The organism is Ruminococcus sp. YE71 (assembly GCF_900119155.1).
GTDB lineage: Bacteria > Bacillota > Clostridia > Oscillospirales > Ruminococcaceae > YE71.
On the sequence record NZ_FPIR01000016.1, the window covers coordinates 57,533 to 98,635 of the forward strand.

The 41,103-nt window shown below is 51.7% G+C and carries 33 protein-coding genes, 1 tRNA gene and 1 pseudogene (1 of these 35 running past the window's edge); 20 read left to right on the plus strand and 15 right to left on the minus strand.

The features are described from left to right. From purM to BT142_RS14000, 4 genes are all read right to left on the minus strand, one after another. On the minus strand, positions 1-1,005 hold the 5' portion of the coding sequence (gene purM / locus BT142_RS13985; RefSeq protein ID WP_072418808.1) for a phosphoribosylformylglycinamidine cyclo-ligase. Its footprint begins 30 nt before the window's first position; the window shows 1,005 of its 1,035 coding nt (coding positions 1-1,005); the start codon lies at positions 1,003-1,005; its stop codon lies off the left edge, out of view. Between the two features lie 181 nt (positions 1,006-1,186). Then, positions 1,187-1,846 carry an HAD hydrolase-like protein gene (locus BT142_RS13990; RefSeq protein ID WP_072418809.1) on the minus strand — a complete coding sequence of 220 codons (660 nt, stop codon included), beginning with the start codon at positions 1,844-1,846 and terminating at the stop codon, positions 1,187-1,189. Then, on the minus strand, positions 1,843-2,337 hold the full coding sequence (purE, locus tag BT142_RS13995) for a 5-(carboxyamino)imidazole ribonucleotide mutase (RefSeq protein ID WP_072418810.1): 495 nt from the start codon (positions 2,335-2,337) through the stop codon (positions 1,843-1,845). Before purE ends, BT142_RS13990 begins: the two co-directional genes overlap by 4 nt. A 248-nt stretch (positions 2,338-2,585) precedes the next feature. Continuing rightward, positions 2,586-2,816, minus strand: coding sequence for a hypothetical protein (locus BT142_RS14000; protein ID WP_072418811.1), 231 nt, complete (start codon positions 2,814-2,816; stop codon positions 2,586-2,588). 263 nt (positions 2,817-3,079) lie between these two features. Here BT142_RS14000 and rsmA point away from each other — a divergent pair, with 263 nt between their 5' ends. From rsmA to BT142_RS14035, 7 genes are all read left to right on the plus strand, one after another. Further along, positions 3,080-3,946, plus strand: a complete 867-nt coding sequence (gene rsmA / locus BT142_RS14005) for a 16S rRNA (adenine(1518)-N(6)/adenine(1519)-N(6))-dimethyltransferase RsmA (protein WP_072418812.1) — start codon at positions 3,080-3,082, stop codon at positions 3,944-3,946. 312 nt (positions 3,947-4,258) lie between these two features. Then, a complete protein-coding gene (locus tag BT142_RS14010) occupies positions 4,259-6,556 on the plus strand; it encodes a SpoIIE family protein phosphatase (RefSeq protein ID WP_072418813.1) in 2,298 nt (765 codons plus the stop codon). Positions 6,557-6,892: 336 nt separating this feature from the next. Beyond that, a complete protein-coding gene (glgB, locus tag BT142_RS14015) occupies positions 6,893-9,082 on the plus strand; it encodes a 1,4-alpha-glucan branching protein GlgB (protein WP_072418814.1) in 2,190 nt (729 codons plus the stop codon). 86 nt (positions 9,083-9,168) lie between these two features. Continuing rightward, positions 9,169-10,371, plus strand: coding sequence for a glucose-1-phosphate adenylyltransferase (locus BT142_RS14020; RefSeq protein WP_072418815.1), 1,203 nt, complete (start codon positions 9,169-9,171; stop codon positions 10,369-10,371). Between the two features lie 19 nt (positions 10,372-10,390). Further along, entirely contained in the window at positions 10,391-11,518 is a 1,128-nt protein-coding gene (gene glgD / locus BT142_RS14025) for a glucose-1-phosphate adenylyltransferase subunit GlgD (RefSeq protein WP_072418816.1), read from the plus strand. A 66-nt stretch (positions 11,519-11,584) separates the two neighbouring features. Then, positions 11,585-12,997: a glycogen synthase gene (locus BT142_RS14030; RefSeq protein ID WP_072418817.1), complete on the plus strand. Its 1,413-nt coding sequence runs from the start codon at positions 11,585-11,587 to the stop codon at positions 12,995-12,997. A 391-nt stretch (positions 12,998-13,388) separates the two neighbouring features. Continuing rightward, complete coding sequence (locus BT142_RS14035) at positions 13,389-14,786, plus strand: LCP family protein (RefSeq protein ID WP_072418818.1); 1,398 nt, start codon at positions 13,389-13,391, stop codon at positions 14,784-14,786. Between the two features lie 54 nt (positions 14,787-14,840). On the opposite strand, the gene BT142_RS14040 is transcribed toward BT142_RS14035, so the two are convergent. After that, complete coding sequence (locus BT142_RS14040; protein WP_072418819.1) at positions 14,841-15,893, minus strand: acyltransferase family protein; 1,053 nt, start codon at positions 15,891-15,893, stop codon at positions 14,841-14,843. A gap of 542 nt (positions 15,894-16,435) precedes the next feature. Here BT142_RS14040 and BT142_RS14045 point away from each other — a divergent pair. Together BT142_RS14045 and BT142_RS14050 are read left to right on the plus strand one after the other, a co-directional pair. Next, entirely contained in the window at positions 16,436-16,783 is a 348-nt protein-coding gene (locus tag BT142_RS14045; RefSeq protein ID WP_072418820.1) for a hypothetical protein, read from the plus strand. Positions 16,784-16,881: 98 nt separating this feature from the next. Then, a complete protein-coding gene (locus tag BT142_RS14050) occupies positions 16,882-18,546 on the plus strand; it encodes a 2-isopropylmalate synthase (RefSeq protein WP_092983265.1) in 1,665 nt (554 codons plus the stop codon). 390 nt (positions 18,547-18,936) lie between these two features. Here BT142_RS14050 and BT142_RS14055 read toward each other — a convergent pair whose 3' ends face one another. Further along, a complete protein-coding gene (locus BT142_RS14055; RefSeq protein ID WP_072418822.1) occupies positions 18,937-19,830 on the minus strand; it encodes a hypothetical protein in 894 nt (297 codons plus the stop codon). 231 nt (positions 19,831-20,061) lie between these two features. Between BT142_RS14055 and dusB the strand changes: the two genes are divergently transcribed. The 5 genes from dusB to polA all read left to right on the plus strand — a co-directional run bounded on the left by dusB (position 20,062) and on the right by polA (position 26,268). After that, a complete protein-coding gene (gene dusB, locus BT142_RS14060; RefSeq protein WP_072418823.1) occupies positions 20,062-21,075 on the plus strand; it encodes a tRNA dihydrouridine synthase DusB in 1,014 nt (337 codons plus the stop codon). Positions 21,076-21,396: 321 nt separating this feature from the next. Beyond that, complete coding sequence (rsmI, locus tag BT142_RS14065) at positions 21,397-22,224, plus strand: 16S rRNA (cytidine(1402)-2'-O)-methyltransferase (RefSeq protein ID WP_072418824.1); 828 nt, start codon at positions 21,397-21,399, stop codon at positions 22,222-22,224. Beyond that, on the plus strand, positions 22,221-22,694 hold the full coding sequence (rimI, locus tag BT142_RS14070; RefSeq protein ID WP_072418825.1) for a ribosomal protein S18-alanine N-acetyltransferase: 474 nt from the start codon (positions 22,221-22,223) through the stop codon (positions 22,692-22,694). The genes rsmI and rimI overlap by 4 nt, the downstream gene beginning before the upstream one ends. A gap of 327 nt (positions 22,695-23,021) precedes the next feature. Further along, positions 23,022-23,729: a tRNA1(Val) (adenine(37)-N6)-methyltransferase gene (locus BT142_RS14075; protein ID WP_072418826.1), complete on the plus strand. Its 708-nt coding sequence runs from the start codon at positions 23,022-23,024 to the stop codon at positions 23,727-23,729. 13 nt (positions 23,730-23,742) lie between these two features. Then, the gene (gene polA / locus BT142_RS14080) at positions 23,743-26,268 is read left to right on the plus strand and encodes a DNA polymerase I (protein WP_072418827.1); all 2,526 of its coding nucleotides are present in this window, start codon (positions 23,743-23,745) and stop codon (positions 26,266-26,268) included. A gap of 372 nt (positions 26,269-26,640) precedes the next feature. Here polA and BT142_RS14085 read toward each other — a convergent pair whose 3' ends face one another. Beyond that, positions 26,641-27,177, minus strand: coding sequence for a flavin reductase (locus BT142_RS14085; RefSeq protein ID WP_242871985.1), 537 nt, complete (start codon positions 27,175-27,177; stop codon positions 26,641-26,643). A 262-nt stretch (positions 27,178-27,439) separates the two neighbouring features. Here BT142_RS14085 and BT142_RS14090 point away from each other — a divergent pair, with 262 nt between their 5' ends. The 3 genes from BT142_RS14090 to BT142_RS14100 all read left to right on the plus strand — a co-directional run bounded on the left by BT142_RS14090 (position 27,440) and on the right by BT142_RS14100 (position 28,384). Further along, entirely contained in the window at positions 27,440-28,018 is a 579-nt protein-coding gene (locus BT142_RS14090; RefSeq protein ID WP_072418828.1) for a hypothetical protein, read from the plus strand. Further along, positions 28,019-28,225, plus strand: a complete 207-nt coding sequence (locus tag BT142_RS14095; protein WP_072418829.1) for a helix-turn-helix transcriptional regulator — start codon at positions 28,019-28,021, stop codon at positions 28,223-28,225. Between the two features lie 86 nt (positions 28,226-28,311). Then, a tRNA-Ala gene (locus tag BT142_RS14100) sits at positions 28,312-28,384 on the plus strand. Between the two features lie 903 nt (positions 28,385-29,287). On the opposite strand, the gene BT142_RS14105 is transcribed toward BT142_RS14100, so the two are convergent. The 6 genes from BT142_RS14105 to BT142_RS19190 form a co-directional block, all read right to left on the minus strand. Beyond that, positions 29,288-29,656, minus strand: a complete 369-nt coding sequence (locus BT142_RS14105; protein WP_072417674.1) for a tyrosine-type recombinase/integrase — start codon at positions 29,654-29,656, stop codon at positions 29,288-29,290. Positions 29,657-29,698: 42 nt separating this feature from the next. Further along, positions 29,699-30,253 carry a phage integrase SAM-like domain-containing protein gene (locus BT142_RS14110; protein ID WP_072418830.1) on the minus strand — a complete coding sequence of 185 codons (555 nt, stop codon included), beginning with the start codon at positions 30,251-30,253 and terminating at the stop codon, positions 29,699-29,701. Positions 30,254-30,488: 235 nt separating this feature from the next. Further along, positions 30,489-31,826, minus strand: coding sequence for a hypothetical protein (locus tag BT142_RS14115; RefSeq protein WP_072418831.1), 1,338 nt, complete (start codon positions 31,824-31,826; stop codon positions 30,489-30,491). After that, positions 31,804-32,298, minus strand: coding sequence for an RNA polymerase sigma factor (locus tag BT142_RS14120; protein WP_072418832.1), 495 nt, complete (start codon positions 32,296-32,298; stop codon positions 31,804-31,806). The genes BT142_RS14115 and BT142_RS14120 overlap by 23 nt, the downstream gene beginning before the upstream one ends. Before the next feature lie 636 nt (positions 32,299-32,934). Next, complete coding sequence (locus tag BT142_RS14125) at positions 32,935-34,755, minus strand: DNA topoisomerase (protein ID WP_072418833.1); 1,821 nt, start codon at positions 34,753-34,755, stop codon at positions 32,935-32,937. 176 nt (positions 34,756-34,931) lie between these two features. Next, positions 34,932-35,105, minus strand: coding sequence for a hypothetical protein (locus BT142_RS19190; protein ID WP_175545503.1), 174 nt, complete (start codon positions 35,103-35,105; stop codon positions 34,932-34,934). 310 nt (positions 35,106-35,415) lie between these two features. On the opposite strand from BT142_RS19190, the gene BT142_RS14130 reads away from it, so the two are divergent. From BT142_RS14130 to BT142_RS14140, 3 genes and pseudogenes are all read left to right on the plus strand, one after another. After that, entirely contained in the window at positions 35,416-36,117 is a 702-nt protein-coding gene (locus tag BT142_RS14130; protein WP_072418834.1) for a hypothetical protein, read from the plus strand. Positions 36,118-36,392: 275 nt separating this feature from the next. Beyond that, entirely contained in the window at positions 36,393-37,121 is a 729-nt protein-coding gene (locus BT142_RS14135; RefSeq protein ID WP_072418835.1) for a hypothetical protein, read from the plus strand. 261 nt (positions 37,122-37,382) lie between these two features. After that, a pseudogene (locus tag BT142_RS14140) lies at positions 37,383-37,502 on the plus strand (transposase); the annotation flags it as partial. Between the two features lie 38 nt (positions 37,503-37,540). Here BT142_RS14140 and BT142_RS14145 read toward each other — a convergent pair. Then, complete coding sequence (locus BT142_RS14145) at positions 37,541-39,844, minus strand: VirD4-like conjugal transfer protein, CD1115 family (RefSeq protein WP_072418836.1); 2,304 nt, start codon at positions 39,842-39,844, stop codon at positions 37,541-37,543. 1 nt (position 39,845) lies between these two features. Next, positions 39,846-41,103 (minus strand): tetratricopeptide repeat protein (locus BT142_RS14150; protein ID WP_139275805.1); only part of this gene is annotated, 1,258 nt, incomplete at its 5' end.

The following is a 41,103-nucleotide window of genomic DNA, read 5'->3' on the forward strand; positions in this document are numbered from 1 at the left end:
GACAAGCTCGCCGAGAACATAAGCTGTCTCGCCTGCCGCAGTAAGAGCTGCGATAGCCTTGTCAGCGTCGTTCTTGTCAACTACGACGGTCATTCCGACACCCATGTTGAAGGTGTTGAACATATCTCTCTCGGGGATCTTGCCTGTCTCCCGGATAACGTTGAAGATGGGCAGTACTCTTACAGCGCTGCGCTCGATCTTCGCGGACAGACCCTTCGGCAGCGAACGCGGGATGTTCTCGTAGAAGCCGCCGCCCGTGATGTGGGAGATGCTCTTTACGGTAACGCTGTCGATGAGGCTCATGATAGCCTTTACGTAAATTCTGGTCGGGGTCAGCAGCACGCTTCCGAGGGGTGCGCCGAGATCGGAGTTGTGTCTTGCAAGGTTCTGCTCGTTAACGGTGAACACCTTTCTTACCAGCGAGAAGCCGTTGGAGTGAACGCCGCTGGAAGCGATAGCGATCATAACGTCGCCAGCCTTCTGGGTGTCGGGCTTGAGCAACTTGTCCTTGTCAACGATACCTACCGAGAAGCCTGCCAGGTCGTACTCGTCCTCGGGCATAAGACCCGGGTGCTCGGCAGTCTCGCCGCCGATGAGTGCGCAGCCTGCCTGAACGCAGCCCTCAGCCACGCCCGAAACGATCTCCGCGATCTTCTCGGGGATGTTCTTGCCGCAGGCGATGTAGTCAAGGAAGAACTGGGGCTTAGCGCCGCAGCAGATGATGTCGTTGACGCACATAGCAACGCAGTCGATGCCGACGGTGTCGTGCTTGTCCATAAGGAACGCCAGCTTGATCTTTGTGCCTACGCCGTCCGTGCCCGATACGAGAACAGGCTTGCTGATGCCCGTCATATCCAGCTCGAACAGACCGCCGAATCCGCCGATACCGCCGATAGCGCCTGCGGTCATAGTCCTTGCGACGTACTGCTTCATCAGTTCTACCGATCTGTAACCTGCGGTAACGTCAACGCCGGCTTCCTTGTAGCTTTCAGAAAAACTTTTCATATCATTATTCCTTTCGCGTTTTGCATTATACGGTTGTTCTTACCGAATCAAATAACATAAAATAAGTCGGGGTTCAAGTATAGATCTCGCCAAACTCCGACCATTCCTTTCTTGTACTGATATCTCCTCAGCAAGGTAGGTCGGGTGCGGTGAAAGAGCATATCTTTTCAGCCCTGCCCCATCAGTGCTGTCTGTCGGAAAATATCATTTCCGCAGCCTCCTGCGGCGAACCTGCCAGATACTCCGCCGCGGCATCGTGAGCCTCTTCCCTGCTCCCGTAACCCCAGAGGGCGTACATACACGGCAGACCCAGCGCGTGAGCGCCGTCGGCGTCCTGCCGCCTGTCGCCGATCATCAGGACTCCCGAACGGTCGGTGATGCCGAGCCGTCCGAGCACGTACTCTATGACCTTGTCCTTGCGGTCGCGCTTCCCCTCAAGGTCGCCGCCGCCTATCACCTCGAAATATCCGCTGAGCCCGAACTTATCGAGTATCCTCACCGCGAACACCTCGGGCTTGCTGGTCGCCACAGCCATGCGCAGACCTGCGCTTTTCAGCCTGTCCAGCATTTCCGTAACGCCGCCGTACACCTCGTTCTCAAACAGCCCCACCGCAGAATATCTCTCACGGTAGTGCCGCACAGCCTCGGCAGTCCTTTCCGCGTCGTGACCGCACAGCTTCCCGAAGCTGTCGTAGAGCGGCGGCCCGACGAACTGCATCATATCCTCGGGGCATTCGATACCCATTATCCCCAGCGAATGTCTGAAGCAGTTGAGTATCCCCGCCGCCGAGTCGGTCAGCGTTCCGTCCAGGTCAAAGAGGAGCGTATCGAATCTGCTCACAGCGCCGCTATCTGCTCCTGAAGAGCCTTGTCTTTCGCGACAACACCCTCGACCATCTCGGTCTTAGCCTTTTCGAGCTGTGCCGCCAGTCCCTCGTCCGAGAGAGCCAGCATCTCTATCGCGAGAACAGCCGCGTTCTTGGCGCCGTTGACCGCAACAGTCGCAACGGGTATTCCCGAAGGCATCTGAACGGTAGCCAGCAGTGCGTCAAGACCCTCGAAGGTAGACTTTATCGGGATGCCGATAACGGGAAGAGTAGTGTTTCCTGCGATGACGCCCGCAAGATGTGCCGCCATGCCTGCCGCGCAGATTATCACGCCGAAGCCGTCAGCCTTAGCGTTCTGTGCGAATTCTGCCGCAAGTGCGGGGGTCCTGTGAGCGCTCATAACTCTGCACTCAAAGGGAACACCGTATTTTTTCAGCTCTGTAAGTGCGTTCTTGACAACGGGGAAATCGCTGTCACTGCCCATGATTACTGCGACCTTTTTCATACCTAATGACCTCCTAATAAAAAAACAGCAGCTAATTTGGTGTCAGACTGCTGTTTTCGGATGCTTTTTTATGCACTTCGAGTACAAAAAGCAAAGGGTACTGCCGTTTTCAGCGGCGAACACCCCGAAAGGCTCAGATGTACAAAGTCTTTCGCTCGGCAACATAGTCTTTACCTCTTTTACTCATAGTACAATATTATTTTACTATATTTCCGAGGAAATTTCAATAGGAATAACCACACAAATTGTTACAGATTTGTTAATTCTCGTTCATGATTCACCCCTTTCCTGCAAAACACAGTAAAATATTCACACCCTGCCCCGTCGCCGATGCGGCCGCTCCCGAGCCTTTCGGCGAGCTGTTCGCGCTGCACCGCCGTCAGCTGCGAAAGCGCCTCTTCCCTCACTCGCCCCGAACACACCGCGTTCAGGTAAGCGAGCGGCATATCACGCCTGCCCGATAAATGCGAACTGTACATTTTTTCTCCCTCCTGTTATCCAAGTCTGCGAATTACCGCACATCTATTATCCCCCATATCCGAAAGTTGATACCGTGAAAAAAACACAGGTTGACAAATCGGGAAAATAGTGTTAAACTGATTATTATATCAGTCAATTTTCCCCTGTTTGAACAAGATTCGGGTTTGCGGTGCTGACTGCGGGTTTTACCGTGGGAAACCCGCACTCACCCCGTAAATTATCAGGAATAAAGGGTGTTACATTATTCATAAGGAGACCGCCGATGGAAGGATTGTACGAAGTCAGGACGATAAACCGCCTGCTTGAAAAATACGGGTTCAGCTTCTCGAAAAAGCTGGGGCAGAATTTCCTTATCAACCCCTCGGTCTGCCCGAGGATAGCCGAGATGGGCAACGCGCAGAAGGGTTTCGGCGTCATCGAGGTCGGGACGGGCTTCGGCGTGCTCACCCACGAGCTTGCGAAACGCGCCGACAAGGTCTGCGCCGTCGAGCTGGACGAGCGCTTAATACCCGTGCTGGAAGAGACCCTCGCCGAGCACGACAATGTGAAAATATTCAACGCCGACATAATGGAATTCGACCTCCACAAGCTCATCGCCGAAGAGTTTGAAGGGCTTGAAGTCGTAGTCTGCGCGAATCTGCCCTACTACATCACCTCCCCTGTCATCATGCGGCTTCTTGAAGAGCGCCTGCCGATACGTTCGGTGACGGTCATGGTGCAGAAGGAAGCAGGTGTGCGCCTGTGCGCTCCCCTCGCGACCCGCGACTGCGGAGCGGTGACCTTCGCGGTGCGCTACTTCTCCGAGCCGAAACAGCTTTTCAACGTCTCCAGGGGCAGTTTCTACCCCGCGCCGAACGTTGACAGCTGCGTCATCCGCTTCGACATCCGCGGGGAGACCCCCGACTGCGTCACCGACGAAAAGCACTTCTTCAAAGTCGTCAGAGCCGCATTCCAGCAGCGCAGAAAGACCCTCTGCAACTCCGTTTCGGGAACGCTGGGTCTGGACAAGTCGCTGGTCGGCGAAGCGGCGGCGGCGGCAGGTCTTTCGCCGTCGGTGCGCCCCGAAGCCATGTCCCTCGAACAGATGGCGGCTTTTTCCGAAGAGCTGAAAAAACTCTGCGAAAAGTGAGCCTTTATCCCGATCATGGCGAGCCGAACCGTATGTGATCTTTATCCGTCCTCGGTTCGTATCGAATAATAATACATCATTCGTTCCACGCGGAACATCCGTCGGTAATTCTGCCGCGATGCTCCGCGTGGAACATTTTTCTTGCCGACGGCCGTGTGAATCTCGGAGACCCGAATTTCACGGTGCATTTTCGACGCACTATCTGCCGCAAAACATCGGACGGGTGTCCGTCGGGCGACATATACCGACAGCTTCCGCAGGAAAAATATGCTACAATGTCTTTGAACGATTTTTCAAAGGAAGTGCAAAGACATGAACAAGCTCAAAGAAAAGATCAAGCCTGCCGAATGCGGAGACCTGCTGCGCTCCCGCGAGCTGCACAGGGGAAAGACTTATCTGGCTAAATTCTCGCTGACGGCTGCCGCCGCGTTCCTTGCGGGCTTCGGAAAAATGATCGGCTTCCCGTCGTACATGAGCGTCGCGGTGGCTGCCGTTTCTGGGCAGTTCGCAGGGGCGGCGCTGCTGGGGACGGCGGTGTCGGCGGCGGTACAGGGCAGCCTTGCGGCACAGGCGGTGCAGCTGGGGGCGATATTCATTTTCGCGGCGATGAGCGTTTTCTTCCCCCACTGGTCGCGAAACGGCGACCCCGTCCGACTCTCGCTGACGACGGCGGCGGTATGCCTGCTGCTGAGCGTGATGATGAGCGCCGCCGACAGCGCCAGCTTCACCGTCTCGATGCGGATGATAAGCTCTCTGATGTGCGCCTGCATCGTCTACGCGGCGGCGTATGTGGGGCAGCGTTCAGCTTCGGGTCAGCCGATCCGCGTACAGGGTCTGACGGCGGTGTACCTCTCGATGATATACATAGTCACGGTCTGCACCCTCTGTTCGGTGAGGATAGGCCCCTTCACCGCAGGCAGGGTCCTCGCCTGCGCCGTGATACCTGCCGCCGCGAAAAAGCGCAGAGCCGCAGGCGGCGCCGTCATGGGCGCTCTCACGGCGGTCTCGGTGACGATGTGCTCGGCGACACTGGCAGTCAACACCATGCTGCTGGCGGCGGCAGGTCTGATAAGCTCGGCTTTCGGCGGGCTCGGCAGACTGGCTTCGGGGATAGCGTTCATGGTCTCGGCTTCGGCGGCGCTTGGTACGGCAGGGCTCAACGCCGACACGTTCAATATGCTCGCCGATATCATAGCGGGGACGGCGATCTTCGCGGCGATGCCTTCGAGACTTTCCTCACGGATAGCTTCAAAATTCATGATATTCGGCTCGGCGGCGGACAGCGCGGGACAAACGGCTTCATCGCGGCTGACCTTCGCGGCGATGACCATCTCGGACATCCGTCAGAAGCTCGCCCTCGTGTCGGAAACGGTGGAGAGCCGCGCCGAGACCCCGACCCTCGCCGACAGGGTCACCGACTCGCTCTGCGCGGGCTGCCGTCTGTACGACGACTGCCGAAAGAACGGCACGGCGCTTCGGCTGTCGAGGTCGATAGACAGGTGCGCCGACGCGCCTTCCGCGGCAGGCTGCATACGCGCCGGCAGACTCAGCGAAACGGTGGCGGATTGCAGGCGCGAACAGCTGGCAGACCGCGCCGAAGCGATGCGTATGAAGGAGATGCGGCTGATGCTCCGCGAACAGCTCGGGGCGATGAGCGACATCCTCAACGACCTGTCGTGCAGGCTTTCGCGGCGGAGAGAGACCGACGCGAAGCTCTCGGCGGCGGCGCGGAGCTACTTCGAGAGGCAGGGTTTCAGAGGTGTGAGGGCGTGCGTTTACACCGACGAGAGCGGCAGCAGGCACGCGGAAGTCTATCTGACAGGAGAGTTCGAGGGGGAGGCGCTGTCGGTGACGGCGGGGCTTTGCAGGACACTCGAATGCGACCTCGAACTGCCAGAGGTGACTTCGGCGAGCAGCATCACGAAGCTGGAATTCGATGAGATACCGCCCTTCGCCGCGGATTTCGGCAGCTATTCGGCGCTGGGCAGCGAGTCGAGCTGTTCGGGGGACACGGTGATGACGACGGGGGCTTCGGCAGGCGAACGGTACGTGCTCCTCTCGGACGGGATGGGCACGGGCAAACGCGCAAGGCTCGACTCGGAGCTGACCGTCAACCTTGCGGAGCGGCTGCTCAGGTCGGGACTGACGATGGCGACCGCACAGAAGGTCATCGGGTCGGTGATGCAGGTGAAGGAATGGGACGAGAGCTTCGCGACCCTCGACTTCCTGCGGCTCGACCTGTTCTCGGGGAGGGCGGAGTTCCTCAAGTCGGGGGCTGCGCCTGCATGGCTGTGCCGCGACGGCAGCGCCGTGAAGATAGGCTGCACTTCCTTCCCGACGGGGATCCTCCACGGCTGCGACCCCGACGTTTACTCCTGCAAGCTGTTCGACGGCGACCTTCTGCTGCTGGCGTCGGACGGAGCGAGCGAACAGGCTCTCGGGGAGACGGCGGCACTGGCTTACGAGTTCCCGTCGCTGACCGCCGAGGAGCTTGCGCTTCGGGCAGGATGTGCCTGCACGAAGATGGCAGAGGGCAGATCGGACGACATAACCGTAGCCGCCGTGAAGATATCCCTTCGTCAGGGCAGCCGTATGAGAGCATTTACATGAGGTATTCCTATAAAACATACCTGAAAAAAGTCCTGCCGACAGCCTCGGAAGGGGCTCATTCGGCTCCGCAAGCGCTTTATCAGTACAAAAAATATGACTTTTTGATAGACAAACCCCTCGGAAGTTCAAAAAAAGTCTAACGTTTCGGTCAAAGTATACAAAACGGCGTGTTTAAATATGTAGAAAAATGAAAAATATCACCAAAGCTCTTGCATTTTTGTTCAAAATGGTTTAAAATAATATTATAACAAATAACTATGTCCGCTCTGCGGGCTGACGTTGTTAGATTTTAATCAAGAATATTATTTAATTTCAGAGTATAAGGAGGACTGTAAAATGGCAATAAGAGTACCCGATGATTACGAGCTTCCCCTTTACCTTTTCCATGAAGGCTCGCTTTTCACCGCTTACGACTTTTTCGGCTGCCACCCCGTGACACGGGACGGCGCTGAGGGTCACGTATTCAGAGTCTGGGCACAGAATGCCAAGGGCGTATCCCTCGTCGGCGATTTCAACGGCTGGGACGCAAACGCCACCCGCATGGAACAGCTCGGCACTACGGGCGTATGGGAAGTATTCGTAACGGGACTTGAAACTTACGCAGGATACAAGTACGCGGTCACAGGCTGCGACGGCAAGACACGAATGAAAGCCGACCCCTACGGCACCCACATGGGCGTTACCCCCGAGACCGAGTCGAAAGTATTCGACATCTCGGGCTACAAATGGGGCGACAAGAAATATCAGGATAAGAAGGCCAAGAGCAATATCTACGACAGCCCGATGAACATTTACGAAGTTCATCTGAACTCGTGGAAGGCCTGCACTACAGGCAAGTACTACAGCTATCAGGGCTTCGCGAAGGAGATAATCCCCTACCTTCAGGAAATGGCTTACACTCACATCGAGTTCATGCCGCTGGCAGAGTTCCCCTTCGACGGTTCGTGGGGCTATCAGGGCATCGGCTACTATGCGCCGACCTCTCGCTTCGGCACTCCGCACGACTTCATGGAGATGGTCGACCTCTTCCATCAGGCAGGCATAGCGGTCATCCTCGACTGGGTGCCCGCACACTTCCCGAGGGATGAGGCAGGACTGTTCGAGTTCGACGGTTCGCCTTCCTACGAGTACGCCGACCCGAAGAAGCGCGACCACTACGCATGGGGCACGAGAGTGTTCGACTACGGCAGACCCGAAGTCCGCAGCTTCCTTATCTCCAACGCCATGTACTGGCTGGACAGATACCACATCGACGGTCTGAGAGTTGACGCGGTGGCTTCAATGCTGTACCTCGACTACGACAGACGCGACGGCGAATGGACTCCCAACGAGTTCGGCGGCCACGAGAACCTTGAGGCTATCGAGTTCTTCCACAGGCTGAACGAGACTGTGTTCGGCAAGTTCCCGAACGCGCTGATGATAGCTGAGGAATCCACCGCATGGCCGATGGTAACAAAGCCCGTTTCGGACGGCGGCCTCGGCTTCAACTTCAAGTGGAACATGGGCTGGATGAACGATATGCTCAAATATATGCAGATGGACCCGATACACAGGGCGTTCCATCACGATATGCTGACCTTCTCGTTCTTCTACGCTTTCTCGGAGAACTTCATACTGCCTATCTCCCACGATGAGGTCGTTCACGGCAAGGCTTCGCTGGTGAACAAGATGTTCGGCGCGGACGTTGACATGAAGTTCGCACAGGCAAGGCTGTTCATGGCTTACATGACCGCTCACCCCGGAAAGAAACTGCTGTTCATGGGCAGTGAGTTCGCTCAGTTCAAGGAGTGGGACTACGAGAACGGTCTCGAGTGGTTCATGGTGGATGAGTTCGAGCAGCACAGGAACTACCTGAAATACGTAAAGACGCTCAACAATCTGTACAAGAATACTCCTGCTCTGTGGCAGAGGGATTTCTCCTGGGAGGGCTTCTCCTGGATATCCAACGACGACTACAGACAGAGCATCATCATATTCAGACGCTTCGACAAGGAGGGCAACGAGGTCATCGTGGTATGCAACTTCGTTCCCGTTGCAAGAACGAGCTACTGCTTCGGCGTTCCTTACGCCGGAGAATACACCGAAGTGCTCAACTGCACATCCCTTGACGGCTCGCCCGTGACAAACGGCACTGTACACTCGAAGGAAGTGGCTATGCACGGTCTTGAACACAGCATCTGCATCGACATCCCCGCTTACGGCTGCCTGTACTTCACCATCAAGAAGGACAAGCCGAAGAAGACGGCTGCAAAGAAGAGCGCTGCCGAGTCGGGTGACGAGGTGAAGACTGAGCCGAAGAAGCGCGGAAGAAAGCCGAAGGCTGAGACCGCCGAGGTCAAGACCGAGGCAAAGGCAGAGCCGAAAAAGCGCGGCAGAAAACCGAAGGCTGAGACCGCTGAGGTCAAGACCGAGGCAAAGGCAGAGCCGAAAAAGCGCGGCAGAAAACCGAAGGCTGAAACGGCTGAGGTCAAGGCAGAGACCGCCGCTCCCAAAAAGCGCGGAAGAAAACCTAAGACCGACAAATAATGTTTTCAACGGCGTGAGCCGCGGATAGGACAACGGCTCCATGCGTTGATAAATAGAGAAAAAATTAAAATGGTGGGTGAATTATTATGTTCAACAAAAAAGAATGCGTCGCCATGCTGCTCGCAGGCGGACAGGGCAGCCGACTTTACGCGCTGACCCAGACTGTCGCCAAGCCCGCAGTTCCTTTCGGCGCGAAGTATCGTATCATTGACTTTCCTCTCTCGAACTGCATAAATTCGGGTATCGACACCGTGGGCGTGCTGACTCAGTATCAGCCGCTGGTGCTCAATGAGTATATCGGTAACGGTCAGCCATGGGATCTGGACAGACTGCACGGAGGTGTTCACGTTCTGTCGCCTTACGAGAAGGCAAGCGGCAAGGACTGGTACTCGGGTACCGCAAACGCTATCTATCAGAACATCCCTTTCATCGAGAGATATGACCCCGAGTACGTAGTAGTGCTCTCGGGCGACCACATCTACAAGATGGACTACAACAAGATGCTCGACTTCCACAAGGCAAAGAACGCTGCGGCTACCATCGCGGTGCTCGACGTTCCCAAGGAAGAGGCAAGCAGATTCGGTATCATGATAACCGATGCCGAGGACAACATCATCGACTTCGAGGAGAAGCCGAAGAACCCCCGCTCGACACTCGCTTCGATGGGTATCTACATCTTCGACTGGAAGAAGCTCAAGAAGTACCTCATCGCAAACGAAGAGGACGCTAACGCTTCCAAGGACTTCGGAAAGAACATCATCCCCGATATGCGCGAGGCAGGCGAAAAGCTCGTGGCTTACCGCTTCGACGGCTACTGGAAGGATGTTGGTACCATCGAGTCGCTGTGGGAAGCTAACATGGATCTTATCAATCCGAACATCCCGATCGACCTGTACGATCCCGCATGGAAGATCTATTCGAGAAACCCTATCCTGCCGCCGCAGGCTATCGGCCACAACGCCGAGATACAGAACTCGATGGTGACAGAAGGCTGCTTCATCGACGGTTCTGTTGAGTTCTCGATCATCTCCGAGGGCGTTACCATCGAAGAGGGCGCAGTTATCTACGACTCGATCCTCATGCCCGGCGCACACATCAAGAAGGGCGCAAAGGTCGAGTACGCTATCGTAGGTGAGGATTCCGTCATCGGCGAGAACGCCCAGATCGGCGCCCGTCCCGAAACTATCGTGGACAAGGACACCTGGGGCGTTGCCGTTGTAGGCAACAAGCTGAACATCTCGGACGGCGCTAACGTACCTCCGAAGGCTATCATCTACGAGGATATGTAAGAAAGGGGTAACTAAAGCCATGAGTGTTAATATGGGCAACGTACTCGGTCTGATCTTCGCGAATATGCATGACATGACCGTAGGCGAACTTACTAAGAACAGAACGATGGGTTCTGTACTCTTCGGAGGCAGATACCGTCTTATCGACTTCCCGCTGTCGAATATGGTCAACAGCGGCATCAACGCTGTAGGCGTTATCACCAAGGACAACTACCAGAGCCTGCTCGATCATCTCGGCTCCGCAAGAGAGTGGGACCTTGCAAGAAAGAAGGGCGGTCTTTACATACTGCCGCCGTTCGGAAATGCGGGCGCTGCACTCTACACGGGACGCATCGAGGCTCTCAACGGCGCTATGAGCCTTATCAAGCACAGTCTCTGCGACTATGTTGTGATGAGCGACTGCGACGTTATCACCAATATGGACTACAGACCGATCGTCGATCAGCACATCGACAGCGGCGCTGACATCACCGTTGTTACTCACACGGGTCAGTACACCAACGAGGAGATCAAGATGTCCACCGTGCTGAACACGGACGACTCGGGCAGAGTACAGAGCGTGCTCATCCGTCCCGACCTCAGCGGCACCTGCACCTGCTCGCTCAACGCATTCGTTATGTCCAAGGACTTCCTTATCGACCTTATCAACGATTCCATCGCAAGAGGACGCGTCAGCTTCGAGACCGATGTTCTTCAGGCTAAGTGCGGCGAACTGAACATCAGGGCATTCGAGTACGACAACTACTTCTCGAAGATCACGAGCATCGGCAGCTACTTCAAGGCGAACATGGATCTGCTCGATCCCGCCAACGCTTCAAAGCTGTATCTGCCTAAGCGCGCTATCTACACAAAGGTATCGGACAACGCTCCTGCCAAGTACGACCTCAACTGCCGCGTTGTCAACTCGCTCATCGCTGATGGATGTATCATCGAGGGTGAAGTTGAGAACTCGGTGATCTTCAGAGGCGTAAGGGTAGGCAAGAACGCAAAGGTCAAGAACTGCATACTCATGCAGGGCACGGTCGTTGCAGACGGTGCTGAGTGCAGCTACCTCATCACCGACAAGAACGTGAATATCGGTTCCAACCGTATTCTCACAAGCTCGCCCGCTTACCCGATGTATGTCGGAAAGGGCGCAAGCCTGTAATCTCCGCGCACTGCCGCACACGGCGGTGCAAGGCGTTTAAATTCCCTTATGAAAGAAGGTCAGACAATGAACATACTTTACACAGCAAGTGAGGCTCTTCCCTTTATCGCTTCGGGCGGACTGGCGGACGTTGCAGGTTCCCTGCCGCGTGCGATCAATGCTGAGGGACACGACTGCCGGGTAGTTATCCCCTACTACGGTCAGATCAAACAGGAGCTCAAGGATCAGTGCACATACGTCACCAATTTCACCGTGCCTGTAGCATGGAGAAATCAGTACTGCGGCGTTTTCACCGCGGTCGTTAACGGCGTGACCTACTACCTGCTCGACAACGAATACTACTTCGCAAGAAACGGTCTGTACGGCTTCTATGACGACGCTGAGAGATACATCTTCTTCTCCAGAGCAGTGCTTGAACTTCTCAGATACATCGACTTCAAGCCGAATGTTATCAATGCCAACGACTGGCAGACAGCCCTCGTTCCCGTCTACTACGATATCTTCTACCGCTATCAGGGCGGATATGAGGACATCAAGACGGTGTTCACCATCCACAACATACAGTATCAGGGCAGATACGGTCTTGAGATCATAAACGACCTCATGGGCATCCCGCTCTACCACACCGACCTGCTCGAATACGACGGCGACGTGAACTTCATGAAGGCGGCTATCGAGTGCGCCGACAAGATCACCACCGTTTCGCCAAGCTACGCGTGGGAGATACTCGACCCGTGGTACAGCTACGGTCTCGACAGGATACTCGTCAAGAAGCAGTACAAGCTGTGCGGCTTCCTCAACGGTATCGACCAGGAAGTCTACGACCCCGAGACAGACCCGAACATCCCCGTACACTTCTCGTACAACAACCGCGGCGGCAAGAAGATCTGCAAGGAAAAGCTGCTTGAGGAATTCGGGCTTGCACAGGGCGACGAGCCGATCATCGGTATCGTTACGAGATTTGTCAGCCACAAGGGTCTCGACCTCGTGAAGTACGTCTTCGAGGACATGGTAAGACTCGGCTGCAAGTTCGCGATACTCGGTTCGGGCGAGAAGATCTATGAGGATTTCTTCCGCGAGATGCAGTACCGCTACCCCGACAGAGTGGGCGTTACCATCGGTTTCGTACCGCCGCTGTCCAAGAGGATATACGCAGGCGCGGATATGTTCCTGATGCCTTCGCAGAGCGAACCCTGCGGTCTGGCTCAGATGATCTCCCTGAGATACGGCACCATCCCGATAGTCCGCGAGACAGGCGGTCTGCGCGACTCCATCAAGGACGCAGGCGGCGAGAACGGCAACGGCTTCACCTTCAAGACCTACAACGCGCATGATATGCTCGACGCTGTTACCCGTGCGAGAGTCGCATACGACGACAAGGCACGCTGGAGCGCACTGGTCGGACACGCTATGCGTGAGGACTTCAGCTGGAAGCGTTCGGCTGAGCTGTACATCGGGCTCTATTCGGATATCCACTGATAACAGATACGCACAATACCGCTCCCTTCGGGCTTTCGGGCTCGGAGGGAGCTTTTTTCGGGCGTGTAAGCAAAGACTAATTATACAAAAAAACGGACATTTTGGGTTGACAAATCCCGTCGGATATGATATAATCATAAGGCAGGCGCGTTTTTTCGCGGATGTTTTTATGCAGGAACTGCGGCTCTCCTTTCTTTTCGGAGCAGTTCTCCCTGCGCACCTGCGGACACCCTTTTGAACCTCGGTCACGGATTTGACCGAGGAGATGCGGTTTGCCAATTATATGCAAAAAAAATAAAATATTTGTGAGAATTTCGTCAAAGGGGTTTACTTTCATGTCCGTTAGGATTATAATTAAGAAAAGACTTTGTGTGATAAGGATAGTGGATAAATGGCTAAGAAAAATAATAAAAAGACTCCCGAAGAGCTTTACGGCGAGATGTACGAACGTCAGCTGAAACAGTTCGAGAGCATGGATAAGGAGGGCGGGGCTCCTGTCGGTGAAGAACTCCACTTCTACACCGAAGAAGAACTCGCGGCTCAGGAACGCGCCCGACAAACAACGGCTGCGCCTCCTCAGGCACGACCCGCTTCGGCTCAGCGTAAGGCTTCGGGTCAGCGTCCGACTTCGGGTCAGAGACAGCAGAGACCGCCTCACCCGAACGACGGTTCGCCCAGAGGCGTCGGTCAGCATCCCGATGCAAGACAAAGACGCCGCAGAGCCGCTAACCCATCAGCACCCGAAAAGTACGAGCGAAAGGCAAGAGAACAGGCCCGCGAACACAGAGGGAACGAACCAGTACAGTTCGGGGCGAACAACAGCTTCAAAGGCAAGAAGACCACCGTCGGCAGCGTTATCGGCGGCATCTTCAGATGGCTGCTGACCATCGTGCTGATACTTCTGCTCATCATGCAGCTGCTGATCTTCAGGTACATAAGCCTTGTGAATACCGTCAAGACCGAGAAAAGGACGGTCACGAACGCTTCCCTTTCGGCGGCGGAGGTCACGAACGTTCTGCTCATCGGCAGCGACACGAGGGACGAAGAAGAGCTCGGACGCACCGACTCGATGATACTCCTCTCGATAAACCGCAAGTCGGATGAGGTCACGATGACTTCGCTGATGCGAGACAGCTATGTTGAGATACCCGATCACGGCTGGGACAAGCTGAATGCGGCTTACCGCTACGGCGGCCCCGAACTGCTGATGGATACCATCGCGAAGAATTTCGACGTGAAGGTGGACAGATACGTTTATATCAGCTTCTTCTCCTTCATCAACATCGTGGATGCGGTGGGCGGCATCGAGCTGGATATTTCCGACGAGGAAGCTCTCGGAATGACCGACCCGATGGCTGAACAGAACAAGTATCTCGGCTACAAGAAAGGCACCGATTACCTGACCCACGGCGGCAAGGATATGCACGTCAACGGCAATCAGGCGCTGGCTTACGCGAGACTCAGATACGTCGGAAATGCGGATTTCGAGCGCACCGACAGACAGCGCAGGGTCATCTCGAAGATAGTCGCGAAGGCGAAAACGCTCAAGCCTTTGCAGCTGGACAGCTTCCTCAAGGTCTCCTGCGGAGAGCTCACCACGAACATGAGCAAGGCTGAGCTTTACATCATGTTCTACAAACTGCTGTTCTCCATGAGGTACGACATCAACGAGCTGAGGATACCGCCCGAGGGCGCTTACTACGCAGGCAGCCACGACGGTCAGAGCACGCTCGACCTCGACCTCAGCGCCTGCACTCAGGCGATCGCCGAGACGGTCTACAAAAAATAACAGGACGCAAAAAAGCCATAGTATCGCGAGGTACTATGGCTTTTGAGTTATCTTTCAGACTTTGCAGACGACGCTGCTTCGGCGTGCCACCGTGATACGCTGCACCGCCGATCTTGCGACTCCGTAGAGAATGCAGAGAGTCGCGGTGATGATGACCGTCATCGCGAAAACCGCTGCCGCACAGGCGAACCCGCCGAGCCCGAGGGATACCATCAGGGATTCACAGAGGAGTATGGTGGGTATCGGGGGATAGTGCAGCACCATCATCAGCATCGAGTTGCGCCCGAGGAAACGCAGCGGAGCGAATTTCTCGGGGATAAGGGTACACAGGCAAACGGTCATGAGACTGCCTGCCACACCCGCGGCGATGAACGCCGCCGTATTCTCGAAGTACATCTTATAGAGGTTTGCCGAGCCGTTGAAGAAAATGTTCACGGCGGCGAAAACTGCTGCCGAACCGAACATCAGGGCTGTGCGCTTTCCTTTATAGCGGCTTCGGTCGGCGGTGAGCATCGGGCTCATCAGACAGCCGAGCGTCAGGAAGAAAACGCAGGGGAAAATGCGGTAGAAAGTGACCACCCTGAGTCTCGTGTAATAGCTGAACACGCTTCGCAGTACCTGCACGGCGTTGTTTAGTGAGAGCACCGCGATGCCCGTCAGTATCAGCAGGTGTATCTTCTTCATGCCGAGCTTGTAGACCAGCAGCATCACCAGTATCTCCGCGACGAACAGCGCCGACAGGAACCACAGCGGCGCTATGCCGCGCATCGTCAGGACTGCGGCGGCGTTTCGCTTTATCAGCCGTATCAGACCTTCACGCTGTACGATACATTTCAGGACGATGTAGACCCCGCACCACGAGAAATATGGTATCATCAGCCGCTTCGCCAGCTTTTTCACGTCGGCGGCGTTCGGGGGACGCGAGCGGTATTTCCTGTCGAGGGTCAGACCACTCAGAAAGAAGAAGAGCGGCATATGAAAGGAATAGATAACATTTGTGAGCGTTTCAAAGCTCTCGCCGCAGGCAAGTATCTGCATATGTCCGAGGATAACGAGCAGTATGCCGATGCCCTTGGCGTAGTCGATGCTGTCGGAACGCTTGTTCATCCGTGCCCCTCCTTTCTGTCAAAAGCCCTTATGATAACGATTACTTTTTCTATATACACAGTAATTATAACACATTATCTTTCAGATTTCAAGTATTTATAAAAATTTTGTATAGAATAGTCACACATCTACCAAATCGTCTAAAAAATCAAGGAAGCTGAATATTAAATTTTCGTAAAGGGACTTGACAAAGCGGAAATTATACGGTATAATCGTATTATACTATATGTTCAAATGCGATGATAGGAAGAAAAGCACGGGTGCTTCGTCTCAGAGAGCCGCGTTTCGGTGTGAAGCGGCACGGGGTCTGTGTAATAACTCGTCCTTGAGCAGGCTCGCCGAAGCCGTTTGGGTGGTAGGCGTTCACGGGTGCTCCCGTTACAGAGCGGCGCATTCGCAAAAATGCCGATGCGGCTGAGGTGTACGGTGTGAGCCGTGCATGAATCGGAGTGGTAACACGGGTCTTGCTCGTCTCCTTGTTTGCAGGAGAACGGGCTTTTTTAATTGCTGTACGATCATCCGATCTGTAGGAGGGAATTTTGATGTTTGTTTATTCTGCATTCACAGACAGGGCTGTAGATCTTTCACATTTCGATGAGCTGATGATAGGCTACTTTGACAGTGAGGGTCACAAATGCGGCTATACCACCGCGGATTTCTTTGAGCTGAGAGCAGGTAAACTGGTCGAGGCAGGAAGCGTTCCCGCGTGGACACCGCTGTTTCAGACGAAGAGCTACAGAGAATGCTCGGACGTTCTGCACGGTCTGCTCACGCTTGTGAAAAAGGGCGTGGCTGTTGCCGAGATAACCTACAAAGATCCCGACATAGCGGATTATTCCCCGACGGTCAGAGAGTATCTCACCGCAGATGACAACACAAGTGAAAGATAAGAGATGAAAGATAAGGAGAAAAACGATGTTCTCCGATGCTTCCAATCATCTGTCTTTCAGCGCAAAATAACAGTTTGGAGGAGAAAGTTATGGCAAAAATGGAACACGCAGGCAAGTACAGCAGAGGTTATTTCATGCCTCCCTACGAGTGCCTCAATTGGACTAAGAAAGAATACATCGACCACGCTCCCTCATGGTGCTCGGTCGATCTCAGAGACGGCAATCAGGCACTTATCATCCCGATGAGTCTGGAAGAAAAGCTGGAATTCTACTCGAAGCTCGTTGAGATAGGCTTCAAGGAGATAGAGATAGGCTTCCCTGCCGCGAGCGAGACGGAGTATGAATTCTGCCGCACGCTCATCGAGAAGAATATGATACCCTCGGACGTGCGCATACAGGTGCTCACGCAGTCGAGAGAGCATATCATCAAAAAGACATTCGAGGCAATAAAGGGCTGCGACAATGCTATCGTTCACCTCTACAACTCGACTTCCGTTGCACAGCGCGAGCAGGTGTTCCGCAAGTCTAAGGAGGAGATAATCGAGATCGCTGTTTCGGGTGCTAAGCTGTGCAAGCAGTACCGCGAGGAAATGGGCGAGAACAATATCATCTTCGAGTACAGCCCCGAGAGCTTTACGGGTACTGAGCCGGAATTTGCGCTCGAAATATGCAACGCTGTACTTGACGTATGGCAGCCGACCAAGGAAAAGCCTGTTATCATCAATCTTCCCGTTACCGTTGAGATGAGCCTGCCGCACGTTTACGCATCGCAGATAGAATATATGTGCAAGAATCTCAAATACCGCGAGAATGTCATCGTTTCGCTGCATCCGCACAATGACAGAGGGTGCGCTGTTGCGGATTCCGAGCTGGGTCTGCTGGCAGGTGCTGACCGAATCGAGGGCACTTGCTTCGGAAACGGCGAGAGAACGGGCAACGTGGACATCGTAACGCTTGCTATGAATATGTACACTCACGGTGTTGAACCCAATCTCGATTTCTCGGATATGCCGACGCTTGTTGATATATACGAGCGTGTGACGAGAATGAAGGTATACGAGCGCAGTCCTTACGCAGGTGCGCTGGTGTTCGCGGCGTTCAGCGGTTCGCATCAGGACGCTATCGCAAAGGGCATGAAGTTCCGCGAGGAAAAGAACTCCGACCGCTGGACCGTTCCCTATCTGCCCCTCGACCCGAAAGACGTCGGCAGACAGTACGACGGCGACGTTATCCGCATCAACTCGCAGTCTGGAAAGGGCGGCATCGGTTTCCTGCTCTCGAAGCAGTACGGCTATCAGCTGCCTAAGAAAATGGCGGAGGACTTCGGCTACGCAGTCAAGAGCGTTTCCGACCACAAGCACGCCGAGCTCCAGCCTGCTGAGATATACGACATCTTCAAGGCGCGTTACCTCAACAAGAAAACGCCCTGCAATATCACCGAGGCTCACTACGTTCAGAACGGCGAGAACAGCATAACTGCCAAGGTCACCGCTCAGATGGAGACAGGCGAGTTCCGCATCTGCGAGGCCGAGGGCAACGGCCGTCTCAACGCAGTCGCAAACGCTCTCAAGGACGTGCTCGGTCTCGACTTCACGCTGGAGACTTACGAGGAACACGCGCTGGAACGCCACTCGACTTCCGAGGCTGTATCCTACATCTCTATCGTTCACAACGGCAAGACCTACTGGGGCGCAGGCAGACACTCCGACATCATCGTCAGCGGCGTCAGAGCACTCGTCTCGGCAATAAACAACATCGAATAACCCAAACGGTGCTGCCTTCAACAGACAGCACCGTTTTTTTTACTTTAACGGGGTGGTTCTTCCCGACTTTGTGCCGATCGGGAAATGTGGAGTTCTCTTTTTCAATGGTCTGCTCCTTGCCCAAAAGACGGTCATGAGTGGTACTGCCATCCATTCTGCGGTATTCATCACGTTTGGACACGGGCGTTTACAAATGGGACAGCAAAGAAAAAAGGCGGGAGCAATCCCCCGCCCTACATATCATAGAATACATCTCTTGAAACGGTGATAGTCTATCTTCCCCACCACATCCAACAAACGACATATTAAAAGTCTTTGGAAAGGGGGTCTTGGGGGAAACCTTTCTTCAGAAAGGTTTCCCCCCAGGAAAAAACACCAAGTCACCCAACCTCACCCCTTAGGCTCGATGTCTTCGTCCACGTCGTCGGCGGCGTTTTCGTCGTCGGGAACTTCTGATGCGGCTTGCATCTGTTCGGCGGTCGGGAGTTTGATGGTGTCGGCGAAGCCTGCGAGGACGTCCTGCATGAGCTTCGCGGATTCATCGGTGTCCAGCGAGGAGAGGATTATGCAGTGGGAGTTTTCACCCGGGGTGATGATGTAGCGCATACGGAAATCACCTGCCGACTCCTCAGACTCCATCTCCATGGAAGCCTTGATATCGAAGTACTTCGCCTTTGTTCCGCAGACCTCATAATCGCCCGTGCCGAGGAACTCGTAATCGGTGTAGAAGCCTGCGTCCACAAGCTCCTTGAAGTAATCCGTGATAGCCTTCTCGGTCGCTTCGCCGTTTTCGATAGTGTCGAACACGTAGAAAGTGGGGACGATGCTGATGGCTTCGTCGTAGTTGAGCTGTCCTGCGGTCTCATTCTGGCTGAACATAGTGGGAGCTCCGAAGGAATTATCGACCATCCAGCCGTCGGGGATGGTGAATTCAAGACCGTTATTGCTGAACTCGCCCGTGATGTACTGACCCGCAGAATCGGGGTCGGCAACAGACAGCGAGGGGTCGTCTTCGCCGTCCTCAGCCTCATCGGCAAAGGGGGTCGCGAAGAGCATCATCTTCTCGCCATTCTCGTTGATGTAGTAGGGGGTGCCGTCCTCGGCAAGAAAGACCTCGACCTTGTTTCCGTCGATCACCGACTCTGTGGAGCTTTCGGTCTTCTCTTTCGATTTCTTGCTGTCAGAGCCGCCGCCTTCGGAGGAACCGCAACCCGACAGCGAAGCTGCCATAGCCGCACAAGCGGTCACAGCCGCGAAAAGTCTCGCTATATCGTACTTTTTCATGAATTTGTCCTTTCGTCATCATGGTTTTTGCGTGACAATATTATAACACATCCCCCGTCTTTTGTCAAGGCAGGAGATATTTCCGCAGAGATCTCTGCACTTTTCAGCCGCAGGAACAGCACGTTTTTACAAAATGGGGGTTGAAACGGAAGAGGATTTTTGGTATAATAAAGAGTAATACATTTGCGGATCCTATTGTCCGCAGTCAGTTAAATGCAAAGGTGTGAATTTATGATCGGTACCGTTTTTATCGGTAATGTGGAGATAGAAAAAACTGCCGCGCTGGCGCCTATGGCTTCGGTGGCTGACCGCGCTTACAGGCTGATGTGTGCAGAGTTCGGGGCGGCGTATGCTGTCAGCGAGATGATTTCCTCGAAGGGGCTGTGCTACGGCGACAAGAAGTCGGCGGAGATGTGTACACTGACGGATGAAGAGCGTCCGTGCGCGTTGCAGCTTTTCGGCGAGGACGCCGATTTTGTCGGGCGGGCGGCTTACAAGCTGAACGAATACAAGCCCGACATCATCGACATCAACATGGGCTGTCCCGTGCCGAAGATAGTCGGCCCGGGGAGCGGTTCGGCGCTGATGAAGACCCCCGACATCGCAGAAGCGATAGTTCGCGAGGCGGTGAAAAACGCCGAATGCCCCGTCACCGTCAAGATACGCAAGGGCTGGGACGAGAACTCGGTCAACGCCGTGGATTTCGCAAAAAGGATGGAACAGGCAGGCGCGGCGGCGATAGCCGTTCACGGTCGGACCCGCCGTCAGATGTACTCGGGCGAGGCTGACTGGGACATCATCAGGCAGGTCAAGCAGGCGGTGAGCGTGCCCGTCATCGGAAACGGCGACGTTGACAGCCCCGAAAAATGCAGGGCGATGTACGAACAGACAGGCTGCGACCTCGTGATGATAGGCAGGGGAAGCTACGGCAGACCCTGGATCTTCGAGGAAGTGCGGCACTACCTTGACACGGGTGAGCTGCTGCCCGAAAAGCCCGTCGGGGAGCGGATGGAGATCATGCTGAGACACACGCGGCTGCTCTGCTCTGAGATAGGTGAGGGGCAGGCGATGAAAGAGATGCGCCACAACGTCATCTGGTACGTCAAAGGGCTGCACGGTGCAGCACAGTTCCGCCGCGAATGCTCGGAGATGAACGAGTATTCGCAGCTTGAAGAAATGGCTGAAAGAGTGAAAAAAGCCAACAGCGAGAAAGCTATGGCGGACCCCACTTCCAAAGACTTTTAATATGTTGGCAGTTGGATGTGGTTTGAAAGATAGACTCTCGACATTCCAAGAGATTTACGTTCAAATGGTGCGTAACGCTCTATCGAACGTCTTTTTTGGCAAGGGGCAAACCATATAGCAGAAGAACCACAATCTTCCCGACCAACACAAAATAGTGAAGAATCACCCACAAGCCAAAAAAAGTATTAAAAGTTTCAGGAAAGGGGTCTGGGGGATAACCCTTTTTCTAGCCGTGCGTAGTTAAGGCGGAGGGTCTTCCCAAAAGAAGACCCGCAGTCAGCACTCACCGGTCACTTATCAAATCGAATGGAGAAATACACAATGGGTACACTTTACATTGTCGGAACGCCGATAGGCAATCTCGGGGACATGACTTACCGCGCCGTCGAGACGCTCAAGGACGTGGACTTCATCTGCGCTGAGGACACACGCGTGACCGCAAAGCTGCTCAACTATTTTGAGATATCGAAGCCGCTCGTCAGCTACCACGAGCACAACGCCGCCGAAGCAGGCGAGGGCATCGCCGCGAGACTGCTCTCGGGGGAGAACGCCGCCATCGTCACCGACGCGGGTATGCCCTGCATCAGCGACCCCGGCGAACTGCTGGTCAGGCTGTGTGCCGAGCGCGGTATAGACGTGAAGGTCGTCCCGGGGGCTACGGCGGCTATGTCGGCTATCGCGGTGAGCGGACTGTCGGCGAGGGGGTTCACCTTCGTGGGGTTCCTGTCGGCGGACAAGCGCGAACGCAGGGCAAAGCTCGCGGAGATAAAAGACCGCAGGGACACGCTCATTTTCTACGAAGCGCCCCACAAGCTTGAGACGACGCTGGCGGATATGCTGAGTTTTCTCGGTGACAGGCGCATCTCCCTCTGCCGCGAGCTGACGAAGATATACGAGGAAGTCCGCAGGTGCACGCTTTCGGAGGCGGTGGAGTTCTACCGCGAGAACAAGCCGAGGGGCGAGTTCGTGCTGGTGGTGGAGGGCGCGGCTGAGACCGAGACCGCCGACACCATCGAGAAAGCGCTCGGACAGGTGAGCGGACTGGTAGAAAAGGGTATGCGCCCTGCTGACGCCTGCCGCGAGATCGCAAAAGTCACGGCGTTCTCGAAGGGCGAGCTGTATTCGGCGTATCTGGAGGTATCGAAATGACTGAGCTTGTACCGATGAATGCCGAGAATTTCCGCGACGCGGCTGCTATCGAGCAGGTGTGTTTCACAGACGACCCGTGGAGCGAGGCGCAGTTCGAGGAGGAGCTGTCGCTGGATTTTTCGCGGACGTTCATAGCGTATGAGGACGGGAAAGCGGCAGGTTTTGTGAACGTATGGCTGACGCCGCCGCTGGCGATAATAAACAATATCGGCGTACTGCCCGAATTCCGCAGGAGGGGGATAGCGTCGGTACTGATGGAAGCGGCGATAGGGGCGTGTGACGGCTGTTCGAGCCTGTCGCTGGAAGTAAGGGTATCGAACACCCCGGCGATAAGCCTGTATGAGAAGCATGGATTCTCGAACGTAGGCTGCCGCAAACGTTTCTACTCAAACCCCAGAGAAGACGCATATATAATGACGCTGTTCAAACTAAAAACCAACACAACCGAAGCGGGTTCGCCAGAGAAATAGGCGGTCCGGCTGCCGAAGCTGGTCAGAGTCCAGAGGCGGAAGCCTTTGGCATGGTTTGGAGCAGAGCTCCAAGTTTCGCCGCAAGGCAAAAAAAACAAGGGACAATAACATCCAACTGTAATCGCACCACACAAATAAAATCGGCAAATCCAAAAAATCCGTCCCGAAAGACACGAAATGAAAACCAATCTCAAACTATCAAGAACAAACGATCTTGCCGATTTTATTTTGACGCGAGAGCGAAAGCGATTCGCGTCAAACACCCCATTCGGCGCAGATGCGCCGAACAAAGACAGCATAACCCATATCGAGAGGATACCATAAAAAATGACAGAACCAAAAGGCATCACACGCGAACGTTTAGGCGGCGTGGGACTTTACATATCGGAAAAGCACCGCTTCGGAACGGACGCTTTCCTGCTGGCGGATTTCGCCGCACCGAGACATAAGGACACGGTCGCCGACCTCTGCTCGGGCTGCGGTATCGTCGCGGCGGTGATGTACGAACGCTTCCGCCCGAGGGAAATGACCGCGGTGGAGATAGACGGCGAGGGGACGGAACTTTTCAGACGGACTATCGCGGAGTCGGGGCTTGAAAACGTCACGGCGGTCTGCGCCGACCTGAAAGAATGGCGCGCCGAACGCGAACTCGACCTCATCACCTGCAACCCGCCCTACTTCGCGGAAAACGCAGGTTTCATCAGCCCGACCGCCGCAAACGCACGTCACGAACTGCTCTGCTCATTCGGGGATGTGTGCCGCTCGGCTAAGCTGTCGCTCAAATACGGCGGACGGCTCTGCATCTGCAACCGCCCCGAACGGCTCTGCGACATCATGACCGCTATGAGAGAAAACGGCATCGAACCGAAACGGCTGCGGTTCGTCGCGAAGAACCCCGACGAAGCCCCCTGGCTGGTGCTGGCAGAGGGAAAAAAGGGCGGCAAGCCGTTCCTTACCGTCGAAAAGACCCTCTACACTACCGCACCCGACGGCAGCTTCACAGACGAGCTTCGGGCTTGTTATCTCAGCAATTGAAAGGAGTCACAGCATGAGACTTTTGGCAATAGACGGAAACAGCATCATGAACCGTGCGTTCTACGGCATCAAGGCGCTCTCGAACTCGAAGGGCGAGTATACCAACGCGCTGACGGGATTCATGAACATCTACCTCAAAGAAACGGAGGCGGTCAAGCCCGACTGCGTGGCGGTCGCTTTCGACCTGAAGGCGCCGACCTTCAGACATAAGGCCGACCCGACCTACAAGGCGAACAGACACGGTATGCCCGACGAACTGGCTCAGCAGATGCCCGTCATCAAGGAGATGCTCGCCGACCTCGGTATTCGCTGCGTTTCCTGCGAGGGCTGGGAGGCTGACGATATTCTCGGGACGCTGTCGAAGATATTCGCGGACGGGGATGAGTGCTTCATCCTCACGGGCGACCGCGACAGCTTGCAGCTCATCACCGACAGCTGCACCGTGCGGCTCGCCACCAACAAGGAGACTATCAGCTACACCCCCGAACGCTTCCGCGAGGACTACGGGCTCGAACCGATACAGCTCATCGAGCTCAAAGCGCTGATGGGCGACAGCTCGGACAACATCCCAGGCGTCAAGGGCATCGGCGAAAAGACCGCTCTGCCGCTGATACAGCAGTGCGGCACAATAGAGGGACTGTACGAAAAATTGGACGAGATAAAGCTCACCCCCGGTAACAGGAAAAAGCTCACCGATGGTCACGACAGCGCGGTGAACAGCAAGTTCCTCGCGACTATCGTCACCGACGCGCCTATCGAGACAGACAAGAACGCCTACATCATCGGGGAGCGCGATGAACAGGCGTTGCGCGAACTGCTCGTGCGGCTCGAAATGAACAAGCTGATGCAGAGACTCGGCATCACGGGTGCGGCTACCGCGGAGGGAAAGAAACCCGTTCCCGTGGCGGACGAGAAGCCGCTGAACGTCGCGGAGCTGACGGAGACTTCCCTGCCCGCGGGAAAGAGCGTGTTCACGCTGACAGACGGCAGACTGTGCGTCTGTGACGGCGATACCGTACTGCACACCACCGACGAAACGCTCATCATGAAGTACCTCTCTTCCGACTGCGAGAAGGCTTGCTTTGACGGAAAGGCGGCGCACCGATTCGCGTTCGAGAGGGGCGGCAGGGTCAGCGGTCTGACCTTCTCCTGCGACCTGGCAGGGTATCTGCTCAACTCGCAGGCCAGCGACTACACCGCGGAAAATCTCTGCCTTGCTTACCGCGCCCCCTACCGCTCTGACATGGGGGAATACGCAGACGTGAGCTCGCTGACCGCGCTGGTGAAACGACTCGCCGAAGAGCTCGAAGCCGCTGAGATGACAAAGCTGTACAACGACATCGAACTGCCGCTCTGCGAAGTGCTGGCTTCGATGGAGCATTACGGCGTGCGTGCCGACAGCGAGGGCATCGCGGCGTTCGGCGAAAAGCTCGGCAAGGAGCTGGACACCATCACCGCCGAGATTTACGAGCTCGCAGGGCACGAGTTTAACATCCTCAGCCCGAAACAACTGGGCGTGGTGCTGTTCGAGGAGATGGACCTCCCGGGCAAGAAAAAGACCAAGAGCGGCTACTCCACCAACGCGGAAGTGCTTGAAGCCATCGCGGACAAGCACCCCATCATCCCGAAGATACTCGAATACCGCACCCTCGCGAAACTGCGCTCGACCTACGTTGACGGTCTGCTGACGCAGATACGCGGCGACGGCAGAGTCCACAGCGTGTTCAGACAGACCGAAACGAGGACGGGACGCATCAGCTCCACTGAGCCGAATATGCAGAATATCCCCGTGAGAAAGACCCTCGGCCGCGAGATGAGAAGGTTCTTCACGGCGGCGGACGGCTGCCTGCTGGTGGATGCGGACTACTCACAGATCGAGCTGAGAGTGCTGGCGAGCGTCTGCGGCGACGAGAATATGAGGGAGGCGTTCCTGTCGGGACACGATATACACACTTCGACCGCAGCGCAGGTCTTCGGCGTGCCCGAGGACTTTGTTGACAGCTCGATGCGCTCGGCGGCGAAGGCGGTAAACTTCGGCATCATCTACGGCATCGGCGCGTTCTCGCTGTCGAAGGACATCGGCGTTTCGGTGGCAGAGGCGAAGAGGTATATACAGAATTACCTGAACAACTTCGGAAAGGTGTCCGAATTTATGGACAGGACTGTCGAGAATGCGAAGCGTGACGGCTATGTCACGACGATATTCGGGCGCAGGAGATATATCCCCGAGCTGCAAAATTCCAATAAGAATATTCAGGCGTTCGGAAAGAGAGCGGCGATGAACGCGCCTATCCAGGGGGCTGCCGCGGACATCATCAAGCTGGCGATGGTGAGGGTGTACCGCAGGCTGAGGGATGAGATGCCCGATGTGAAGCTGATATTGCAGGTACACGATGAACTGATACTGGAAGCGCCCGCGGGCAAAGCGGACGCGGCAGCGAAACTGTTGAAGGAAGAAATGGAAGCCGCAGTAGACCTTGCCGTCCCGATGACGGTAGATGTCCATAGCGGAAGAAGCTGGTACGACGCCAAAGGCTGACCGCACACACTACCGTGTACGCCAGAGACTCAAAAAGTTTAGGAGGGGTCTGGGGAGACCCTTTTCAAAGGGTCCCCCAGCCGCCGGAGGCACGTAGGGAAAAAGCTTTGAACCAAAAGCGCACTATTGAAAAATCCACATAAAATAGGCAAATCCCCAAAACACGTCCCAAAAGGCGCCACCCCGAATGACCAAACCAACCTATCAAGAACACACAGATTTGCCGATTTTATTTTGACGTGAGAGCGAAAGCGATTCACATCAACCCCTAAAATTTGGCGACAGCCAAATAATACCCACCCCCACTCAAACCAAATAAACAAACAAAAAAAGACCCCGAACGTCCCAACCCGTCCGAGGTCTTTATTTTTATCACTTCTTAACGTAAGCCGCAGTTATCTCCGCGATGTAGGCAGTGTGCCAGTCCTTGTCGGCATAGAATGCGTCGAGCAGAGACTTGTCGAGGAAACCCTCGGGAGCAAGGTCGCTCGCGAACAGCTTCTTGCAGACCAGCACCAGCTCGGCTTCCTCGTAGGCGGTGGTGCCGTCGAGGTAGAGGGCGGTCAGACCTGCCGCTTTCGCCTTGCCGTCGGGCTCGAAATCACGCCCCGACTTTGAACCGCAGAAACCAAGCGCCTTGCGCTGCTCCTCGGGATAGAAGCTGAGGGTGAAAAGGTCGGCGGAGTCAACGAAACCCTTGGTGTGCCTGCTGTGCCTGATGAGCGCGGTCACGACGTTCTTGTTCCAGATAACGCCCATGCCGCCCCAGGAAGCGGTCATCGTGTTCGAGCCCGACTCATCGCCAGCGGTGATGAGCATCCACTGCTTGCCGATGGCTGTGAATACGTTCTTGTCGAGCTGCTCGGGGGAAACCTCGGTGAAGCCGAGTTCTTTCATTCTGTCTGTCATAGGTATCAGTCCTTTCGGTATGTTGAGCCGTTTTCGCGGCTGTGCATACTTATATTATATTCTATCACGAAAAAATTGTCAAGTGCCGGGGTGATATGTGCAAAGTGCTGTGATATATTTGTCACACAGTCAATATCGTTGTGCAGGTCTACAAAAGTGATAGATTTGTCACATCAGGCATTGACACGCAGGATAAAATGTGATATTATTATCACATGAGGTGAGAGATAAATCACCTCAGACAGAGAAAGGAGACTTCAAAATGGATACAAACGAAAAAATCAAAAGACTCCAACTTAGGGCAAAAGACATATCTTTACCGCGTCAGGAACGCAGCGAGGCTCAGGAGGAATTGCAGTGGGTGAGATTCAGAAAAGACAGACGCCCTGTGGTCAGCTACAGAAAGTACGTTTTCAGCGAATTTCTGCTGAATGCTTCGACAACTATGACCTTCGGCTTTATGTTCATCCGGGATATGATCGGCAAAAAACACTCTGATTGGAACTTGCTCGGCATCATGTACGTCATACTGGTGGTGCTCTCATTAGCCGCAATCTGTTATTACTCGCATATCAAGGCGAAATTCAAGACCGAACCGCCCGACGAGCTTTCTAAACTGACTATGGCTAAGAGCGCAAACTCCGCTGCGGCAGCACTTTTTATTTTCCTGATACTTCTTATCGTTGCGGTATTCATGTTCAGCAGAGTAAAGACTATCACGCTGAACGGCTCGAACTGCCTGTACCTCCTCGTGACTCTCGAATTCTTCCACGCAACGCTGACAAAGCACTTCTACCTCGCCTGCGACCGCGAAGATGAAGCGGCTGAGGAGGATGAGTAAATGGCAGAATTCACGACCCGCATCAGGGAACTCCGCGCCGCACGGAATATGAAACAGGGCGAACTCGCCGAACTGGTCGGCGTGCGCAGAGAAACAATAATCCGACTCGAAAAGGGTCAGTACAACCCCTCGCTGAAACTCGCGGTAGATATCGCAAGAGTGTTCGGCTGCTCAGTCGAAGAGGTCTTTATCTTCGATGAGGATTGACAGACTTTCTTAATAAATTGTGAATGAGTCCCCGTGCCGATTGACAAGCACTGAAAAATATGGTATAATATATCAGTCAACGACATGGGGTTATAGCTCAGTTGGTAGAGCGCTTGCTTCGCATGTAAGAGGTCAGGGGTTCGACTCCCCTTAGCTCCACTTAAAGCCCTCGTCGGCTAAGATAAACACACAAAATGCGCTTATCTCAACTGACAAAGCGGTTGATTTATCCAAAAGGCTTTCGCCTTATATCGCAAATTTAAGTCAGCTTGAATTCTGCGGGTACATACTGCACTCTATTGTGAGCAGACTGGAAAACAATCTTATATGTACCGTAGCTTTGCATGGCACTCTCGGTGTTTGTGAGCTGTTATGCTCCGTGTGCAGGCTCATAGGCGGCTTACCGTCACAACTTGACACCTATGTTGCTCCATGAGCAGACACAGGGTTGTGCTGAATAAGCTGTGCGCTCACAGCTGTTCATACGCTTTGTATGTTTGTTTCTCTAATCGAGCAGATAAGCGTTGACAGACTGCATATCATAGCGCAGGCTGCTGTGCGTCTTGCGAGGACGCATTAAGGTTATACATCTTTTAGATCACTCCCTTGACATCAGGCGATCATCATTCACCGGGAAACGGACACTCTCATTCTTCATAGTCCGTGAATCAAGCCATTCAGTTGTCAAGTTGCTTTCACTAAAAAATCAAAGACCTTTCAGCGAATGTTCGCAGAAAGGTCTTGACAGAATCTATGATTAATGCTATACTTAGAGTAAGGCATAATCATCAAAACTAAGTCCAGACGATGAGGCAAACATCGCTTTGGGTTACGAGCTGTTCGGAGTTGGCGCTCCGTTCAGCTTGTTTTGCTTTTTAGTTGATAGAATTATTATACCACATCTCTGAGTAATTGTCAAGTATTTTAACTATATTTCTCAAAAAAAGTTGTGGTCATTTTAACGATTTAAAGTGTATCACTTTATGCAATATACCGAACCTATGTTCTGCCATGTGTCATACTCTGCCATGTGGCAGATTTGTTCTTTGATTACGTCATGAATTACATTCCAAGCAGTTCTCTGAGCTGTTTAATGTCACGGTGTCCATAGACACGGCTGAGCATATCAAGGTCGCTCCAGCCCATTTGCGCGGCTATTGCTGTCGGCGATCTTCCCTCGTTGAGCCAAATCGAAGCCCTTGTGTGGCGCAGACAATGCGGCGTTAATACAGGAATGATGATTCCCTTTTCGGCATAGTAGTCACTCATCTGCTCCATGAACGGCTTGTATCGGCGCTTGCTCCAGTTGCTCGGAGACTGACAATTGCCGTATTTGTTCACGATAAGGAACTCGGTTGCAACTATCGTTCCCGGTCTGCGTTTGTGCTTGTTCGCGCCGACCGTGATGAATCGCGGAAGTTTGGCGATCATCAGCGCCGTATCCTCGTCAATGGCGATCTCGCGGTTTCGGTGCTAGTTCTTTGTCGGCGCTTCAACGACCCTATCGCCCTCATATTCGCCTTGCTGTTCGATTATGTTACGTCTGATCTCGATAGTACGCTCTTTGAGGTGAATGTCAGTCCATTTTATGCCGAGCATCTCGGCTCGGCAGATACCGGTTTTGAGCATAAGAAACACCCCGATGCCGTCAACCGGTCTGCGCCGGCAGTAATCAAGTATCAGCTCCGCTTGCTCAGGAGTATAGCATTGCCGGTCTTTGGTCGGAACTCCGACATTGAGCTTGTAACGCTCACAAGGGTTGCGCTCGATAAGAACATCGTACTGCGCCCATTTCAGGACGGTGTTCAGAACCTGATAGTGCGATTTCAGCGTTTCGTGCGATAAATGGCTGTGTGTAAGAAAATACTTGCGTATTTCGGTGTATGAAATACTCTCCAACGGCATATCACCAAGGCACGGAACAAGATACTTTCTTATCGGACATTCCCATCCGGTAAAAAACGAGTTTACAGCGATCTCGCTTTTCTTTATTTCGCGGACGATCTCCATGTATTGATTAAAAATCATTGTTTTCTCTCCAAAATTTATAATTCGTGCGCACGAATAGTATTATATCATTCAGTCACAAATATGTCAACGCAGAGAATTGAATGTTAAGAGAATGTTAAACAAATAATAATATAAGCAAAATTAAAGATAATAAGCAATATTCTAATTTCTTTTAAAGAGAAAAAAGCAAAATGTGCCGAGCGACCTCACGCGCCTATACTACCCTACATAGCTATATATCAAGAATATTATTTTACTGTCTAAATGAGAAGGATTCTTTCAGGTCATAAGTTGTACCGTCCGCTGTCAGCTTCACGCTCTTTGCGTTGTCAAGATCCACACCCGGGAATTCGAGACACAGATAGCAGCGGTCTTTTATGCAAAGATGAGCGTTGCCCTCGGTGTCACAGTATACGTAGCAGTTGTCGATCGTAACCGCATGATCCTTTCCGTCAACGGTAAGCGTGAACTTCTCCGCGACGTTCCTTGCTTCTATCCGAAAATCCTCGTCTTCATTGTATTTCTCGGGCTGAATCCCGCTGGCTGCGTCAAAGTCAAGGGTTATACAGGTTTCACGCGTGCCGAATTTCGCGAAGCATAGATGATAGGGATTTCCGTCCATATTGTAAACAAGGTCGTTTTCTCTGAAAAATAACTCCGGTGCATCCTTTAAGATATCCTTGGGGAGCTTAAAACGGAACTGCATTTCTGTAAAATGCTCCGTGATCTTGTTGTAGTAATTGTACCCCGAGATCACGCTCATGTCAGCGTCGGGATTATACTCTGCAAGTCCGCCGTGTTCGGTGAGCTCGTCGATTGAAACGCCGTTGTCTGTGACCTCCTGATCTCTGTAATACTCATGAACGCCGCCGTTATTATCCTCCGTGGTATGGATGCAGACTATATCAAACACGAATTCCTCACCCGAAGTGACCCATAACGGAGCGCAGAAAACGCTCGCGTGGTACAGACCGGGGACCGTTTCGTCCCTGACGGCAGTGCTGTATTCCACAAAATAATCCTCGCGGTGCTGTTCAAACTCCTCTGTGCCGATAGTAAGCGTGTAAAGACCGAGTGTTTCGCTGTCTGCGGCGATCTTCTCGTCGTTCACAGTTATGTCCACAAGCATTTGCGGATACTGCGTATCTCCGGCGAGACCAATTATCTTCGCAGAAAAGATATCCTTGCAAAGTGTCTCGTTCATCACGGGGTACATCCGCTCACCCGTATCAGCCCCGCTGTCTGCCGCACTGTCTGCCTCGTAATCCTCCGCGGTGTAGATATAGCCCTCTTCGGCAAGCTTTTCGGTCGTCTCATCGTCAAAGTATTTTCCGAAGTACTTTCCGAACACCTCCTCGGAAGAGGGAATGAAGCCCGCAGCACCTGCTACGCTTATTGCCGTCATTCCGAAAACGGCTGCGGCAATGGGTATCAGCAGCAGTTTCTTGGTCATTCTCTTCCTTCCGGAAGTCTCAGCCGTCATTGTTATCATATTTCTTTTTGCCATGTCAAGTATCTCCTCTCCGCCGACCTTATAAGTCTCATCGCAGAAAGAATCTATCTCTTTCCTATACCTCGACTCTATACTCATAATGTCCTGCCTCCTTTTCCAGCAAACTCTTCAGCTTTTCTTTTCCTCTTTTGATCCGTGTCTTGACGGTGGATTCGTTCAGCGAGAGTGCTGCGGCTATCTGTTTGACAGAGTAATTCTCATAGAAGTAAAGGTGTATCGGGATCCTGTACTTTTCGGGCAGTGAGAGCACCGCCGTCATTACATAGGAATAGTCCTTTGTTTCGGGAGCGGGGATATTTTCGTCAAGCTCATCAAAGGATCTCCGCTTATTATCCCTTATATGGTTCTTGCAGAGATTTATCGCCACTCTAATAAGCCATGCCTTTGCGTGCTCGTCGCTCTCAAATTCCTTGTCGCAGGAATAGAACTTTATGAAAGTTTCCTGCGTGAGGTCGCCCGCGTCCGCTTCGCTCCTGACGTAATTGAATATGACAGAATATATACTGTTTTTGTGCTTTTCATAATACCGAACAAAAATCTCATCTGTCATTATGATACACTCACTCCGTTTACTGCTTGCCGTTCCCAGCGTTTTACTCTTGTCTCTGAGGGATCCTTCACCTGTAATACACCCGAAGGCGGCAAAAGGTTTCATTTTTCCAAATATTTTTTAGTTTTTTGATGCTCAGAACGATCATGGCATGAACTGCTTGTTCACTTTGTCAAAGGATAAGTTTATGCCCCAAAACAGCCTGTTTCAAGCTGAAAGTGAAACAGGCTGTGATTTTTTTACTGTTAATCAGGCATTTCTTCGGTGAGAAACATTACTTCATCAAGTGTCAGACGGGAATACAGACGCCCCTTTTCAAGCAGTCGGGTGTACGGCATACTGCTGTTGCAGCGAACCCTGCGGACATCTGAACCGTCATTGTCTCACCCTCACAGTTGAGTCTATTATACAACATCTGAGCTTAGAAATCAATAGCAGCCAAACATATTTGGCTTTATTTTTTTCTTTTATAAGAAAGACAACAGTGGGTTAGATAATGACAATTCAAATTCCCAACTACCCCATATTGGTGCAAAAGTCTGCCATGTGGCAGAAAATCAGGGCATTTTCGTCGTCGCTTTTTGCTATTCGCGGCATAATTTACAAAACTGTCATTTACAAATGTCAATCATAACGTTATTTCGTTGCCCACTGATAGTAAATCTTACCTTTGTACTCGTTCTGAGCGACCTGCGGCATTATCACAGTCTTTTTGCCCTTTATCGTCACAGCTATGTCCTTGCCCGAAAGAAGCGCTCTGAGCTGCTGCTCTGTCAGCTCCTTGCCGAAGATCTTGCCCACATTTATGCCGCATTTTGCCGAACACATAAAGCCGTACATACTCTTTTTTATATCCGACCCGCATTTCGGGCATTTGCCCACAGGCGGCTCATTTTCTGCATCGAGGACAAATTCAAGGTTAGCGTATTTGCCGTTGTCGCTGAGTTTAAAGCTGCCGTAATATCCCTTAGGTATCGTGTCCTCATCATAGCTGTCATTGCCTGCATATTTCATGGCTGTCAGCAGCGTATCATCGGTATACAGCTTAGGCGGAGAAGTCCAGTGCAGCACCTTTTCTGCGGCAATATCGTGATAGACCTGTCCTTTTTCGACTGACGGAAGTTCCTGCGTTTTGTCCTCATGCTCGCTGTCGGCGTTTTTGTTCGCAAGAGCCTTTTTTACAGCTTTTTCGGCAGCCTTCCACCCCTCCTGCAAGACCTTTTTCCCGACAGCGGAAAACTCAGTATCGGCGCAGGTGAGCGTTACTTTTGTCGCATCATAAATATGCGGCTGACCTGTTGCAAGCAGCAGCCTTGCACATATCAGCTTTAAAACGTTGCTCTGAGCCTCCGTAAGCCCGGACAGATCCTCCGCTGCTATCCCCGACTTAGGTATGAGGGCATGGTGTCCGCTGACCTTGCCGTTGTTTATGCAGCGCTTTACGTCAGGCGCTCCGGCAGGCACACCAAGTTCGGGATATACCCTGTGAACGTCTGCTATAACGTCAGTCACAGTCTGCTCCATGTCTGACGATATGTACATACTGTCCGTTCTCGGATAGCTTGACAGCTTTCTGATATACAGCTCCTCAGCGATCTCAGACACCTCATCTGCTGTGTAGCCAAACTGACGGTTAGCCGCCTTTTGCAGTTCGGTCAGATCGAACAGCTTAGGCGGATTCGCTTTTTTTCTCTCGCAGGAAACGTCAGTCACGGCAGCAGTTGTTCCTGATGCTCTGACTGCGAGCATATCGGCGGCATTTTCGTCCTTTATTTCGGCAGATACCGCACGAAATGCGCCTGTGTCTATCTCGACAGTAAAATATTTCTCCTTGACAAAATGCTTTATATCATAGTCACGCTTTACGATCATCGCAAGCGTTGGTGTCTGCACTCTGCCGATAGTGACCTTGCCGCCGCAGCGCACTGTGAAAAGCCTTGTGGCGTTAAGTCCTACGAGCCAGTCGGCTTTTGCTCTTGAAAAGCCTGCACCAAACAAATTATCGTACTCACGATCATCTTTTAAAGCAGAAAGACCACGGCTTATCGTGCTTGCTTCAAGATCGGACACCCAAAGGCGCTTGACAGGCTTACGGAAGCCGGCAAGCTGATAGACATATCTGAAAATGCACTCTCCCTCACGGTCAGCATCAGTGGCGCAGATTATCTCATCCACCGCAGGCTCGTTCATAAGCTTTCGCAGTACAGCAAACTGTTCACTGTGATTTGTTATCTTCAACCGCCAGCTATTGGGGATCATGGGCAGCTTTTCAAAAGCCCAGCTGCCCTGCCACATTTCGCCGTAATCAGGCGGCATACAAAGTCCTGCAAGGTGTCCATAGCACCATGAAACATAATATCCGTCGCCTTCATAATATCCCTGCCGTTTCGTTTCTGCACCGACAACAGGAATAATAGATCGTGCCACATCGGGCTTTTCTCCGATGATAAGCTTCATTTTCAATTACCTCTTTTCATTTTTTCTTTTTAAAGAAAGACCCCTCAGAACCGTGTGAACGGCTCTCAGAGGGGCTTTCAGGGGGGGCTTGTGAAATTTTACGTTTAAAAACCAAAAGCCGTCAGAGGGCATTTCCCACTGTCTGACGGCTTTTCTGCCATGTGGCAGAGTGTACGTTATCTTTTTGGATTCTTGTTTTTTAATTGCGATTCGCTCTCAAACAGTATGCTTTCGCTTCCGTTTCGGTTTTCAATGAGATAGCCTGCAAGGTCATCTAAAGATGAAAAGAAAAGTTCGTAGTCAGTACACACATTATCATCGTGTTCATATTGCTCATCACGATTTGCCAAAACGATCTCATTGCTTGATGTTGTTAATTCAGAATAACTAATTTTATTGTTCTGATTCTCTTCACCCCACTCCCTTCAAAATCGACCTAACTATTCAAAAGACCTTTGATATTATAATATTACTATATTTATTTAACATTTTCAATAGTTCATGTTGAAATTCTTCTATTTGAACAAAATCAATAACGAGTAATTGCATATATTAACAAAAAAATCACTATTCGTTAATATTTAGCGTTTATTAATAGAAGATATACAATTAGTTAATAAATGCAGTGTATGATTAATCGTAAGAAAGGAGTGGTGCATTATGAAAATAGTACCAAAGGCAGCAGCTGGACTTATCGGAGTTGCACTTGCAGCTGCCGCAGCTGCGACAGTCATAGTTTCGGCGGCAACAGACTTTTGGGTCAATGGGTATCATATTGAAGGCTTTTTGGAATACAATGAAGACGGCTCCTGGGCAACTATCGACGGTGTGCCAGCCGATGAGTGGGTAGAAGCTCATTGTACTATAGATCCGACAGGACAATATGTTGCGATTTTTGTCATTGACGGAGAAGGAAGGATCTTTGTAGCTCAGAATAAAAAATATTGTGAAACTGTGAACTTATCAGAACAAGACGAAGAGAGTCTCGATGATTCTCCCGCATCAGATGATTCTGAAAGCAGTTCAACGCCTGATGTATCAAGCAGCAGTTCAAAGTCTGATACTTCGAGCAGCAGCATATCTGATTCGTATGTTGAATCATATACAGTTGATTACAGCAGCGCACCCGACACAAGCTCCGTCTCCCCCGCAGACAGCAGTTCGGCAGCAGGCAGCACTTCTTCAACCGGCACGGCGAGCAGTACATCACCCGCAGCTGCAAGCAGCGCATCCGCTTCTTCCTCAAAATCCGATAAGAGCAAGGACGATAACCCCAAGACAGGCGGTCTTGTCGGCATGACTGTAGGCGGCATGACGTTACTCGCATTTGCAGTGCTGACCGTTGCAAAGAAGTCTAAGTAATTTATTATAAACAAAAAAGTTTATATAGTTGGAGCCGAGGACATTTTGTTCCTCGGCTTTATTTAAAACGGGCATAATAATAGATAAGTATTTATGTTAGCTTTTTAAAGTTTTACAGGAACATTTTACAGGAACAGGAGGTAAATTATGAAAAGTATATTAAAGAAAGTATCGTCTCTAGCAAAAGATGGTGAAAATAATACATATGCCTCTAAGATTACAAATGTGTTTTCAGGTTTACATGTGATTTTGTACTAATGGTTCGGGGGGAGCAAATGAAAAAATGGCTATTAATCTTTTTGGCTTTGGTCGTAGCGTTTATGAATGTCGGCTGCGGTAGTAACGAAATGAATCCATCGAGTAATTTACAACAGAAACAGTATGCTCAAACATCGTCAATTGTAAGTGAAAGCAGTTCTGTAGTATCCGAAACAAGTATCGAACAAGAATCATCGGCTGTAGCAGAAACTCAAGCTAATTTTGATAGTTTTCCACCTGATGAACAAAGCTCTCTTGCAGATGAGCAAAACTCAGTTGATGAAAAGACCTCCATCATTGAAGATGTAGAAATAAATGAAGATCCGGAATATTTTGAATTTGTTAGGGAAACAGATTATAGTGCTGTAACTTCTGACGGCAGAATTACAGAGAGCTTTGATTATTATTTAGGCGATGACGGAAAATTCTATGTTGATGTCACAATCACAAATAATTGGGATCAAGAATTTATACTCGACTGTGAACCTTCTTTATTTGCAGAAACTGATCTTGCCAAACATCGCGGAGCAATACACACTCAAACAGCAGATTGGAAAGGGACAACATTAGCTTCAGGCGAAAGCGTTGTAAAAAGTGTTTCTGCAGAGCTTGAAGAAAACTGGAGCAGTGCAGCAATTGAATTGTGGTTAAATGCCTTTCCGGGAAATAAAGGACTGGTCAGTAAAAAATATGGTTTTACTTATAATCCAAGCACTGTTGTTTTCTCATTTGATATCTATCCTTGACGTATTTCCAAAGAGCTAATAAAAAAAACAAATACTAACGTGAGTAGCATTAAAGTTCGTATTTAAGCCGTCAGAGAGCCCGCTGTGCTGTCTGACGGCTTTTCTGCCATGTGGCAGAAAACAATTATTTGTATAACGAAAACCCCCGGCTCTGCCGGGGGTTCAAAAAAGCTTTAGCTATGGGTAGAAAAAAAGAACCTCCTATGATAAAATAAGAGTAGGTCTGCCAACCGAAACTTAAGGATCAAAGGAGGTATCGTCATGACAAGAGACGATATTAATAGTTTAGCACATTCCAAGTGGAATTGCAAGTACCATGTGGTATTTGCACCGAAATATCGCCGAATGGTGATATATAACCAAATAAAGACGGATATTGGGCTTCATCAAACCACCGGTTCAACCGGTGGTTTTGATTCTCACGCTGCTCCGTTGTGCGCCGTATTGATATGATCTTCAAGCAGGCGCTTGTCGGTACCGGAAAGATAGGACATTTTTCTTACCTGATCTATAAGCTTTTTTGCAAGTGACTTTTTTCCGTCGGTGTCAAGGTCTGTGCCGAAAAGCTGATTTAATCCCTGCATGAGCGATTGCAGGTCGGCTTCGTTCTTTTCCTTGATCCTGCTCAGTACATCATCAAGCTTTTTGTTAGGTCTTGTCTGCGGCTTAAAGTCGGTACGCTTTGTCCGTTTTATCACAACGCCCGATTTCGGGACGAGCCGAAAACTCTGACTGCCGTTTTCATCTGCCTGCTCCGCCTGCCATACCCACCTGTTGTCTGACAGCAGACGTTCAGCAGCGTTCTTCCATTTGTAGTCCTGCTGTGCCGGCATAGACGGATCAATGATCGTGCGCCTGATGAGCTTGCACCATATCTCCTCCAGCGGATAGATCGTTTCCTCAAGCGGACGGTCGATAAGCTGCATTTTCTTCGCAATATCGGGAACAGCCTGCGCCTTGATGCCCAGCTTGTAGAAAAACTCAAACTTTGTTTTCATCGGATAGCTGCGCTGCCGTTTTGTTATCGCCGTTCCCTGCGGAAGGTTCGCCAGTTCATCAGCCGTCACAAGAGCCTGTGCTTCCACTGCCTTGTTCTGATGATCGAGGAAGCTGCTGAGACTTCCGCTGTATGTGCTGTATTCAAGCGTTTTGTTTCCAAGCACCTCGCTGAAATACTTGTTTGTGTCGTTGTCAAGGGAGTTTATATACACCAAATTTCCGCAGTTTGAGCGTATCGTTTTGGCGGCATTGCTGTATTTGGTATCAAGCTGGTTCAAGTCTTGTATGAACATATTGAACAGCAGATTTCTTCCTGCACCGACAGTTATCTTTGTGTCCATGTTCGGGATATGCACCATGTTTCCGAACTCGTCAAGTATGAAATGCACTCTCTGCGGCAGCTTTTGCCCACGGAAATTATTTGCGTATTCCACAAGCTCATCGTAGCACTGATTCACAAACAGTGATGCTAAAACATATCTCGAAGTCTCGTTATCGGGAACGAGCATGAAGACTGCCATAGGCTTGTCTGGGTCGGCAAGCGACTGAAAGTTTATCTGATTGCCCGAAGTAAGCTTTGAAACGCCCACGTCTGAGCCGAACAAGGTGAGATTGCTCGCCAATGTGGAGAATATCGAGGAACGCATCTCACCCGAAGCAAAGTTAGAGGTCGCATAAGCCGACTTTGCGGGATTTCCGATAGGTAAACTCTCAAACAGCTCGTCCAGTGCGTTTATCTCATGCTGACCTCTTATTTCATTTGCCGTTCCGAACTCAATAAACATTTGATACAGTGAGTACAGGCTGACATTTTCAAGGTGATGATTGTCATAACCCTGCTCCAACAGGTAAAGCAGCATTGCCACGAAAAGCGATTTTGCTGAATCGGGCCATATGGGGTCTGACTTGTCGTTATGTGTAAAAACATTTGCAAGCGACTGAGACAGCTTTATGCAGCGTGACAGGTCGGTGTTGCCGTCCTTGCCGTCCCTGCGGTCACGGTATTCGTCGATTATGACCTGCAAGGGATTCCACAGGTGTGACCACTGGGTATCACGCAGATTCAGCACAGCCACATTGTAACCGTTCTTTATAAGCATATCATAGCAGTTTTCAAGCAGCTCGCCCTTCGGGTCATTCAGTATCATGCTGTGCTTGATCTTTGCATTACAGATATATCTCATCATAGGCATTACGAAGGTCTGACCTTTACCGGAGCGAGTAGTACCGATGATAAGCGAATGTATCGTTTCGGTATCAACATAGATATATCCGTTATTGCGCCATAAAGGTATACCGCCTGACGGACACTCCTCAATGTTATCCTCCGGAAAGCTGCTGAGTAGGTTCTCTACCTCCTCCTCTTTCAGCCAGTGAGCCTTGCCCTTAACGCCCTTGTTGCCGTTTTTGACTTTCCACAGCTGATCAAGCTTGACCACAGTGAAGATAGATAGCAGTGCGGAGATCATAAAATTCCAGAATACCCCAAGTCCTTCGGCATACACAAGATATATCAGCTTAAAACGAAAATACTTTCCCGGATTTTTTATATCACCCAGGTAAGCAAGTGAGTTGTGCAGATAGCTGAACACAAGCGAGATCACCACATAATACAGCAGCACAAACAATATGAGCTGTATTATCATGGCTTTAGCCCGTGGATTAGCGACCTCATCTATGCTGCTGTGTCCACGCAGCTTTTCGGGGTCTTTGTTTTTCTTCATGTCAATACTCCCTCTCATATTCATCGAACATTCCATGCTGTTCGACATTGTATTCGTATTCGTTTTGCAGTGCTTTCAGGTGTGCTTCCGATTCTCTCAGAAGCCGTTCTATGCTGCCGGCACATCTGTCCATGATATGCTGCGAACCTGATGCAGCGTTTCTGAACGCCTTTCGTGCATATATTTTTCGTATGCCACGTTCCAGTATAACAGCGGCATTTTTATTTTCATGCCCGGCTGCGTATTTCAGCCATTGCTCTGCCGCATCTATATTTTTCGGTATTTCCTTAGTTCCAAACAGATAAAGCTTTCCGAGAAGATACGCACATTGATCGTTGTCGGCAGCATTGTCGGCAAGCAGCTTAACAGCTTTCTCGCTGTCATGTATCGGTGTATCATCAAGCAGCAGCTTCGCGTAGGTATATGCCGCGAAAGGTCTGATCGAGGGCTTTTCACAGGCTTTCTCAAAATAGTGAGCCGCTTTCATTATGTCCTTTTTTTCTTCGGTAAGATACAGCTTGCCGAGTGAGTACATAGCTAACTCATTTTCCTCGGCTGAAAGCAGATACTTTTCAGCTTTGTCAAGGTCTTTTTCAACGTATTCGCCGCGCATATAAAACTGACCGAGTTTTAATGCTGCAAGAGTGTCATTCTTGCCGGCAAGTGCTGTGAGCATTTTCAAACCTTTTGGAACGTCCTGGGCAACATTTTCTCCGGTGACGTATTCTACACCCATTATCCGTTGAGCATTAACGTTGTTCAGTTCTGCCGATCTCTCAAAAAACTTCAATGCCTTTGCTATATCTGATTTTGTTCCTTTTCCGTCACGGTACATCTGCCCGATTTTATACAGCAGGTTATCATCGGCAGCATCCGTTTCCATATTGAGAAAGCCTTGAAGTGCTTCTTTATAGCATTTTTGCGCTTTTTCATCATCCTTATCAACATACTGTCCCCGGCTGTACATCTGACCAAGTGCGAATGCCGCATACGGCATTCCCTGCTGATATGATCTTTCATACCATTCAAAGGCTTTCTGAAAATCTTGTTCAACTCCGGTGCCGTAATAATACATATTGGCAAGCGAAAACTGTGCATACTTGTTGTTCTGATTAGCAGAACGTTCAAACCAATCATGCGCTTCAATGTAATCTGTTTCTGTTCCAAGTCCGTACTGATACATTTTGCCTATCCGGTACTGTAAGTACGGCTTTTGCTTGTCCGCTGTCTTTTCAAGTTCCCTAAAAGCAGTCAGCGCA

What these genes read in the sequence shown, in the direction of transcription:
- BT142_RS14135 (WP_072418835.1), top strand. Translation starts at nt 36,393, where the DNA reads ATGAAAAAATGGCTATTAATCTTTTTGGCTTTGGTCGTAGCGTTTATG.
- BT142_RS14120 (WP_072418832.1), bottom strand. Translation starts at nt 32,298, where the DNA reads ATGACAGATGAGATTTTTGTTCGGTATTATGAAAAGCACAAAAACAGT.
- purE (WP_072418810.1), bottom strand. Translation starts at nt 2,337, where the DNA reads ATGAAAAAGGTCGCAGTAATCATGGGCAGTGACAGCGATTTCCCCGTT.
- BT142_RS14125 (WP_072418833.1), bottom strand. Translation starts at nt 34,755, where the DNA reads ATGAAGCTTATCATCGGAGAAAAGCCCGATGTGGCACGATCTATTATT.
- polA (WP_072418827.1), top strand. Translation starts at nt 23,743, where the DNA reads ATGAGACTTTTGGCAATAGACGGAAACAGCATCATGAACCGTGCGTTC.
- BT142_RS14090 (WP_072418828.1), top strand. Translation starts at nt 27,440, where the DNA reads ATGGATACAAACGAAAAAATCAAAAGACTCCAACTTAGGGCAAAAGAC.
- rimI (WP_072418825.1), top strand. Translation starts at nt 22,221, where the DNA reads ATGACTGAGCTTGTACCGATGAATGCCGAGAATTTCCGCGACGCGGCT.
- dusB (WP_072418823.1), top strand. Translation starts at nt 20,062, where the DNA reads ATGATCGGTACCGTTTTTATCGGTAATGTGGAGATAGAAAAAACTGCC.
- BT142_RS14075 (WP_072418826.1), top strand. Translation starts at nt 23,022, where the DNA reads ATGACAGAACCAAAAGGCATCACACGCGAACGTTTAGGCGGCGTGGGA.
- BT142_RS14055 (WP_072418822.1), bottom strand. Translation starts at nt 19,830, where the DNA reads ATGAAAAAGTACGATATAGCGAGACTTTTCGCGGCTGTGACCGCTTGT.
- rsmI (WP_072418824.1), top strand. Translation starts at nt 21,397, where the DNA reads ATGGGTACACTTTACATTGTCGGAACGCCGATAGGCAATCTCGGGGAC.
- BT142_RS14110 (WP_072418830.1), bottom strand. Translation starts at nt 30,253, where the DNA reads ATGATTTTTAATCAATACATGGAGATCGTCCGCGAAATAAAGAAAAGC.
- BT142_RS14010 (WP_072418813.1), top strand. Translation starts at nt 4,259, where the DNA reads ATGAACAAGCTCAAAGAAAAGATCAAGCCTGCCGAATGCGGAGACCTG.
- BT142_RS14130 (WP_072418834.1), top strand. Translation starts at nt 35,416, where the DNA reads ATGAAAATAGTACCAAAGGCAGCAGCTGGACTTATCGGAGTTGCACTT.
- BT142_RS14045 (WP_072418820.1), top strand. Translation starts at nt 16,436, where the DNA reads ATGTTTGTTTATTCTGCATTCACAGACAGGGCTGTAGATCTTTCACAT.
- BT142_RS14085 (WP_242871985.1), bottom strand. Translation starts at nt 27,177, where the DNA reads ATGACAGACAGAATGAAAGAACTCGGCTTCACCGAGGTTTCCCCCGAG.
- BT142_RS14050 (WP_092983265.1), top strand. Translation starts at nt 16,882, where the DNA reads ATGGAACACGCAGGCAAGTACAGCAGAGGTTATTTCATGCCTCCCTAC.
- BT142_RS14145 (WP_072418836.1), bottom strand. Translation starts at nt 39,844, where the DNA reads ATGAAGAAAAACAAAGACCCCGAAAAGCTGCGTGGACACAGCAGCATA.
- glgD (WP_072418816.1), top strand. Translation starts at nt 10,391, where the DNA reads ATGAGTGTTAATATGGGCAACGTACTCGGTCTGATCTTCGCGAATATG.
- glgB (WP_072418814.1), top strand. Translation starts at nt 6,893, where the DNA reads ATGGCAATAAGAGTACCCGATGATTACGAGCTTCCCCTTTACCTTTTC.
- rsmA (WP_072418812.1), top strand. Translation starts at nt 3,080, where the DNA reads ATGGAAGGATTGTACGAAGTCAGGACGATAAACCGCCTGCTTGAAAAA.
- BT142_RS14035 (WP_072418818.1), top strand. Translation starts at nt 13,389, where the DNA reads ATGGCTAAGAAAAATAATAAAAAGACTCCCGAAGAGCTTTACGGCGAG.
- BT142_RS14040 (WP_072418819.1), bottom strand. Translation starts at nt 15,893, where the DNA reads ATGAACAAGCGTTCCGACAGCATCGACTACGCCAAGGGCATCGGCATA.
- BT142_RS14095 (WP_072418829.1), top strand. Translation starts at nt 28,019, where the DNA reads ATGGCAGAATTCACGACCCGCATCAGGGAACTCCGCGCCGCACGGAAT.
- BT142_RS14000 (WP_072418811.1), bottom strand. Translation starts at nt 2,816, where the DNA reads ATGTACAGTTCGCATTTATCGGGCAGGCGTGATATGCCGCTCGCTTAC.
- BT142_RS14105 (WP_072417674.1), bottom strand. Translation starts at nt 29,656, where the DNA reads ATGATCGCCAAACTTCCGCGATTCATCACGGTCGGCGCGAACAAGCAC.
- BT142_RS14020 (WP_072418815.1), top strand. Translation starts at nt 9,169, where the DNA reads ATGTTCAACAAAAAAGAATGCGTCGCCATGCTGCTCGCAGGCGGACAG.
- BT142_RS14115 (WP_072418831.1), bottom strand. Translation starts at nt 31,826, where the DNA reads ATGAGTATAGAGTCGAGGTATAGGAAAGAGATAGATTCTTTCTGCGAT.
- BT142_RS14030 (WP_072418817.1), top strand. Translation starts at nt 11,585, where the DNA reads ATGAACATACTTTACACAGCAAGTGAGGCTCTTCCCTTTATCGCTTCG.